Source organism: Mesorhizobium sp. M0088 (assembly GCF_040322895.1).
Lineage (GTDB): Bacteria > Pseudomonadota > Alphaproteobacteria > Rhizobiales > Rhizobiaceae > Mesorhizobium.
Genome location: NZ_JAMYUI010000004.1, coordinates 55,581 through 113,251, shown reverse-complemented (window position 1 = coordinate 113,251; position 57,671 = coordinate 55,581). Strand labels below are relative to the sequence as shown.

The 57,671-nt window shown below is 63.4% G+C and carries 46 protein-coding genes (1 of these 46 only partly in view); 20 read left to right on the top strand and 26 right to left on the bottom strand.

What is annotated here, in order from left to right:
• From NKJ67_RS06340 to NKJ67_RS06320, 5 genes are all read right to left on the bottom strand, one after another.
• Positions 1-728, bottom strand: the 5' portion of a protein-coding gene (locus tag NKJ67_RS06340) for a F0F1 ATP synthase subunit gamma (protein ID WP_027037275.1). 157 nt of this gene lie to the left of the window's left edge; only the first 728 of its 885 coding nucleotides appear in the window; the start codon lies at positions 726-728; its stop codon lies off the left edge, out of view.
• A gap of 46 nt (positions 729-774) precedes the next feature.
• Positions 775-2,304 (bottom strand): F0F1 ATP synthase subunit alpha, encoded by a 1,530-nt coding sequence (gene atpA, locus NKJ67_RS06335; RefSeq protein ID WP_023811756.1) that lies wholly within the window; start codon positions 2,302-2,304, stop codon positions 775-777.
• Positions 2,304-2,864: a F0F1 ATP synthase subunit delta gene (locus NKJ67_RS06330; protein ID WP_023762496.1), complete on the bottom strand. Its 561-nt coding sequence runs from the start codon at positions 2,862-2,864 to the stop codon at positions 2,304-2,306. The genes atpA and NKJ67_RS06330 overlap by 1 nt, the downstream gene beginning before the upstream one ends.
• Before the next feature lie 246 nt (positions 2,865-3,110).
• Positions 3,111-3,506 (bottom strand): AGROH133_08824 family phage infection protein, encoded by a 396-nt coding sequence (locus NKJ67_RS06325; RefSeq protein WP_127261416.1) that lies wholly within the window; start codon positions 3,504-3,506, stop codon positions 3,111-3,113.
• 95 nt (positions 3,507-3,601) lie between these two features.
• A complete protein-coding gene (locus NKJ67_RS06320; RefSeq protein ID WP_352580840.1) occupies positions 3,602-4,297 on the bottom strand; it encodes an aspartate/glutamate racemase family protein in 696 nt (231 codons plus the stop codon).
• Between the two features lie 69 nt (positions 4,298-4,366).
• Here NKJ67_RS06320 and NKJ67_RS06315 point away from each other — a divergent pair, with 69 nt between their 5' ends.
• Entirely contained in the window at positions 4,367-4,612 is a 246-nt protein-coding gene (locus NKJ67_RS06315) for a type II toxin-antitoxin system Phd/YefM family antitoxin (RefSeq protein WP_128307192.1), read from the top strand.
• Positions 4,613-4,658: 46 nt separating this feature from the next.
• Here NKJ67_RS06315 and NKJ67_RS06310 read toward each other — a convergent pair whose 3' ends face one another.
• Positions 4,659-6,842 carry a primosomal protein N' gene (locus NKJ67_RS06310; protein WP_352580838.1) on the bottom strand — a complete coding sequence of 728 codons (2,184 nt, stop codon included), beginning with the start codon at positions 6,840-6,842 and terminating at the stop codon, positions 4,659-4,661.
• A 90-nt stretch (positions 6,843-6,932) separates the two neighbouring features.
• On the opposite strand from NKJ67_RS06310, the gene fsa reads away from it, so the two are divergent.
• Entirely contained in the window at positions 6,933-7,589 is a 657-nt protein-coding gene (gene fsa / locus NKJ67_RS06305) for a fructose-6-phosphate aldolase (protein ID WP_127320636.1), read from the top strand.
• Positions 7,590-7,676: 87 nt separating this feature from the next.
• On the opposite strand, the gene NKJ67_RS06300 is transcribed toward fsa, so the two are convergent.
• From NKJ67_RS06300 to leuS, 3 genes are all read right to left on the bottom strand, one after another.
• Positions 7,677-10,361, bottom strand: a complete 2,685-nt coding sequence (locus NKJ67_RS06300; protein ID WP_352580837.1) for a DNA translocase FtsK — start codon at positions 10,359-10,361, stop codon at positions 7,677-7,679.
• Positions 10,362-10,671: 310 nt separating this feature from the next.
• Complete coding sequence (locus NKJ67_RS06295; RefSeq protein ID WP_352580836.1) at positions 10,672-11,250, bottom strand: LPS assembly lipoprotein LptE; 579 nt, start codon at positions 11,248-11,250, stop codon at positions 10,672-10,674.
• Positions 11,237-13,861 carry a leucine--tRNA ligase gene (leuS, locus tag NKJ67_RS06290; RefSeq protein WP_352580835.1) on the bottom strand — a complete coding sequence of 875 codons (2,625 nt, stop codon included), beginning with the start codon at positions 13,859-13,861 and terminating at the stop codon, positions 11,237-11,239. The genes NKJ67_RS06295 and leuS overlap by 14 nt, the downstream gene beginning before the upstream one ends.
• Before the next feature lie 155 nt (positions 13,862-14,016).
• Between leuS and NKJ67_RS06285 the strand changes: the two genes are divergently transcribed.
• From NKJ67_RS06285 to NKJ67_RS06275, 3 genes are all read left to right on the top strand, one after another.
• Positions 14,017-14,679: a YggS family pyridoxal phosphate-dependent enzyme gene (locus tag NKJ67_RS06285; RefSeq protein WP_352580834.1), complete on the top strand. Its 663-nt coding sequence runs from the start codon at positions 14,017-14,019 to the stop codon at positions 14,677-14,679.
• 438 nt (positions 14,680-15,117) lie between these two features.
• Positions 15,118-15,372, top strand: a complete 255-nt coding sequence (locus NKJ67_RS06280) for a type II toxin-antitoxin system Phd/YefM family antitoxin (protein ID WP_352580833.1) — start codon at positions 15,118-15,120, stop codon at positions 15,370-15,372.
• 176 nt (positions 15,373-15,548) lie between these two features.
• A complete protein-coding gene (locus NKJ67_RS06275) occupies positions 15,549-16,598 on the top strand; it encodes an aldo/keto reductase (RefSeq protein WP_127320631.1) in 1,050 nt (349 codons plus the stop codon).
• Positions 16,599-16,642: 44 nt separating this feature from the next.
• On the opposite strand, the gene NKJ67_RS06270 is transcribed toward NKJ67_RS06275, so the two are convergent.
• Complete coding sequence (locus NKJ67_RS06270) at positions 16,643-17,551, bottom strand: LysR family transcriptional regulator (RefSeq protein ID WP_352580832.1); 909 nt, start codon at positions 17,549-17,551, stop codon at positions 16,643-16,645.
• Between the two features lie 118 nt (positions 17,552-17,669).
• Between NKJ67_RS06270 and NKJ67_RS06265 the strand changes: the two genes are divergently transcribed.
• A complete protein-coding gene (locus NKJ67_RS06265; protein WP_352580831.1) occupies positions 17,670-18,851 on the top strand; it encodes an MFS transporter in 1,182 nt (393 codons plus the stop codon).
• A 44-nt stretch (positions 18,852-18,895) separates the two neighbouring features.
• On the top strand, positions 18,896-19,930 hold the full coding sequence (locus NKJ67_RS06260) for an aldo/keto reductase (RefSeq protein WP_128287921.1): 1,035 nt from the start codon (positions 18,896-18,898) through the stop codon (positions 19,928-19,930).
• Between the two features lie 226 nt (positions 19,931-20,156).
• Here the strand turns inward: NKJ67_RS06260 and NKJ67_RS06255 are convergent, their stop codons facing one another.
• On the bottom strand, positions 20,157-20,429 hold the full coding sequence (locus tag NKJ67_RS06255; protein WP_013529022.1) for an usg protein: 273 nt from the start codon (positions 20,427-20,429) through the stop codon (positions 20,157-20,159).
• 302 nt (positions 20,430-20,731) lie between these two features.
• Between NKJ67_RS06255 and acs the strand changes: the two genes are divergently transcribed.
• Both acs and NKJ67_RS06245 read left to right on the top strand, forming a co-directional pair.
• Positions 20,732-22,687 carry an acetate--CoA ligase gene (gene acs, locus NKJ67_RS06250; RefSeq protein WP_352580830.1) on the top strand — a complete coding sequence of 652 codons (1,956 nt, stop codon included), beginning with the start codon at positions 20,732-20,734 and terminating at the stop codon, positions 22,685-22,687.
• A complete protein-coding gene (locus NKJ67_RS06245) occupies positions 22,687-23,430 on the top strand; it encodes an MOSC domain-containing protein (protein ID WP_128307915.1) in 744 nt (247 codons plus the stop codon). Before acs ends, NKJ67_RS06245 begins: the two co-directional genes overlap by 1 nt.
• A 1-nt stretch (position 23,431) precedes the next feature.
• Here NKJ67_RS06245 and NKJ67_RS06240 read toward each other — a convergent pair whose 3' ends face one another.
• The 3 genes from NKJ67_RS06240 to NKJ67_RS06230 form a co-directional block, all read right to left on the bottom strand.
• On the bottom strand, positions 23,432-24,700 hold the full coding sequence (locus NKJ67_RS06240) for a class I SAM-dependent methyltransferase (RefSeq protein ID WP_128307916.1): 1,269 nt from the start codon (positions 24,698-24,700) through the stop codon (positions 23,432-23,434).
• Between the two features lie 357 nt (positions 24,701-25,057).
• Entirely contained in the window at positions 25,058-26,533 is a 1,476-nt protein-coding gene (locus NKJ67_RS06235) for a TadE/TadG family type IV pilus assembly protein (RefSeq protein WP_352580829.1), read from the bottom strand.
• Positions 26,534-26,873: 340 nt separating this feature from the next.
• The gene (locus NKJ67_RS06230; protein ID WP_127269220.1) at positions 26,874-27,743 is read right to left on the bottom strand and encodes a transglutaminase-like domain-containing protein; all 870 of its coding nucleotides are present in this window, start codon (positions 27,741-27,743) and stop codon (positions 26,874-26,876) included.
• Between the two features lie 171 nt (positions 27,744-27,914).
• Between NKJ67_RS06230 and NKJ67_RS06225 the strand changes: the two genes are divergently transcribed.
• Positions 27,915-28,580: an HAD-IA family hydrolase gene (locus tag NKJ67_RS06225; RefSeq protein ID WP_292337242.1), complete on the top strand. Its 666-nt coding sequence runs from the start codon at positions 27,915-27,917 to the stop codon at positions 28,578-28,580.
• A 7-nt stretch (positions 28,581-28,587) separates the two neighbouring features.
• Here NKJ67_RS06225 and NKJ67_RS06220 read toward each other — a convergent pair whose 3' ends face one another.
• Complete coding sequence (locus NKJ67_RS06220) at positions 28,588-28,809, bottom strand: DUF1674 domain-containing protein (RefSeq protein WP_352580828.1); 222 nt, start codon at positions 28,807-28,809, stop codon at positions 28,588-28,590.
• 119 nt (positions 28,810-28,928) lie between these two features.
• Here NKJ67_RS06220 and htpX point away from each other — a divergent pair, with 119 nt between their 5' ends.
• The 4 genes from htpX (at position 28,929) to purH (ending at position 35,114) form a co-directional block, all read left to right on the top strand.
• A complete protein-coding gene (htpX, locus tag NKJ67_RS06215; protein ID WP_127271031.1) occupies positions 28,929-29,945 on the top strand; it encodes a zinc metalloprotease HtpX in 1,017 nt (338 codons plus the stop codon).
• The gene (locus tag NKJ67_RS06210) at positions 29,903-31,330 is read left to right on the top strand and encodes an RsmB/NOP family class I SAM-dependent RNA methyltransferase (protein ID WP_502905177.1); all 1,428 of its coding nucleotides are present in this window, start codon (positions 29,903-29,905) and stop codon (positions 31,328-31,330) included. The genes htpX and NKJ67_RS06210 overlap by 43 nt, the downstream gene beginning before the upstream one ends.
• Before the next feature lie 148 nt (positions 31,331-31,478).
• Positions 31,479-33,203: a heparinase II/III family protein gene (locus NKJ67_RS06205; RefSeq protein ID WP_352580826.1), complete on the top strand. Its 1,725-nt coding sequence runs from the start codon at positions 31,479-31,481 to the stop codon at positions 33,201-33,203.
• 294 nt (positions 33,204-33,497) lie between these two features.
• Positions 33,498-35,114, top strand: coding sequence for a bifunctional phosphoribosylaminoimidazolecarboxamide formyltransferase/IMP cyclohydrolase (gene purH / locus NKJ67_RS06200; protein ID WP_352580825.1), 1,617 nt, complete (start codon positions 33,498-33,500; stop codon positions 35,112-35,114).
• A gap of 169 nt (positions 35,115-35,283) precedes the next feature.
• Here purH and NKJ67_RS06195 read toward each other — a convergent pair whose 3' ends face one another.
• The gene (locus NKJ67_RS06195) at positions 35,284-36,660 is read right to left on the bottom strand and encodes an MFS transporter (protein ID WP_352580824.1); all 1,377 of its coding nucleotides are present in this window, start codon (positions 36,658-36,660) and stop codon (positions 35,284-35,286) included.
• Positions 36,661-37,014: 354 nt separating this feature from the next.
• On the opposite strand from NKJ67_RS06195, the gene NKJ67_RS06190 reads away from it, so the two are divergent.
• On the top strand, positions 37,015-39,159 hold the full coding sequence (locus NKJ67_RS06190) for a TonB-dependent siderophore receptor (protein WP_352580823.1): 2,145 nt from the start codon (positions 37,015-37,017) through the stop codon (positions 39,157-39,159).
• An 84-nt stretch (positions 39,160-39,243) separates the two neighbouring features.
• On the opposite strand, the gene NKJ67_RS06185 is transcribed toward NKJ67_RS06190, so the two are convergent.
• On the bottom strand, positions 39,244-44,034 hold the full coding sequence (locus NKJ67_RS06185; protein WP_352580821.1) for an NAD-glutamate dehydrogenase: 4,791 nt from the start codon (positions 44,032-44,034) through the stop codon (positions 39,244-39,246).
• Between the two features lie 136 nt (positions 44,035-44,170).
• On the opposite strand from NKJ67_RS06185, the gene NKJ67_RS06180 reads away from it, so the two are divergent.
• Positions 44,171-44,734 carry a peroxidase-related enzyme gene (locus NKJ67_RS06180; RefSeq protein WP_352580820.1) on the top strand — a complete coding sequence of 188 codons (564 nt, stop codon included), beginning with the start codon at positions 44,171-44,173 and terminating at the stop codon, positions 44,732-44,734.
• Positions 44,735-44,884: 150 nt separating this feature from the next.
• Here NKJ67_RS06180 and NKJ67_RS06175 read toward each other — a convergent pair whose 3' ends face one another.
• A complete protein-coding gene (locus NKJ67_RS06175; RefSeq protein ID WP_127272477.1) occupies positions 44,885-45,496 on the bottom strand; it encodes a LysE family translocator in 612 nt (203 codons plus the stop codon).
• Positions 45,497-45,890: 394 nt separating this feature from the next.
• Here NKJ67_RS06175 and NKJ67_RS06170 point away from each other — a divergent pair, with 394 nt between their 5' ends.
• Positions 45,891-46,517, top strand: coding sequence for a DUF1062 domain-containing protein (locus NKJ67_RS06170; protein WP_127267941.1), 627 nt, complete (start codon positions 45,891-45,893; stop codon positions 46,515-46,517).
• A 60-nt stretch (positions 46,518-46,577) separates the two neighbouring features.
• Here NKJ67_RS06170 and typA read toward each other — a convergent pair whose 3' ends face one another.
• The gene (gene typA / locus NKJ67_RS06165) at positions 46,578-48,407 is read right to left on the bottom strand and encodes a translational GTPase TypA (RefSeq protein ID WP_023811726.1); all 1,830 of its coding nucleotides are present in this window, start codon (positions 48,405-48,407) and stop codon (positions 46,578-46,580) included.
• Between the two features lie 197 nt (positions 48,408-48,604).
• Here typA and NKJ67_RS06160 point away from each other — a divergent pair, with 197 nt between their 5' ends.
• Complete coding sequence (locus NKJ67_RS06160) at positions 48,605-48,886, top strand: hypothetical protein (protein ID WP_245481835.1); 282 nt, start codon at positions 48,605-48,607, stop codon at positions 48,884-48,886.
• Positions 48,887-48,977: 91 nt separating this feature from the next.
• Here NKJ67_RS06160 and NKJ67_RS06155 read toward each other — a convergent pair whose 3' ends face one another.
• Positions 48,978-50,537 carry an alkaline phosphatase D family protein gene (locus NKJ67_RS06155; RefSeq protein ID WP_502905183.1) on the bottom strand — a complete coding sequence of 520 codons (1,560 nt, stop codon included), beginning with the start codon at positions 50,535-50,537 and terminating at the stop codon, positions 48,978-48,980.
• Positions 50,538-50,811: 274 nt separating this feature from the next.
• On the bottom strand, positions 50,812-52,095 hold the full coding sequence (locus tag NKJ67_RS06150) for an MFS transporter (RefSeq protein ID WP_127267938.1): 1,284 nt from the start codon (positions 52,093-52,095) through the stop codon (positions 50,812-50,814).
• 72 nt (positions 52,096-52,167) lie between these two features.
• On the opposite strand from NKJ67_RS06150, the gene NKJ67_RS06145 reads away from it, so the two are divergent.
• Entirely contained in the window at positions 52,168-52,785 is a 618-nt protein-coding gene (locus tag NKJ67_RS06145; protein WP_127267937.1) for a TetR/AcrR family transcriptional regulator, read from the top strand.
• 45 nt (positions 52,786-52,830) lie between these two features.
• Positions 52,831-53,424 (top strand): hypothetical protein, encoded by a 594-nt coding sequence (locus tag NKJ67_RS06140; RefSeq protein ID WP_352580818.1) that lies wholly within the window; start codon positions 52,831-52,833, stop codon positions 53,422-53,424.
• A 225-nt stretch (positions 53,425-53,649) separates the two neighbouring features.
• On the opposite strand, the gene ppa is transcribed toward NKJ67_RS06140, so the two are convergent.
• The 5 genes from ppa to NKJ67_RS06115 all read right to left on the bottom strand — a co-directional run bounded on the left by ppa (position 53,650) and on the right by NKJ67_RS06115 (position 57,494).
• A complete protein-coding gene (gene ppa, locus NKJ67_RS06135; protein WP_013528997.1) occupies positions 53,650-54,183 on the bottom strand; it encodes an inorganic diphosphatase in 534 nt (177 codons plus the stop codon).
• 112 nt (positions 54,184-54,295) lie between these two features.
• Positions 54,296-54,802: a GNAT family N-acetyltransferase gene (locus NKJ67_RS06130; protein ID WP_013528996.1), complete on the bottom strand. Its 507-nt coding sequence runs from the start codon at positions 54,800-54,802 to the stop codon at positions 54,296-54,298.
• A 307-nt stretch (positions 54,803-55,109) separates the two neighbouring features.
• On the bottom strand, positions 55,110-55,748 hold the full coding sequence (locus tag NKJ67_RS06125) for a TPM domain-containing protein (RefSeq protein ID WP_127271483.1): 639 nt from the start codon (positions 55,746-55,748) through the stop codon (positions 55,110-55,112).
• Between the two features lie 8 nt (positions 55,749-55,756).
• Positions 55,757-56,638 (bottom strand): TPM domain-containing protein, encoded by an 882-nt coding sequence (locus NKJ67_RS06120; RefSeq protein ID WP_352580817.1) that lies wholly within the window; start codon positions 56,636-56,638, stop codon positions 55,757-55,759.
• A gap of 4 nt (positions 56,639-56,642) precedes the next feature.
• Positions 56,643-57,494, bottom strand: coding sequence for a TPM domain-containing protein (locus NKJ67_RS06115; RefSeq protein WP_292565991.1), 852 nt, complete (start codon positions 57,492-57,494; stop codon positions 56,643-56,645).
• Positions 57,495-57,671 lie beyond the last annotated feature (177 nt).

Below are 57,671 nucleotides of genomic sequence, written 5' to 3'. Positions count from 1 at the left end.
ACATTTTCGAGCAGCGCCCGGAAAACCTGCACGGAGATGTTGCGCGGAATGAGGTCGGAGAGGATTTCGCCCGGCTCCGGCTCATATTCGTAGACGGCGTTGCCGCCATCGATCGCCTCGGCCGGAGCCGAAGCAACGCCGGCCGGAATGATCTGCTGCGCGGTCGGGATCTGGCTGATCACCGACTTGAACTGCGAATAGAACAGCGTGCAGATGTCGAAGCCGCCTTCGTTGAAGAGGTGGATGACCTTCTTGGCGATGGCATCGGCATTGACGAAGCCGAGTGTCTTGACCTCGCGCAGGTCGACTCGGTCGATGATCATCGATGCATAGTCGCGGCGCAGGATGTCGAAACCCTTCTTGCCGACGCAGATGATCTTGACCTGCTTGCCCTCCGCCAAAAGCTTGCGGATATGGTCGCGGGCAAGGCGGGCGATCTGCGAATTGAAGCCGCCGCACAGGCCGCGCTCGGCGGTGCAGACGACGAGCAGATGCACGTCATCCTTGCCGGTGCCGGTCATCAGCGCCGGGGCATCGCCGCCGCCGCCGATTGCCTGGGTGATGTTGGCCAGCACGGAACCCATGCGCTCCGAATAGGGGCGCGCCGCTTCCGCAGCCTCTTGCGCACGGCGCAGCTTCGCCGCGGCGACCATCTGCATCGCCTTGGTGATCTTCTGCGTCGCCTTGACCGAGGCGATACGGTTACGAAGGTCTTTTAATGAAGGCATGCTTCAAACCTGATCCCGTCTTGTCTCATCCCGACTGGCAATTCGCTCAGGCGAAGGTCTTGGCGAAAGCGTCGATCTCGGCCTTCAGCTTGGCGCGCAGATCGTCCGACAGCGCCTTTTCCTTGCGGATGGCATCAAGTACGTCCTTGCCGGCCGAACGCATGTGGCTGAGCAGGCCATGCTCGAACTTGCCGACCTGGTTGACCGGCAGCTTGTCGAGATAGCCGTTGACGCCGGCGAAGATCACCGCGACCTGCTCTTCCGTCTTCAGCGGCGAGAACTGCGGCTGCTTCAGGAGTTCGGTCAGGCGCGATCCGCGGTTGAGCAGGCGCTGCGTGGCGGCATCGAGATCCGAGCCGAACTGCGCGAAGGCCGCCATTTCGCGGTACTGCGCAAGCTCGCCCTTGATCGAACCGGCAACCTGCTTCATCGCCTTGATCTGCGCGGCCGAACCGACGCGGCTGACCGACAGACCGACGTTCACCGCAGGACGAATGCCCTGGAAGAACAGGTTGGTCTCGAGGAAGATCTGGCCGTCGGTGATCGAGATCACGTTGGTCGGGATATAGGCCGACACGTCGTTGGCCTGCGTTTCGATGATCGGCAGCGCGGTCAGCGAACCACCGCCCAGATCGTCGTTGAGCTTGGCGGCGCGCTCGAGCAGGCGCGAGTGCAGGTAGAAGACGTCGCCCGGATAGGCTTCGCGGCCCGGCGGGCGACGCAGCAGCAGCGACATCTGGCGATAGGCGACGGCCTGCTTCGACAGATCGTCGTAGCTGATCAGCGCGTGCATGCCATTGTCGCGGAAATATTCGCCCATGGTGGCGCCGGCGAACGGCGCCAGGAACTGCATCGGTGCCGGATCGGAAGCGGTGGCGGCGACGATGATCGAATATTCGAGCGCGCCGCGCTCTTCCAGCACCTTGACGAACTGCGCGACGGTCGAGCGCTTCTGGCCGACGGCGACGTAGACGCAGTAGAGCTTTTCCTTCTCGGGGCCGTTGTCGTGCACCGACTTCTGGTTGAGCATCGTGTCGAGGATGATGGCGGTCTTGCCGGTCTGGCGATCGCCGATGACCAGCTCGCGCTGGCCGCGGCCGACCGGGATCAGCGCATCGATGGCCTTGAGGCCGGTCGACATCGGCTCGTTCACCGACTTGCGCGGAATGATGCCGGGCGCCTTGACGTCGACGCGCTTGCGCTCGACCGCCTTGATCGGACCCTTGCCGTCGATCGGATTACCGAGCGCGTCGACGACGCGGCCGAGCAGGCCTGGGCCGACGGGGACGTCGACGATGGCGCCAGTGCGCTTGACGATGTCGCCTTCCTTGATGTCGCGGTCGGCGCCGAAGATGACGACGCCGACATTGTCGGCTTCGAGGTTGAGCGCCATGCCGCGGATGCCGCCGGGGAATTCGACCATTTCGCCGGCCTGGACATTGTCGAGGCCGTAGACGCGGGCGATACCGTCACCGACGGACAACACCTGTCCGACTTCGGAGACCTCGGCCTCCTTGCCGAAATTCTTGATCTGGTCTTTCAGAATTGCGGAAATTTCCGCGGCGCGGATGTCCATCAGCCGACCTCTTTCAGTGCAAGCTTGAGCGAATTGAGTTTGGTTTTGAGCGACGTATCGATCTGGCGCGAGCCCATCTTGACCACCAGCCCGCCGAGCAGCGACGGATCGACGGTGACGGAGATAGCCACGTCCTTGCCGGCAACGCTCTTCAGCGCCGCCTTGAGTTCGGTCTGCTGGGCAGCCGTCAGTTCGTGAGCCGACGTCACTTCAGCAGCGGTCTCGCCACGATGTTCGGCTGATATCTGGCGGAACGCCCTGATCATGCCGGGAATGGCGAACAGCCGGCGGTTACGGGCGACGACGCGCAGGAAATTGCCGGTGAGGCCGGCAATCCCGGCCTTGTCGGCGATTGCCGCGATGGCCTTCGCCTGGTCCTCGCTGGAGAACACCGGGCTGTTGATCAGCCGGGTGAGATCAGCGCTGCCCGCGAGCATGGCTTCGAAGCTGTTGAGGTCAGCTTCGACCTTGGCCACGGAATTTGCCTGCAGGGCGAGTTCGAACAGCGAACCCGCATAGCGTTCTGCGACACCTGAGATTGGCGATGACGATTGAGCCACGGACCGTCTTTTCTCTTGTCTGACAGGCCGTAGATTGTTGGCGCGAGCAAAAACTCTGGCTAAATCTTTGACCTTACTGCATTTTTTCAAGCACGGAGACGCGGCTTCCGCTATCCCCGGCCGAAAGTCGATTGCCGTCTAGCACAGGCATTTTAAGACCGCAATGCGTCGTTCCGCATGGTTTTCAGGCACTATTGTCGCATCCGGCAAAAGTCACCCGTCTTCCATCGCGGAATACCCAACGATTCAAGGCAGAAAGCCGAAGGCAAAGGCGAGCGGCAACGCCGCCAGCACCAATTCCACCACAATGGAAACCCAATTGAAAGGCGTGTTGGCGCCATCCGACATCATCGACAGCAGCCGGCCGAAGGCGGTGAACAGCCAGGAGAAGCCAAGCGCCATGTAGATCAGCGGCTGCGCCAGCAGGATACAGCACAGGCCGACGCCGAGATAGAAGCCCGACATCCTGCCGCGCCCCTCGGCGATCGCCGCAGCCTTCTCTGGTTTGACCTGCAAGCGCAGGGCACGGAAGGCGAGGCCAGGGGCCAGAAAAAACAAAAGACCGAGCAGCACGGTGACGACGGCGCTCGACCAGGCCAGCCATTCGCCCTGGCTCGTCGGCCATGGAAGCGCAAAATCCATCTTGTCCCCTCGAAATGCCTGTTTTGAAATTCCGGGCATTCTAGCGGAGGAAAAGAGGCGCGCCAGATGGATCCACGCACTTTAGGCGGCGCGCATCAACCGAGCGCGAATGCCACAGCCGCTTCGGCATGGATGCGCGTCGTGTCGAAGACCGGGATGTCGAAATCCAGCTGGCCTATGAGCATGGTGATCTCGGTGCAGCCCATGATGACGCTGTCGGCCGCCTCGTCGCGGCGCAGGCGCTCGGTCTCGGCGATATAGGCCGCCTTTGAAGTCTCCTTGACGATGCCCTGGCACAACTCGTCGTAGATGACGCGATGGACCATGTCGCGCCCGGCGCCATCGGGCACGACAGGGTTCAAGCCAAATCTGTCGGCGAGCCGACCCTTGTAGAAATCCTGCTCCATGGTGAAGCGCGTCGCCAGCAGCGCCGGACGCTGCATGCCGGCGCGCTTGACCGCCACCGCGGTGGCATCGGCGATGTGGATCAGCGGGATCGACACCGACGCCTGCACTTGGTCGGCCAGTTTGTGCATGGTGTTGGTGCACAAAAGCAGACCTTCCGCGCCGCCGGCCTCGAGTTTGCGCGCCGCTTCGACGAGAAGCACGCCGGCGCCGTCCCAGTCGCCGTGATGCTGCCGCTCGGCGATTTCGGCGAAGTCGAATGACCAGAGCAGAAGCCTGGCCGAATGCAAGCCGCCCAGCCGCTCGCGCACGATCTCGTTGAGCAGCCGATAGTAGATGGCCGTCGATTCCCAGCTCATGCCGCCCAGAAGGCCAAGGGTTTTCATTGCGCGAGCTGTTCCTTTTCCTAGGCGATCCTCGATACTATAAACACATGAGACCACAAGGAGGTCGCAGTGAAAACCGTTCAGCTTCAGCAGGCCAAGGCGACACTCTCGGCAATTGTGGAGGCCGCGGGAAATGGCGAGCCAACCATCATCACAGAAAACGGCAGGCCGGCTGCCATGATCGTCCCGGTCGATGAAGGGCGAAAGCTCTATCCGCAAGACAGTCGGAGAAATTTGGCTGATTGGTTACTTCGGTATCCCGGCGGCATCGAATTTGAGCGAAACGAATCGCCGTCACGAGATGTCGAGTTTTGAGCCGCCCGACGTACCTATTTAAATCCACCTACCAAGCGCCCGGCAGCTACAAAAAACTCTGCGGATCGATATCCACCTGCACCCTGACCGAACCGCGCTGCTTCGGTCCGTTGGCCAGCATGGCCCTGATAAAACCTTGCATGTCGGCGCGCCGTTCGCCCTGGATCAGCAGGCGGAAGCGGTGGCGGCCGCCGAGCAGGGACAGCGGCGCCTCCGCCGGCCCCAGCACGAACAGATCGGTCGCCTCGGGCGCGGCGCGGCGCAGGCCGCGTGCATGGCCCTCGGCTTCCGCCCGCGTCACCGCACTGACGATGACGCCGGCGAGCCGACCGAAGGGCGGCAGTGCGGCCCGTTCGCGCTCGGCGATCTCACGTTCGTAAAACGCCTCGGCGTCGCCGGAGACGATCGCCCGCATCACCGGATGCTCGGGCTGAAAAGTCTGCAGCAGGCCAAGGCTCTTCTTGCCGGTGCGGCCGGCGCGGCCGGTGACCTGGCTGAGCAGCTGGAATGTGCGCTCGGCGGCGCGCGGATCGCCATTGGCAAGGCCGAGATCGGCATCGACGACGCCGACCAGGGTCATGTTGGGAAAGTTGTGGCCCTTGGCGACGAGCTGCGTGCCGATGACGATGTCGGCCTCGCCATCGGCGATCGCCTCCAGCTCCAGCCGCAGCCGCCGCACGCCGCCCATCAGGTCCGACGACAAGACGATGGTACGCGCGTCGGGAAAATGCGTCACGACCTCTTCGGCGATGCGCTCGACACCCGGTCCGCAGGCGACCAGATGGTCGAACGTGCCGCATTCCGGGCAGGCTTCGGGGCGGCGCTCATTGTGCCCGCAATGATGGCAGACGAGCTGGCCGCGAAAGCGATGCTCGACCAGCCAGGCCGAGCAGACCGGGCAGCCGAAGCGGTGGCCGCAGACCCGGCACAGCGTCAGCGGCGCATAGCCGCGCCGGTTGAGGAACAGCAGCGACTGCTCCTGCCTCTCCAGCGTCTGGCGCATCTGGTCGAGCAGCACCGGCGACAGGAAGCCACCGCGCGCCGGCGGTGCGCGCCGCATGTCGACCGCCTTCAGATGCGGAAGTGCCGCCTCGGCGAAGCGAGCTGAGAGCACGGCCCTGTTGTAGCGGCCCTGGCTGGCGTTGACCCGGCTTTCGACCGACGGCGTCGCCGACGCCAGCACCACCGGAAAGCTGCCGATATGGCCGCGCACCACGGCCATGTCGCGCGCATTGTAGAAGACGCGGTCCTCCTGCTTGTAGGCAGGGTCGTGCTCCTCGTCGACGACGATCAGTCCGAGCTCCTTGAACGGCAGGAACAGCGCCGAGCGCGCGCCGGCGACGACCCGCACACCGCCCTCCGCCACTTGCCGCCAAACCCGCTCGCGCATCCGCGGCGGCAGGTCGGAATGCCATTCGCCCGGCTTGGCGCCGAAGCGCTGCTGGAAGCGCTCGAGAAAGGCATGCGTCAGCGCGATTTCCGGCAGCAGGATCAGCACCTGCCTGCCCTGGTCGAGCGCAGCCGCCACCGCCTCGAAATAGACCTCGGTCTTACCGGATCCGGTGACGCCGTCGAGCAGCGCGACGTTGAACACGCCGGCTGCGACATTGGCGCGCAGCATCTGCGCCGCGGCGCTCTGGTCCGGCATCAGTTCCGGTATGGCATAGCCGGGATCGGGCGCGGCCACCACCGGGCGCGGCGGGATCATCACCGTCTCGAACACGCCTTGCGCCCTCAGGCCGTCGATCACCGTCGACGACACGCCGGCCGCGTGCGCGAGGCCGGATCGCGTCCAGGCAAGGCCGCCTTCGGCCGTCTCCAGCACGCGCTGCCTGGCGCCCGTCATCCGGTCGGGTGCGAGAAGCGTGCGCTGCAGCCCTTCGAGCCACGGTTCGGGATCGAAAGCCTCCGGCGCCCTGAGCAGCATGCGCGCCACCATGCCCGGAGGCGACAGCGTGTACTGCGCCACCCAGTCGACGAAACGGCGCATCGCGCGGTCGATCGGCGGGCAGTCGAAGACCTGTTCGATGGGGCGCAGTTTTTTCGCGTCGACCTTCTCGACCGCGCCATCCCAGACGATGCCGGCGACCTGCCGCGGCCCGAGCGGCACGCGCACGATCGAGCCCGGCACCACGCGCATGCCGGCCGGCACGGCATAGGTATAGGGGCGTTCGGCGGGCATCGGCACCAGCACCGGTGCGGCTGCGACAAAGGGCGAATCTTCGATCATGAGGCGTGACCTTGCCCTGACTTTGGTCTAGATCAAAGGCCGACCCCGAATGTGCATGACATGCACATGAAAATCTTCAGGAGACCCGCCATGAAATTTTTTGTCGACACCGCCGACGTCAAGGATATCCGTGAGCTGAACGATCTGGGGCTGCTCGACGGCGTCACCACCAATCCGTCGCTGATCCTCAAATCCGGCGGCAAGATCGCCGACGTCACCAAAGAGATTTGCGACATCGTCAAGGGTCCGGTCTCGGCTGAAGTCACCGCCACTGAATATTCCGAGATGATGCAGCAGGCCAAGGTTCTGGCCAAGATCGCCGACAATGTCTGCATCAAGGTGCCGCTGACGCTGGACGGTCTCAAGGCCTGCAAGACGATCCGCACCGAGATGAACCGCCTGGTCAACGTCACGCTGTGCTTTTCGGCCAACCAGGCGCTGCTGGCGGCCAAGGCCGGTGCCTCGTTCATCTCGCCCTTCGTCGGCCGCGTCGACGACATCGGCATCGACGGCATGGAGCTGATCCAGGAGATCAGGCAGATCTACGACAATTACGATTTCCAGACCGAGATCCTCGTCGCTTCGGTGCGCACCGTGAACCACGTCAAGCAGGCGGCCCTCATCGGCGCCGATGTCGTGACCGCCCCGCCGGCGACCCTGAAGGCGCTGGTCAAGCACCCCCTGACCGACAAGGGCCTGGAACAGTTCCTCGCCGACTGGGCAAAGACCGGCCAATCGATCGGCTGAGAATGGCGATCGGCTGAGACCAATCGCTTGTAATCAAAAAGGCCGGGCAACCGGCCTTTTTGATGTGCGCTTCAAGCGGGCTGCCGATCAGTCCGTGCCATCGTCCTCGGGCGCGCTTGCCGGCTGGCGCCGGCCCATGATGATTTCGCGTTTGCCGACATGGTTGGGTGCGCCGACCAGGCCTTCCTTTTCCATACGCTCGACCAGGGACGCGGCGCGGTTGTAGCCGATGCCGAGGCGGCGCTGGATGTAGGACGTCGAGCACTTCTTGTCGCGCACCACCACCTTCACCGCCTCGTCGTAGATCGCATCACTGTCTTCGGCTGCGACGGATCCCTTGTCGAAGACCGCGCCCTGGTCTTCTTCGATTTCTTCCTCGTCCTCGTCGGCCGTCACGGTTTCCAGATATTCAGGGCGCCCTTGCGCCTTGAGATGCGCGACCACATGCTCGACCTCGGCGTCGGAAACAAACGGCCCGTGCACGCGCGAAATGCGCCCGCCGCCCATCATGTGCAGCATGTCGCCCTGGCCAAGCAACTGCTCGGCGCCTTGCTCGCCCAGGATGGTGCGGCTGTCGATCTTCGATGTCACCTGGAAGGAAATCCGGGTCGGGAAGTTGGCCTTGATCGTGCCGGTGATGACGTCGACCGAGGGGCGCTGCGTTGCCATGATCAGGTGAATGCCGGCAGCGCGCGCCATCTGCGCCAGTCGCTGGATCGCGCCTTCGATCTCCTTGCCGGCGACCATCATCAGGTCGGCCATCTCGTCGACGATGACGACGATGTAGGGCATCGGCGCGAGGTCGATTTCCTGCTGTTCGAAAAGCGGTTCGCCGGTGCCCTTTTCGAAGCCGGTCTGCACGGTCATGACGACGGTTTCGCCCTTGTCGCGGGCTTGAGCGGCACGCTCGTTGTAGCCGTCGATGTTGCGCACACCGAGCCGCGCCATCTTGCGATACCGGTCCTCCATTTCGCGCACGGCCCATTTGAGCGCCGTGACGGCTTTCTTGGGATCCGTGACGACGGGCGTCAGAAGATGCGGGATGCCGTCATAGACGGAAAGTTCGAGCATCTTGGGATCGACCATGATCAGCCGGCATTCTTCCGGCTTCAGCCGGTAGAGCAACGACAGGATCATGGTGTTGATGGCGACCGACTTGCCGGAGCCGGTGGTTCCGGCCACGAGCAAATGCGGCATCTTCGCCAGCTCGGCGATAACAGGCTCGCCGCCGATCGTCTTGCCCAAGCAAAGCGCCAGCTTGCAGCTGGTCTTGCGGAAGCCTTCCGATTCGATCAGCTCCCGGAAATAGACGGTTTCGCGCGTCTCGTTCGGGAGCTCGATGCCGATGACGTTGCGGCCAGGCACGACTGCGACGCGCGCCGAAATCGCCGACATGGAGCGGGCGATATCGTCGGCAAGCCCGATGACGCGAGAAGATTTGACGCCCGGCGCCGGCTCGAACTCATAAAGCGTGACCACCGGGCCTGGGCGAACATGAATGATCTCGCCACGCACGCCGAAGTCCTCGAGCACGCTTTCCAGCAGATCGGCGTTCTGCTCGAGCCGCTCCTGCGACATGTAGAAGCCTTGTCCCTCCGGTGGCTGCTGCAACAGCTCTTCCGAGGGAAGCTCATAGGGATCGCCCGCGGTTGACAGCACGACCTTTCCAGCCCCAGGCAAGCGCGCGGAGCGGGCGGCAACGGCCCTGGCAGGGACGTTCACACTTGGCGCGGCCGACGCGGAAACGGCGTCGCTTTTGGCGGCTGGGATTGCGACAGGCTGGACCGGCGACGGCGCATCGCTCGCCGGCACGCCGGGTTGGGCGACGGCCTGGTTCGAATTGGCCGGCCAAGCATCCGGCAACGGCTTCAAGGCCTGGCCCGGAAGGCAGTCGATGACACGAAACAATGCGGTGGCATCGGTCCCTGGGCGAATATCGATCGGCGTAGCGGTGACTGGCGCCACGGCGAGCGATGCAGGCGACGCTGGACCGGTCTGCCGGGCCGGCGACGAAACGTCGACCAGATAGGGGGCCATGGCCTCGAAGAAGGCATGATCCGAAAGATACGGCCAGCGCAGCCTTTCGGAAGTGGTCGTTTTGATCGGGCCGCCCGGAGCAACGGACGCACGCGCGGATGCCTGCCCCGTCGCGGCCGTCCTCGGCGGCATCGGCGCAACGGCTGGCACCTTCTCCCTGGCGCGTCCCGCGGCAACAAAAGCAGCAGCCGGCGGCAGTGGCCCTTGCGTGGCGTGGCCGGCCAGCGGCTGGGAAGCAGGGCTTTTCACCGAAGCCGGCAATGCCAGGAGCGAAGGCGCGGAGGACGCCCCTTTGATCATGGATTGCGCAACGGCTTGCTCTGCTGGGCGCGTCGCGGCGTGTTCGACAACACGCTCGTGCTGCGGACGATGCTTCCTGGCCTCATAGTCCGGCGTGCGTGTAAAACGCACGTTGGGTGCAAGGAAGAAATATTCCTGCCAGGCAGGGCTCTCGATATCGCCGATTTTCGAAAGCGTGTCGTCCGAGCCACCCCGCGGCTCCATATAGGGCCGCTTGTTGCCACCGAGATCGACCACCGGCGCTGAATAGCCGGCCTGGCGTGTGGCGGGCTGCCGGCCGCCCGGCTCCTTGCGAGCCGGACGATCAAGGTCGCCTGCCGCAGAAGAACCTCGCTGACCACCCCTGTCGCCGATGCTCTCGGAGCGCTTCCCCTCGGGATCATCAGGCGATGCGGCCGTCGATAAATTGACCCGGGAAAAACGCTTGGCTTCCATTCTCAAGACTCACTCTGAAATGTCTGCCGAGCAATAGGGAGCGAGTGGTTAACAGTTGCTTCCCGGATGGATCGCCGACCATCCTGGGCACCAAAATCTTCGTGGTAATCGGCGAGCGACACGGCACGATCGTCGTCTCGCCGCATCCACGCCGGTGGCGCGATCTACTCGCCGTGCCGCAGCAGCTCGATGGGTATCTTCGGACAATCCCTGTTCGGAATCTGGCTCTGTTCGAGAATCTGGTCATGATCCCGCGATCACCCCATCATGCCTGGGGCGCCGGACCGTTTCCGTGAAGCGATGAGGTGCGCTAGCCGGTCTTGCCGTGCCGGACAAGGTCCTGGGCAATGGACAGCTGCAGCGCTTCCGCCAACTCTCGCGCAGCGCGATTCTCGGCGTCGATCTGCGCCCGGTATGCGGCGAATTCCTGACGCGGCCTGTCGAAGGACGAGGTGATCGAACGCTTGCCGGATGCGATCACCACGCCGGTCTTCGCATCGGCCAGCGTATAGCTGCCGGTCAGCGTCACGGAACCGGCGGTCGGTTCGTCTTCATCCGTTCCGACCTGCACGAGTGCCGCGGACTCGACCGCTTCGGTCACGCCGAGATTGAGCGAATAGACCGGCGAGGCCGGCTCGCCGGCGCCTCGTCCAAACCCGAAAATCAGATTGTTGCGCACATGTTGGCCGTAACGCGTATTGACCGGCTTGATGCCGATCAACGCCAGTTCGGCACTGGCACTGGCCTGCGAACCCGACAGTGGCGCGCTCGAATAGAGCGGCCGCACCGTGCAGGCCGAGACAAGCGCGAGCGAACCTATCAGGCCGGCAAGCGCAATGCGGCGCAGCAAATGGTTCAACTCTGTCTTTTCCCGATCAGGCAACGACATTGACGATCCTCTGCGGCACGATGATCACCTTGCGCGGAGCCTTACCTTCAAGTGCTTTCTGCACGAAGTCGAGAGCCAATACCGCTTTTTCGACCGCACCTTGGTCCGCGTCGCGGGCAATTGTCAAATCCCCCCGCTTCTTGCCGTTGACCTGTACCGGATAGGTGACTTCGTTGTCGACGACCAGCGCCGGATCGAAGACCGGCCAGGGCCGTTCGGCAACGAGATCGGTGCCGCCAAGCGTTGCCCAGCACTCCTCGGCCAGATGCGGCATGATCGGCGCGATCAGATGCACGAGAATCTCCACCGCCTGCCGACAGGCGCCTTTCAGCGCTGCGTCGGCCTTGCCTTCGGCCACTTCGTTGAGCGGCGTGGTCAGCGCGTTGGCCAGTTCGTAGATGCGGGCGATGGCGCGGTTGAAAGCGAGCTTCTCGATATCCTCTCCGACCGCCTTGAGGATCTTGTGCGCGGCCTTTGAAACCACCGCGGCCTCACCGCTGCTGGCCGCCACGGGCTTGATGCCGGCCAGTGTTTCGGCGGCCGTCGACACCAGGCGCCAGATGCGCTGGATGAAGCGATGCGCACCGGCAGCGCCATCGTCGGTCCACTCGACATCGCGCTCGGGAGGAGAATCGGACAGCATGAACCAGCGCGCCGTATCGGCGCCGTAGCCATCGGTGATGTCTTCCGGGCTCACCGTGTTCTTTTTCGATTTCGACATCTTTTCCAGCGGGCCGATGGTGACGGCCTCGCCGGTGGCGATGTCGATGGCGCTGCGCTTGCCGTCGACGTCCTCCAGCCGAACTTCGGTGGGCGCCAGCCAGCGGCCATTCGATGCCGAGCCGGCGCGATAGGTTTCGTGCACCACCATGCCTTGCGTGAACAGGCCCTTGAACGGCTCGGCCAGATCGACATGGCCGGCCTCGCGCATCGCGCGGGTGAAGAAGCGCGAATAGAGCAGATGCAGGATCGCGTGCTCGATCCCGCCAATATACTGGTCGACCGGCAGCCATTCGTTGGCCGCCTTGGGATCGGTCGGTTCATGCGCCCACGGCGCGGTGAAGCGGGCAAAGTACCACGACGAATCGACGAACGTGTCCATCGTGTCGGTTTCGCGCCGCGCATCCCTGCCGCATTGCGGACATTTCACATGGCGCCATGTCGGATGCCGGTCGAGCGGATTGCCCGGGCGATCGAAATCGACATCGTCGGGCAGCTTCACCGGCAGGTCCACCTTCGGCACCGGCACCACGCCGCAAGCCTCGCAATGGATCATCGGGATCGGGCAGCCCCAGTAGCGCTGGCGCGAAATGCCCCAGTCGCGCAGGCGGAAATTCACCTTGCGCTCGGCCATCGGCCGGTTGCCGATGGTCTTCTGCTCCAGCAGTTTGGCGACTTCGTCGAAAGCCTGATCCGGCTTCATGCCGTCGAGAAAGCGCGAATTGATCATCACGCCGTCATCGACATAGGCTTCGTCGATGATCTGGAACGTCGCCGGATTCTCGCCTTCCGGCATCACCACCGGAATCACCGGCAGGCCGTATTTGTTGGCGAAGTCGAGGTCGCGCTGGTCGCCGGACGGACAGCCGAAAATGGCGCCGGTGCCGTATTCCATCAGCACGAAATTGGCGACATAGACCGGCAGCGTCCAGTTGTCGTCAAACGGATGGACGACGCGGAGGCCGGTGTCGAAACCCTTCTTCTCAGCTGTCTCCAGCGCCGCCACCGAGGTGCCCATATGGCCGATATCCTCGATGAACTTCGCCAGCGCCGGATTGTGCGCAGCGGCCTTCTTGGCCAACGGATGATCGGCGGCGACAGCCATGAAGGAAGCGCCGAAGATGGTGTCGGGCCTTGTCGTATAGACTTCCAGCTCATGCTCGCCACCAGAGGCGTCGGCCAGAGGCCAACGGATCAGCAGGCCTTCCGAGCGGCCGATCCAGTTCTGCTGCATCAGCTTCACTTTTTCCGGCCATTCGTCGAGGCCGTCGAGCGAATCCAGCAGATCCTGCGCGAAATCGGTGATCTTGAAGAACCACTGCGTCAGTTCGCGCTGTTCGACCAGCGCGCCCGAGCGCCAGCCGCGCCCGTCGATGACCTGCTCGTTGGCGAGCACCGTCATGTCCTCCGGATCCCAGTTGACCTTGGAGGATTTGCGCGTCACCAGCCCCTTCTCGACAAAATCGAGGAACAGCATCTGCTGGCGGTGGTAATAGTCGACGTCACAGGTGGCGAATTCGCGCGCCCAGTCCAGCGACAGCCCCATGACCTTGAGCTGCTCGCGCATGGTGGCGATGTTCTGGTAGGTCCACTCCTTGGGATGGACCTTGTTCTGCATCGCCGCGTTTTCGGCCGGCATGCCGAAGGCGTCCCAGCCCATCGGGTGCAGCACGTTGAAACCCTTGGCCCGCTTGTAGCGCGCCACCACGTCGCCCATCGTGTAATTGCGGGTATGACCGATATGGATGCGCCCCGACGGATAGGGGAACATCTCCAGCACATAGTATTTCGGGCGCGGATCGTCATTGTGCGCTTCGAACAGCTTCTTGGCGTCCCAGGCCTTCTGCCATTTGGGCTCTGACGCGCGCGGATTGTATCGTTCGGTTGCCATGGGGCGTTTTTCACTTAAAAGCATGCGCGAACTGCGGGCGACGGCTCGGCAGTTCAGGAAATGTGGTCCGGGTGTTCACCATGGTTTGGCAAACCCGTCAACCATATGGGTATCGCGTCTGACAAAAACGCCGGCCAAAACAGCAGGATTTGCATATGGGTGACGCCGTTCAGCAATTTTTCGCGGTCAGGGCGAAGATCGCCGCCGCCGAGCGCGAGGCCGGCCGCGAAGCCGGCGCCGTGACGCTGGTCGCGGTCTCAAAGACCTTCGACGCTGCCGACATCGGCCCGGTCATCGAGGCCGGCCAGCGCGTCTTCGGCGAGAACCGTGTGCAGGAGGCGCAAGGCAAATGGCCTGATCTGAAGGAAGCTTTTCCTGGAATCGAACTGCATCTGATCGGCCCGCTGCAATCCAACAAGGCTCGGGAAGCGGTGGCGCTGTTCGACGTCATCGAGACGGTCGATCGCGAGAAGATCGCCGCCGAACTCGCCAAGGAGATCGCCAAACAGGGCCGCGCGCCAAAACTCTATGTCCAGGTCAACACCGGCTCCGAGCCGCAGAAGGCCGGCATCGAGCCGCGCGAGGCCGTGGCTTTCGTCACCCGCTGCCGCGACGTGCATGGCCTCGCCATCGAGGGCCTGATGTGCATCCCGCCGGCCGACGAGAATCCCGGCCCGCACTTCGCGCTGTTGGAAAAGCTCGGCAAGGAAGCCAACGTCGCCAAACTCTCGATGGGCATGTCCGGCGATTATGAGACCGCGATCGCCTTCGGCGCCACCAGCGTCCGCGTCGGTTCGGCGATCTTCGGCAGCCGATAGTCCGATGCACAGACCGGTCTCTAGTCGCTAAATTCCAACATATTCGATTGGCTGCAGGCCACCACACCTTCGTCATCCTAGGGCGGAGCGACGCGAAGCGGAGCGCAGACCCTAGGATCCGTGCCGTGACGAAAAGGAAAATGCAGCGGTGCAGAATTCTGTTCCGCTGCATTCTTCGGCAGATGTCGCGGCATGGATCCTCGGGTCTGCGCTGCGTCGCTGCGCTCCTTGCTCCGCCCGTGGATGACGACGAGAGAGATGTTTAGGCCAATCCCCGAGGTTTGCGATCTGCCGCCGAAAGAGGCTATAGATTCTCGCTGCCAATAGCTTCCAACCCATGTCGAGGAACTAGCGAACACATCTGTTCGAGCGGAAACCCTGCCATGCTTCAACGGCATCTGGTATATGACTAGCGAAGCCATCTAGCGAGTAGTGCCCTTGAACTGGCATCTTAAGGACGCGAAGAACAATCTGTCGAAACTCGTACGGCAGGTGCGGGAACAAGGGCCACAAACCATCACGGTGCGCGGAAAGCCAACTGCTGTCGTACTCTCCCCCGAGGACTACGACCGACTGGTCGGCGCAACACCTTCGCTTGCGGAATATCTTCTCTCAGGTCCCGTGTGGGATGACGACTTCGTCGAGGAGGTCAATCGCCGCCCGAAGACGAAGATCCGATTTATAGACTTATAATCCGCATACTCATGCGAACCTCGTTCGGTGAATGCAGCGGGCGCTTTTCTGATGGCGGCATTAGATGCGGTGAGGGGTTATAGGCCAACTCAGCGGGCTCGTTGCTCCAGGACTGGAAACGAAACGTACCGTTCCTATTTGCTTTGCGTCATCACAAACTCTCTGGAGCCGCCATCATGCGCTACAACCAGCTTGGAAATACGGGGATGTTCGTCTCCGAACTGTGCCTCGGCACCATGACCTTCGGCGCCGCCGGCCAGAATGCCCAATGGGGCCTGATCGCCAGCCTCGACCAGAAGGGGGTCAACGAGATCGTTGCCCATTCGCTCGCCGCCGGCGTCAATTTCTTCGATACGGCCGACGTCTACTCCTTTGGCGAATCCGAACGGCTGCTCGGCCAGTCGCTCAGGGATCTCGGTGTGAACAGGCAGAACGTGGTCATCGCCACCAAGGCGCATGGCGCCATGGGCGAAGGCCCCAACCAGCGCGGCTCGTCACGCGGCCACATCATGGACTCGGTCGATGCCAGCTTGGAGCGGCTGCAGCTCGACCATATCGATCTCTATCAGCTGCACGGCACCGACACCGTGACGCCGATCGACGAAACGCTGCGGGCGCTCGACGATCTCGTTGCCAGCGGCAAGGTTCGCTATGTCGGCGTCTCCAACTGGGCGGCATGGCGCATCGCCAAGGCGCTCGGTATCGCCGAGCGCAAGGGCTTTGCCCGTTTCGAGACCGTCCAGTCCTACTATTCGATCGCCGGCCGCGATCTCGAGCGCGAGATCGTGCCGCTGCTCAACGAAGAGAAGCTCGGCCTGATGGTGTGGTCGCCGATGGCCGGTGGCCTGCTCTCCGGCAAATACGGCCCCGGCGCGCCCGGCAATGGCGAAGGCCGCCGCGCGTCCTTCAACTTCCCGCCGGTCAATGAGGACCGTGCCTGGGCGGCCGTTGCCGTCATGCGCGAAATCGCCAAAAAGCATGATGTCAGCGTCGCCACGGTGGCGCTCGGCTATGTCCTGGCCAAGCCCTTCGTGATGAGCGTCATCATCGGCGCCAGCCGCATGGAGCAGCTGGAGCAGAACCTTGCCGCCACTGATGTGAAGCTCGACACAGACGATCTGCTTCGTCTCGACGAGGTCAGCGCCCTGCCGTCCGAATATCCCGGCTGGATGCTGGAGCGCCAGGCAGTGGGCCGCCGCCCGGCGCCGTTCACGCCGAAAGCATAAATACGGCCCACGCTGACATCCCGGGAGCCGTGGCTCCGGAGATGTCAGCTCAGCCGGACGCTCTCTCCCAGAAAATCGAGAAAGGCACGCACCCGCGCCGGCAGATGCCGGCCCTGGCCGACATAGACGGCGTGGGTGGGCTCCTCGTCGCCGGGATTGAATGCCTCCAGCAGCGGCACCAGCCGGCCGGCCGCGATGTCTTCCGCCACATGCCAGCGGGCCAGCCGGGCGATGCCCGCGCCCGCCAGCGCCATCAGCCGCATCGCCTCGCCGTCGCTGACCAGCGTGTTGCCGGTGATGGGAACCATGATGGCGCGGCCGTCCGCGTCGAGGAACGGCCAGCCATCGACATGCCTGACGAACCCGAAGCCCATGCGGTTATGCCTGTCGAGATCGGCTGGCGTCAGCGGCGTGCCCTGCGTTTCGAGGTAGGAAGGTGCTGCAACGACCACCACAGGGCTTTGCCCCAGCTTGCGCGCCACCAGCCGTGACTCACTCAGCGGCCCGGCACGGATAGCGACATCGGCGCGTTCCGCCATCAGGTCGATGACGCTGTCGGTCAGCACCAGATCGACTGAAATCTCGGGGTAGCGTTCGAGGAAGCGTGGCAGAAGCGGGATCAGCCGGTGTACCCCGAAGGGCACGTAGCTGTTGACGCGCAGCCGTCCGCGCGGTGAAGCACCCGCCGCCGCCTCCTGCTCGGCCGCCGCCATGTCGGCGAGGATGCGCAGGCCGCTCTCGTAGAACGCGGTGCCTTCCGGCGTCAGTTGCAGCTTTCGCGTCGAGCGGCTGACCAGCCGCGCGCCAAGCCGGGCCTCCAGCCGCGCGATCAGCTTGCTCACCGCCGAAGGCGTCATGCGCAACGCGCGTGCGGCGGAGGAGAAACTGCCGTCCTCGACGACGCGCACGAACACTTCGATCTCGCCGGAGCGATTGATATCGGGCCTGGCCATTTGTGAATCTATTTCACAGAAAATGTGCCCAAGGCAAGTCTGGTTCACAATCCAGGGAAGCACGATCTCAGGGTCGGGGCGCGGGACGGCGCTCTTCGCCATCGAAGTGGAAACCGCCATGCCTCTTGCTCTTTACGCCCTTGCCGCCGGTGCCTTCGGCATCGGCGTCACCGAATTCGTCATCATGGGTCTGCTGCTCGATGTCAGCAAGGATCTCGGCGTTTCGATCACGGCCGCCGGCCAGCTCATTTCGGGCTATGCGCTCGGCGTCGTCATCGGCGCGCCCCTGCTGACCATCGCCACCGGCAACTGGCCACGCAAGACCGTGCTTCTGGCACTGATGGCGATCTTCACGCTTGGCAATCTCGCCTGTGCGCTGGCCCCCGATTACTGGACGCTGATGGGCGCCCGCATTATCACCGCCTTCGCCCACGGCACATTCTTTGGCGTCGGCTCTGTCGTCGCCACCGGGCTGGTCGCACCCAACAGACAAGCCTCGGCGATCGCGCTGATGTTCACCGGTCTGACCATCGCCAACATCCTCGGCGTGCCCTTCGGCACCTGGCTCGGCCAGGCCTTCGGCTGGCGGGCGACCTTCTGGGCGGTGACATTGGTCGGCGTGGCGGCCTTCGCCGTCATCCTGGCTCTGGTGCCACGCAGCCGGACGGCGCCCGAAAAGAGCGATCTGCGCGCCGATCTCGCCGTTTTGCGCCGCACCCCCGTCCTGCTCGGCCTCGCCACCACCGTGCTCGGCTATGCCGGTGTCTTCGCCGTCTTCACCTATATCGCTCCGTTGCTGACCGAGATCAGCGGCTTCAAGGAAGCGGCCGTATCGCCGATCCTGCTCGTCTTCGGCGGCGGTCTCATCGCCGGCAATTTGCTTGGCGGCAAGGTCGCCGACCGCTGGCTGGTGCCGGCCGTGCTGGGCAGTCTCGTGGTGCTGGCCCTGGTGCTTGCAACCATGAGCTTTGCCATCCACAGCCAGGTCATGGCCGTCATCCATGTCGGCCTGCTCGGGGCCGCCGCCTTTGCCACCGTGGCGCCGCTGCAGATGTGGGTGCTGGACAAGGCGCAAGGTGCCGGCCAGAGCCTCGCCTCGTCCTTCAACATCGCCGCCTTCAATCTCGGCAATGCGGCAGGTGCCTGGCTTGGCGGTGCGGTGATTGCCCATGGCCTTGGCCTGGGCTCACTCACCTGGGTCGCCGCCCTGCTGCCGCTCGCGGCACTCGGCGTGGCGGGGCTGGCGCTGCGTCTCGATCGCACCGCCACGCTCGGCGAGCCTGCCCCCATCCGGTCGTGACCGTCCTCTGCAAACCCGCTTTCCACACCCCCAGGAGTAAAAAGATGGATTATCGACGTCTCGGTGCATCGGGCCTGAAAGTGCCCGCACTCTCATTCGGCGCGGGAACCTTTGGCGGTTCCGGCCCGCTGTTCGGCGCCTGGGGCAACAGCGACGCCAGGGAAGCGCGGCGGCTGATCGACATCTGCCTGGAGGCCGGCGTCAATTTGTTCGACACCGCCGACGTCTATTCGAACGGCGCCTCGGAAGAGGTGCTTGGCGAAGCGATAAAAGGCCGCCGCGATGCCGTCCTGATATCGACCAAGACCGCGCTGCCGATGGGCGACGGACCGGCTGACTATGGCTCTTCCCGGTCGCGGTTGATCAAGTCGGTGGACGCCGCGCTGAAGCGCCTCGGCACTGACTATATCGACCTGTTGCAACTGCATGCCTTCGACGCCGGCACGCCGATCGAGGAGGTTCTGTCGACGCTGGACGAACTCGTGCGCGCCGGCAAGCTGCGCTATGTCGGCGTCTCCAATTTCTCCGGCTGGCAAGTGATGAAGTCGTTGGCGCAAGCCGACAGCCAAGGCTATCCGCGCTATGTCGCCCATCAGGTCTACTACTCGCTGGTCGGCCGCGACTATGAATGGGAGCTGATGCCGCTTGGTCTCGACCAGGGCGTCGGCGCGCTGGTGTGGAGCCCGCTTGGCTGGGGCCGCCTGACCGGCAAGATCCGCCGTGGCCAGCCCTTGCCGGAACAGAGCCGGCTGCACGACACAGCTGATTTCGGCCCGCCGGTCGAGGACGAGCATCTCTACCGGGTGATGGATGCGCTCGATGCGGTGGCGCAGGAGACCGGCAAAACCGTGCCGCAGATCGCCATCAACTGGCTGCTGCAGCGCCCGACCGTGTCGTCGGTCATCATTGGCGCCCGCAACGAGGAACAGCTTCGCCAGAACCTCGGCGCCGTCGGCTGGACCTTGACGCCGGAGCAGATCGGGAAACTCGACGCCGCAAGCGAAGTCACCGCGCCCTACCCGTACTTCCCGTATCGGCGGCAGGAAGGCTTTGCCCGGTTGAACCCGCCGGCTGTTTGAGCTCCTGCAATTAGCGAGAGATTCGCGGGACAGCGCCCCCCTCTGCCCTGCCGGGCATCTCCCCCTCAAGGGGGGAGATTGGCAGTTTCACCCACCGCGCCATCTCTTTACGCTCGATATTGGCGAAAGCCGTCACAACATCCGATCTCCCCCCTTGAGGGGGAGATGTCCGGCAGGACAGAGGGGGGCGCCGTAGAGCGCCAACCTCAACGGCCGTGGACCGTCCCTAATGCAGCACGAACTCACCATCCACCTTGCGCCATTCATTCGGCGCGATCAGCTTCTGGTGGGTGTAGCTGATCGAATGCAGCGGCCCGTCCAGCTTGGCCTTCCAGAATTCGATGAACTTGATCAGCACCGGAAACTTCGGCGCCAGATCGTAGTCCTGCCAGATGAAGCTCTGCAGCAGATGCGGGTGATCGGGAAAGTGATAAAGAATCTTGGCCGTGGTCAAGCCATAGCCTTTGAGCATCAGGTCCATTTCGGCATGGTCGCGCATGACGGTCCCCAGGTTGATTCGCCTGTCCTCCCACGGCTGATTGTGCGCGCCGCTGATTAACCGTCTATTGATTTTTTCTTCATCTGAACCGGCTTTAGCATGCGAAAACGTGCAGTTAGCAGCGCACCTCTTCGAGTGCTGACAGCCTTGGAGAAGCCCCCTGCGGCATCCCGCCGCGCGAATCCAACGTCTAATGTTGCCGTAACGGCGGAACTGGTAATAATGCCGCCGAATTCGCGGCCGTGCCGCCGCGATCCCGCCGGCATTTCAAGCCGGCGATTGGTTCGGGAGGAAAGTCAGGAATGTCCGAGGTTCATGTCCATCGCGTCCAGCCGGCGTGGAAGAAAAACGCGCTGATCGACAATGACACCTACCTGAAATGGTATGCCGACAGCATCAAGAATCCGGACAAGTTCTGGGGCAAGCACGGCAAGCGCATCGACTGGTTCAAGCCCTTCAGCAAGGTCAAGAACACCTCCTTCGACGGCAAGGTCTCGATCAAATGGTTCGAGGACGGACTGACCAACGTTTCCTACAACTGCATCGACCGGCACCTGAAGAAGCGCGGCAACCAGACCGCCATCATCTGGGAAGGTGACAATCCCTACGACGACAAGAAGGTCACCTATAACGAGCTCTACGAGCATGTCTGCCGGCTCGCCAATGTGATGAAGAAACACGGCGTCAAGAAAGGCGACCGCGTCACCATCTACATGCCGATGATCCCGGAAGCCGCCTATGCGATGCTGGCCTGCACGCGTATCGGCGCCGTCCATTCGATCGTCTTCGGCGGTTTCTCGCCGGATGCGCTGGCCGGCCGCATCGACGACTGCAAGTCGACCTTCGTCATCACGGCTGATGAAGGCCTGCGCGGCGGCAAGCCCATCCCTTTGAAGGAAAACACCGACAAGGCGATCGAGATCGCCGCGAAAGCCGGAACGAAAGTCGAAAAGGTAGTGGTCGTGCGCCGCACCGGCGGCAAGACCGGCTGGGTTCCTGGCCGCGACGTCTGGTACCACGACGAGGTCGCGACGGTGAAAGCCGAATGCAAGCCCGAGAAGATGAAGGCCGAGGACCCGCTGTTCATCCTCTACACGTCGGGTTCGACCGGCAAGCCGAAGGGCGTGCTGCACACCACCGCCGGCTATCTCGTCTACGTCTCGATGACCCACCAATATGTCTTCGATTACCATGACGGCGACATCTACTGGTGCACCGCCGATGTCGGCTGGGTCACCGGCCACAGCTACATCGTCTACGGCCCGCTCGCCAACGGCGCCACCACGCTGATGTTCGAAGGCGTGCCGAATTATCCGTCGCAGTCGCGCTTCTGGGAAGTCATCGACAAGCACAAGGTCAACATCTTCTACACCGCGCCGACGGCGCTGCGCGCGCTGATGGGCGCCGGCGACGCGCATGTCGCCAAGACATCGCGCAAGTCGCTGCGCGTACTGGGTTCGGTCGGCGAGCCGATCAATCCGGAAGCCTGGGAGTGGTATTTCAACATCGTCGGCAACGGCAAGGTGCCGATCGTCGACACCTGGTGGCAGACCGAGACCGGCGGCATCCTGATCACACCGCTGCCCGGCGCCACCGACCTCAAGGCAGGATCGGCAACGCGACCCTTCTTCGGCGTCAAGCCGCAGCTGGTCGATGGCGAGGGCAAGGTGCTGGAAGGGGCGGCCGACGGCAATCTGTGCATCACCGATTCCTGGCCGGGCCAGATGCGCACCGTCTATGGCGACCACGACCGCTTCGTGCAGACCTATTTTTCGACCTATAAGGGCAAGTATTTCACCGGTGACGGCTGCCGCCGTGACGCCGACGGCTATTACTGGATCACCGGCCGCGTCGACGACGTCATCAACGTCTCCGGCCATCGCATGGGCACGGCCGAGGTCGAATCCGCACTGGTCAGCCACGACAAGGTTTCGGAAGCCGCCGTCGTCGGCTATCCGCACGACATCAAGGGACAGGGCATCTACTGCTACGTCACGCTGATGGCCGGCGAGCAGCCGAGCGAGGAGCTGCGCAAGGAGCTGGTCGCCCATGTCCGCAAGGAGATCGGCGCCATCGCTTCGCCCGACAAGCTCCAGTTCGCGCCCGGCCTGCCGAAGACGCGTTCCGGCAAGATCATGCGCCGCATCCTGCGTAAGATTGCCGAGGACGATTTTTCAGCGCTCGGCGATACCTCGACGCTCGCCGATCCGGCCGTCGTCGATGATTTGGTCGCCAACCGGCAAAACAAGAAGAGCTGATGCAGGCAGCGCTTGGCACTGTCAGTGAGCTTTGGCGCTATCCGGCGAGTTCGCTTGCCGGCGAGCGCCGGGAGACAATCTCGGTCGACATCGAGAGCATTAAGGGCGACCGCATGTTCGGCCTTGTCGACGCGTCCGACAATGAGATCGCGCGACCGGACCGCGACCCGAAATGGCACAAGGTGCCGCGCATCCGCACCCGGCTGTCGCCTGCCCTGGAACTCGAGATTGCCGTTCCCGATAGCGACTGGCTGGCTGCGCCAAGTATCGAGAGCGACCGCGCGGTATCGGCCTATCTCGGCTTCGAGGCCTCGATCCGGCCGTTTCGTCGCGAGAATGCCGCGCCTGGTTATTCCGGCCCGCTGACGGCGGAGCGTTATCGCAAGGCGCCGATCCATCTGTTGACCACCGCCTCGCTGGCACGCCTGAAGGCGTTGCATCCAGAGGGCGCCACCGACCCACGCCGCTTCCGCCCCAACATCGTCGTCGACATGGCGGCCATCGAAGGCTCGTTTCCCGAAACGGAATGGATCGGCCGCAAGCTTGCCATCGGCGACCTGTTGCTGACCATCTCGGAACCCTGCCGCCGCTGCGGTTTCACCATCATCGCCCAGGATGGCTTCGACCACGATCCGGCGATCCTGCGCAACCTGGTCCGCCATAACGCCCACAATCTCGGGGTCTATTGCACGGTCGACCGGCCGGCGCGCATCGAAACCGGCGACGCGATGCGCTTCCTGTAAGCTATCGATACAGATCCGCCCGCGTCGGCGGCAGGCCGCTTGGACCACGCGCGCGCTTGGTCACGACGGTCTGGAAAATCTGCGCCGAGGCGCGTTCGAAGGTGATCGAACAGCCCGTCAGGTAAAGCAGCCATAGCCGTGCCTTGGCTTCGCCCACCTCGGCGATTGCCTCGTCGAACCTTTCGTGCAGCCGCTCCGCCCACAGTCTGCAGGTGCGGGCATAGTGCTCGCGCAGGTTCTCGACATCGTAGACGAGAAAACCATGCGCCTCGAGATTGCCTGTTGTCATGCCGATCGTGTCGAGTTCGCCGCCGGGGAAAATGTATTTGAGCAGCGCCTTGTACTCCGGCCCCTTGCGCAGGGTCTTCTTCATGTCGCCCTTGCTGCGCCGGGTGATGGCGTGGTGCAGATAGATGCCGCCCGGCTTCAGCAGGCGATGAATGGTCTTGAAATAGGTGGCGTGGTTGGCGAGCCCGAGATGTTCGAACATGCCGATCGACGAGATCTTGTCGAACGAGCCGGTGAGTTCGGCATAGGATTTGATCTCGATGGTGATGCGGTCCTCCAGCCCTTCGGCGCGGATGCGTTCGCGGGCAAGATCGGTCTGCGCCTGCGACAGCGAGACACCGTGGCCGATAACACCATAGTTCTTCGCGGCATGGATGAGCATCGCTCCCCAGCCACAGCCGATGTCGAGGAGTCGTTCGCCAGGCTTCAGCCGGAGCTTGCGACAGATATGGTCGAGCTTGTCGATCTGCGCCTGGTCGATGCCATTGGCGAAATCCTTGAAGTATCCGCAGCTGTAGACCATGCGCTCGTCGAGGAAGAGCCGGTAGAAGGCGTTCGAAATGTCGTAGTGATGCAGGATCGCCTCCTGGCTCGAACCGCTGACATAGGGATTGCGCCCCGACAGATCGGTCCGCGCCGTCATCTGCTTGCGCGCCAAAAGCACGGAAGGCAGGTCGCGCAGGATCGCCATTTTCGGCAGCGATTTGAGCTTGGTTCTGAGCTTGCCTTGCGATGGCAGGGCGTAGAAGTCGAAAATCGTCCCGTCTTCGATATTGATCGTCTTGGAAATCCACATCTCGATCAGCGTCGACAAGGACGGTCGCTTCACCACCTGCCAGACGATGTCCTGGTCGTTGATGGTGAGCACCGGACCCGTGGCGGGGCCGATCCGCTCTCCGGTCCATAGCCTGACGGCAAACCCCGGTTTCAATGTTTCGATCACCGTTCGAACGATGCGAGCGGCCTTTTCGGCTGCCTCCATGCGATTCCTCCGAATGCTGGCCCCAGGCAGAAGTTTGCCCGGCCGGCCTGGCAACCGCAAGCCGGCTCGCACCAGGCCCGCCCGTAGGCTAATTTCAGACCCGCACCTTGTCTTTTGCTGCAATGCACCCCATCATGAGTATGTGTTCAACAAATCGAAAGGAGGTGATCCGATGTCGAGTGATTTCGTTTTCCAGAACGTGGCCTCAGCGGATTGCACTTTCGGGAAGCAGTCTTCCCGTTAAGGCGCGAAATGCGCGGCGGGTGACCCGATAGGTCGCCGCCAAGGCCGCGCCACGGACGGAAACACGGAAGGCCGCCGGCTTCGAAAGAAGCGGCGGCCTTTTCCGTTTGCGGACTACTGGGTCAATGCGACCTTTTCGGTGTTGCGAATGATCTCCTGAAAGGCGTCGTCCAATTCGGCTCCGGTGGACACGTCGAAGAAATGCCTCTTGGCGGCGGAGGTATCCTTCGACGAACAGTCCTTCAGCACCGCCTTTGCCTGATCCCGCTCGGTTGCCGACATGTCCTTGTCGTCCAGATCGAAGCCGATGGTGAAAATCTCGATGCCATCATTTTTCATGTTGTCGCACAACGTTTCGGCGTTGCCGCGCGCAAGGTTGCCCTGGCTGTTGTACCTGTCCCCAGCCCCGGCGAAGGCGGTATTGAACTGGCCATCGGTCATCAGGATCGCGACCTTGGCGATCTTCTTCGGATCGGCATCCGAGGCGCCTTTGCCGAGACCGGCGTTCCTGATTGCAGTGCGCCATTGCGGCGACAGCATATAATAGGTCCACTGAATGGCGATCGCGCCGGCCGTGTAGCCATCGGCCTGGAAGTCCTCGATCGATTCAAGCAATGCATCGGAGTCGGCGGTCAGCGGGATCACCTCCGCATCAGGGCACCTGTTCATACCTCCGCCGAGATGATCGTCCCGGTTGACCAGGGCATAGTATTTCTTGCCGTTCCTGTCGGTGCGAACAGTGTCTGGGCCGTCGGCACTCATATCCGCGTTGCCGTTCTTGCCCTTGCGCTCGGTGGCGCAATTGTCGGGGCGTGGCATCGCCGCGCCGACAATGGAGATGTAGTCGCTGAAGGACGGCAGCAGATTTTTGCCTGTCTTGGCGACGAGAAGCGGACTGCCGGCGACGGGTGGGAGCTCAGAGCTGCCTTGCTTCTCGGCATAGATGTTTTCCGCCAGCTTGCCGGCGTTGACGCCAGATGCATAAGGCACAATCGCTACGCGGATGCGGGGGTTCTGCGGATCCTGCTTCTGCAGCATCGTCAGAACAGCATTTTTTGCAGCAGCTTTCAGATCGCCGATCTTGTCGACCTTGCCGCGCTTGGCCATCGATCCCGTTATGTCGAGCATCATCGCCACTTCCACGGTCTTGTCCGAATAGAGCGCCGTTGTGGAAGCGGTGACGCGTTTCATGTCGCCCGTGCCGAAAATCGGAAAGTACAGCGCGACATCGATATGGGCGTCGGCCTGAACCGTCTTGGCAGTCCTGTTGACGATCAGCCTGTCGAGCACGATCTGGTCGGCCTGCAGAATGCCTGCCTGGCTGTTGGCGTCGAGAAAGGCCTGCACCGATGTGTCGGCATCGGCTTCGTTGGTGGCGCCGGTCGTCAGGTCGCGTGCCGTCGACGTGACCGCGGCGTCGACCACGCTCTGGAGGCTCGATCTGGCATTGTAGAGCTGCGATACGTTGACCGAGAAGCCCGCTGCCAGCGCCAAGACCGAGGCGCTAAGGCCGAACAGGACCGCGAAATTTCCACCGCGATCCCTGGCGAAGCCGCCGACCGCGTGAACAAGACCCCCGTAATTCCGCATCCTACAGCCTCCACTCGCCTCGGCCTCGTCGCCGCGGAAAGGGCAATGCAGGATTCCCGCCGGATGACGCCTTGGCCTGGCGGAGAGCTCGCCTTCCAACAGCAAGTCGTTGTTTTTGTTAAGTTTTGGAACCCACAAAGGTGAACGGTTGGTAAACGGGAATGCGCCGTGGCGCTCGCGTTTACCGGCCGCTTACCATGATCTGGCCCAAGGCATCGCGACGCCATCGACGGCGTCCTGTTGCGGCACAAGCTCACTGTGCCGAAGCGGACCATGTGTCCCGAAAGTTGCGCCTAGAAAGAACCTCGCTGCCACCCTGTCGCATCGGTAGGCGTCGCGATTACGCCAGCATCTGTGCGCTGACGGTCCTGTCGATGCCGTGGTAGGGCGGGTTGAACAGATTGCCTTCCTGTTCATAGGTCCACACCTTGAACAGGCTGAGCCGGTGGGGGCCGAAACTGTGCAGCAGCGGCACGTCGGTGGCGTCGCGGCCGCGGGCGATGACGATACGGCCGATTCTGGGCGTGTTGTGGCGAGGATCGAACGTGTACCATTTGCCATCGAGGAACACTTCCAGCCACGCCGAGAAGTCCATCGGCGCCGGATCGGCTGGCACGCCGATATCGCCGAGATAGCCGTTCACATAGCGTGCCGGAATATTCATGCAGCGGCAAAGCGTGATCGCCAGATGGGCGAAGTCGCGGCAAACCCCGACGCGCTCCTCATGCGCCTGAGCCGCGGTGCGGGTCGAGCGCGCATAGCCATAGCCGAACGACAGCCGGTTGTGGACATAGTCGACGATCGCCTGCACGCGCGCCCAGCCAGACGGGATGTCACCGAAGAGCTGCCAGGCCAGGCTGCTCAGATGATCCGTCTCGCAATAGCGGCTGCCGAGGAGATAACCGAGAACTTCGTCGGGCAGGTCCGCCACCGGCACTTCCCTGGCCAGTGTGTTTACCTCGTCCGTCTCGCCGCTGTCCTCTACGACCGCGTCGTACAGGATGCGAAAACCACCGGCGGGTGCTGTGAAACGCCGGCAGGCATTGCCATGCAGATCGTGGTACAGCCTTGTCGGCACCGCGGGCGAGGTCAGCACCCGCGTCTGCCGCTTGATGTCGCCCTGCCTGTCCCGATGGATCTCGAGCACTGAAATCACCGGCGTGGCGGCTACGCATTCGATGGCGATTTCGTAGCCGAGCCGGATCAGCACCGTTGGTCCCCCTTCGATCGTTGTTGTGAGAAGCAGTCCTTCCCAAACGCCCGGAGGATACCGTGGTTCCCTGGGCCGATCGAAAAGCACGCCCCCGTGTCTTCCCCTGCCGCAGTCGAGACGTTAGGTTCGGCCACCCGACCAAGCGCCTCCCCGGACTCAAGGAAAATCATGTATTCAGGCAGAAAATTCGCGGCCTTCCTCTTCGACATGGACGGCACGCTCATCAATTCCATCGCCTCGGCGGAACGGGTGTGGAGCAATTGGGCTCTCCGCCAGGGGCTCGACGTCGCCGCCTTCCTGCCGACGATCCATGGCGTGCGCGCGATCGAGACCATCACCGGCCTGGCACTGCCGGGCGTCGACCCGGCATACGAGGCTGATCTGCTGCTGAAGGCCGAGGCGGCCGATCTCGATGGCATTATCCAGATATCAGGCGCCGTGGCATTTCTCGATTCGCTGCCGCCCGAACGCTGGGCGATCGTCACCTCCGCCCCACGTGAGCTGGCGCTGTTGCGCATGAAGGCCGCCGGCATCCCCGTCCCGGCCGTCATCGTCGCGGCGGAAGATGTCTCCCGCGGCAAGCCGGCGCCCGATTGCTTCCGGCTTGGCGCGGAACGGCTCGGCTTCGACGCGCGCGATTGCCTCGTCTTCGAGGATGCTCCAGCTGGCATCGCGGCAGCCGAAGCGGCGGGCGCGGCGGTCATGGTCATCAGCGCCACGCACAAGCACCCCTTGCCAACGCAACATGCCGCGATCGCAGGCTACGACATGGTCGGCATCACCGTCGACGAGCGTGGCTGGATCGCGCTCGAGCCGCAGCGCAACGCCGCCTAGGCGGCATCTAGAAATCGCTGGTGAGGCCCTTTACCTCCCAGTCGCCGTAGCGCCCTGGCTCCTTGCCGCCGCGGCCGCCGATCTCCTTCGGCAGCACGGCCTCCTTTTCGCGGTAGTCTTCCCGCCGCGCTGCGGCCTCGGCCAACGCACGGCGTGCGGCCGGCGTTAGCTCTCTCTGCGATGCCGCTTCGGCAGAAGCGGCGCCTGTTTTACTGATTTCGTCGGTCATGCGATAATCTCGGCAGATTGAGCCCGGTCAATTGAAACAGGAACTGGCGTTTCCCATCATATAGCCATGAACGCACGACGATCGACCCCTTTTCGGTGCCATTTCGACAGGAGCAGACGATGAACACCATCCGCACCGCCATGCTTCTTGCCGCGATGACGGCGCTGTTCATGGGCGTCGGCTTTTTGATCGGCGGAACCGGCGGCATGATGATCGCCTTCCTGTTCGCGGCCGGCACCAATCTGTTCAGCTACTGGAATGCCGACAAGATGGTGCTGTCGATGAACCGTGCCGTCGAGGTCGACGAAAGGAACGCGCCCGAATATTACGCCATCGTCCAGGCAATGGCCAAACAGGCCGGCCTGCCGATGCCGAAGACCTATCTGATCGACAACCCGCAGCCGAACGCCTTTGCCACCGGCCGCAACCCGCAGAACGCGGCGGTTGCTGCCTCCACCGGCCTGTTGCAGGCGCTGACGCCTGAAGAGGTCGCAGCCGTCATGGCGCACGAGCTCGCCCATGTGCAGCACCGCGACACGCTCACCATGACGATCGTCGCCACCTTTGCCGGTGCCATCTCGATGCTCGGCAATTTCGCCTTCTTTTTCAGTGGCAATCGCGACAACAATCCATTCGGCTTTGTCGGCGTGCTGGCGGCGATGATCGTAGCGCCCTTTGCAGCGATGGTCGTGCAGATGGCGGTCAGCCGCACCCGCGAATACGAGGCCGACCGGCGTGGCGCTGAAATCTGTGGACACCCACTCTGGCTGGCATCGGCGCTTGACAAGATCGCCCGCGGCGCCGAACGCATCCGCAACCCCGATGCCGAGCGCAATCCCGCGACCGCGCATCTCTTCATCATCAATCCCCTTCACGGCGAGCGCATGGACAGCCTGTTCTCTACCCACCCCGCCACTGAGAACCGCATCGCAGCCTTGCAGGCGATGGCGCAGCAGATGCAAGGCGAAACCCAGGCCGCCCCGCGCCAGGCGTCGACGCCACGGCAGGCAGATCAACCGCGGCCATCCGGCCCGTGGGGCGAGGCAGCGCAGCCCGAGCAGCCGGCGGAGCCCGCCAAGCCCAAATCCAACCCATGGGGTCGCAATCCGACCGGGCCCAAGGGTCGGTGGTCGTGAGCGTGGCGGACAGAGGACCACGACGCACGGTTTCAGGTGATCAGGAACACAGGGACGGCGGCGACTTCGTTGCCGGGCTCGCCGCACGCAAGGCGGCGGCGCGCCTGCTTGCCGCCGTCATCGATGCCAGGACCCCGCTTGATGGGCTGACCGATCACGAAAACGGCCACCCGCAATACAAGGCGCTCGACTTGCGCGATCGCGGCCTTGTCCGCGCCATCCTGGTGACCGCGCTGCGCTATCGCATGACCATATCAGGGCTGCTGGCGCGGCGCCTGGAAAAGCCGCTGCCGCCTAATGCCACCGCTTTGTCGCACATATTGCATGTGGCGGCGGCACAGATCCTGTTCCTCGATATTCCCGACAGCGCCGCCGTCGACATTGCGGTGACCCATGCCAAGTCCGATCCGCGCACGGTGCGCTTCTCCGGCCTCGTCAATGGCGTGCTGCGCACACTGGCACGTGCCAAGGAAACGGAATTGCCTGCCGCCCTTGCCGCCACCGACGAAGCGCCAAAGTGGTTTTCCGATCGGCTGAAGACCACGTACGGCAACGAGAAGGCCGGACAGATCCTCGACGCGCATCGCGTTGAGGCGCCGGTCGACTTCTCGGTCAAGGCCGATCCCGGTCTCTGGGCCGAAAAACTTGGCGGTATCGTCCTGCCGACAGGCACGGTGCGAGTCGAGAATCTTGTCGGTCCTGTCACTGAATTGCCTGGCTTTGCCGAGGGCGCCTGGTGGGTCCAGGACGCCGCGGCCAGCCTGCCCGCCCGGCTGTTCGGCGATGTCACGGGATTGCGGGTTGCCGATCTCTGCGCCGCGCCCGGCGGCAAGACCGCGCAGCTGATCGTTGCCGGCGCGAAGGTCACCGCCGTCGACACCTCGAAAAACCGGCTCGTGCGGCTGACGCAGAATCTCGACCGTCTTGGCCTGTCCGCCGAAATCGTCCAGGCCGACCTGCTCAAATACGAGCCGAAGGACTTGTTCGACGCCGTGCTCCTCGACGCGCCCTGCTCATCGACCGGCACGGTGCGGCGGCATCCAGACGTGCCATGGACCAAGACTTCGGCCGATGTCGAAAAACTGGCCGACCTGCAACGCAGGCTGCTCGCCCGCGCCGTCACGCTGGTGAAGCCCGGCGGCAGGATCGTCTTTTCCAACTGTTCGCTCGATCCGCTCGAAGGCGAGGATCTCTATCGCGCCTTTCTGGCCGGCACGCCTGAAGTCACCAACGATCCGTTGCGGCAAGGCGAGATCGCCGGCATCGATCCGTTCCTGACGCCGCAAGGCACGCTGCGCACCACGCCCGCCGACCTGGAGCTCGGCGCGCCGGAACGCTCGGGCCTCGATGGTTTCTTCGCCGCTCGCATGCGGCGAGCCGGCTAGCGATTGAATTGCCCGGATTTACTGACTTTTAGGGGTAGGATCGGGGGCAAAGCCAGGTGAACCGGCGTGGGGTCGTGGAATTCGCCTTCGCACGAATCGTGCAATCATGTAGACTCGGCGCCGGGGTAGAGGACGATCAGGAGGGGTTTTGGCACTTGCTGCCAGCAGCACGACGCGTCTGTGGACGCTTGTCGCGAAGGAGTTCTGGCGCAAAACGCGCCGGCGCCTGCGCGCCGGGCCTATCTATCGCTGGCGCTATTCCGGCCGCACGCCGGAACGTGTGCTGATCGCGCCGCCGGACCTGCGCCTCGCCGACCCGCAGATCGCACTCGAGATCTATTACGGCCGCTATCCCCTGTCGGGGCATCTCGTCGAGACCGGCGGCAAGTCGCCTTTCCAGATCAGCGTGCCCAATCACGGCTGGCAGAAGACGCTGCACGGCTTTCGCTGGCTGCGCCATATGCGCGCCGCCGGCACCGAGCTTGCCGCCGCCAATGCCCGCGCCCTGGTCTCCGATTGGATCACCATGCATGGCAGCCATATTTCCGGCATCGCCTGGGAGCCCGGCACGACGGCCAAGCGCATCATCGCCTGGTTGCAGCACTCCTCGGTCGTATTGCAGGGCGCCGAGTTCCCTTTCTACCGCGCCTTCCTGAAATCGGTAGCCATCCAGATCCGCTACCTCAGGTCGATGGCGCGCGAAATGCCCGACGGCAAGGACAGGCTGCGGGCCCGCATCGCGCTCGCCTTCGCTGCCTTGTCCCTGCCGGCGCCGGCATCGGCGCTGCGTGGCGCGACCCGCAATCTTGCCGAGGAACTCGACCGCCAGATCCTCGCCGATGGCGGGCATATTTCGCGCAATCCGATGGTCGTCCTGGAAATTCTCGCCGACCTTCTGCCGCTGCGCCAGACCTATGCCAACCAGGCGGAAACGCCGCCGCAGGCGCTGATCGGCGCCATCGACCGCATGCTGCCGGCGCTGCGCTTCTTTCGCCATCAGGATGGCAGCCTCGCTCGCTTCAACGGCATGGGCGCCACCATCCACGACCGCATCGCCACCATTCTGCGCCACGACGACACCGCTGGCGCGCCGCTGCTGCATGCGCCGCATTCCGGCTATGAGCGCCTGTCGATGGGCGGCACCACGGTCATCGCCGACACCGGCCCGCCGCCGCCGGTCGATGTGTCCAACGCCGCACACGCCAGCTGCCTTGCCTTCGAACTGTCGTCCGGCCGCCAGCACTACATCGTCAATGCCGGCATCGACACCTATGGCGCGGCTGAATTCCGGCCGCTGGCGCGCGCCACCGCCGCGCACTCGACCGCCACCATCAACGACACCTCGTCGGCGCGCTTCAGCCATTCGCTGCGTGTCAACGACCTGCTCGGTTCGCCGCTGATCGGCGGCCCGCAGCATGTGCAGTGCAAGCGCACCGACCAGAAGGGCATCCAGGGCTTCATCGCCCGCCATGACGGCTATGTCCCTCGCTTCGGCTTCCTGCATGAGCGCGAGCTGAAGCTGTCGTCGAACGGCAATGTGCTGGCCGGCCGCGACCGCTTCCAGCGGCCCGGCAATGCAGCGATCCGCAACAATGGCCGCGACTTCGTCACCGTCCGCTTCCATGTCCACCCCGACATCAACCTTTTGCAGGACGAGCATGACCGCCTGGTGCTGGCCGCCGATCAGGCCGATACCTGGGTGTTCACAGCAGCCGAAGTGGTGCCGGAAGTCGAGGAATCGATCTATTTCGCCGGTCTTGGCGGCCCGCGCCGCAGCCGCCAGATCGTGCTTGCCTTCAAGGCCTCGGAAATCGCCGAAGTCCACTGGCAGCTGACGCGCACCAGCATCGCCGGTCATCCGGAAAACAACTGATCCTCCTGGCAGGGCTTCCAACGCAGGTTAACAGAAGGCCTGACGACAACCAGTTCGGCGGCATCGGCAGCTTGCGTCGGCAGCGATAGGAATTTTTTCTTGACTCGGTGACCTCAGCTATGGTATAAATTCGCCCATGGTGCTGATTTGCGCCAGTGACCCGCCACACAGGCGGGTTTTTCGTTTTAATACGGATTCGTTGCCTTGCCCCACCTGACCGCCGGTTTGATTTCCGGACGGCATGTGCTACGGGCGCGGGCATCCATCACACCAGTCGTGAAAGGCTGCCAGCCCATGGCCGTCGCCGCCAAGAACATTCCCGCACCAGACCTTGTTCCCGTGCGTCGCGCCCTGCTCTCCGTTTTCGACAAGACCGGCCTCATCGATTTCGCCAAAGCGCTGGCAGCCGCAGGCGTAGAGCTGGTCTCGACCGGCGGCACGGCAAAGGCGATCGCTGACGCGGGCCTTCCGGTGCGCGACGTCTCCGAGCTCACCGGTTTCCCCGAGATCATGGACGGCCGCGTCAAGACCTTGCATCCTGGGGTGCATGGCGCGCTGCTTGGCGTGCGCGACGATCCGGAGCATTCCGCGGCAATGCGCAAATACGGCATCGAGCCGATCGATCTCGTCGTCTCCAATCTCTATCCGTTCGAGGAGGTCCGCCGCTCCGGCGCCGACTACGCGTCGATCGTCGAAAACATCGACATTGGCGGGCCGGCGATGATCCGCGCCTCGGCCAAGAACCACGCCTATGTCGCCATCGTCACCGACCCCGGCGATTACGCCTCGGTGCTGAATGCGCTGGAGATGAACATCGGCTCGCTTTCGCTGGATTTCCGCAAGAAGCTGGCGGCCAAGGCCTTTGCCCGCACCGCCAGCTATGACGCGGCGATCTCCGGCTGGTTCGCCGAGGCGCTCGAGATCGAACATCCGACATGGCGCGCCTTTGGCGGCAGGTTGGTCGAGGTGATGCGCTATGGCGAGAACCCGCATCAGAGCGCCGGCTTCTACGTCAACGACGACAAGCGCCCGGGCGTCGCCACGGCGCGCCAGCTGCAGGGCAAGCAGCTATCCTACAACAACATCAACGACACCGACGCCGCCTTCGAACTGGTCGGCGAGTTCGACCCCGACCTTTCCGCCGCCGTCGCCATCATCAAGCACGCCAATCCGTGCGGCGTTGCCGAAGGCGACTCGCTGAAAGCCGCCTACGCCAAGGCGCTGGCCTGCGACCCGGTCTCGGCCTTCGGCGGCATCATCGCCGTCAACCGCACCCTCGACGCCGAGGCGGCGGAAGAGATCGTAAAAACCTTCACCGAGGTGATCATCGCGCCCGGCGCCACCGATGAGGCAGCGGCCATCGTGGCGGCGAAGAAGAACTTGCGCCTGCTGGTCACCGGTGGGCTGCCGGACCCGCGCACGCCGGGCACGACGGTCAAATCCGTAGCCGGCGGCCTGCTCGTCCAGGGCCGGGACAACGCCGTCGTCGACGACCTCGAATTGAAAGTGGTGACCACGCGGGCGCCGACGCCAGCCGAAATGGCCGACCTGAAATTCGCCTTCCGCATCGCCAAGCACGTCAAATCCAACGCCATCGTCTATGTCAGGGACGGCGCCACCGTCGGCATCGGCGCCGGCCAGATGAGCCGGGTCGATTCCTCACGCATCGCCGCCCGCAAGGCACTCGACGCCGCCGAGGCCGCCGGCCTCGCCGAACCGCTGACCAAGGGCTCGGTCGTCGCCTCCGACGCCTTCTTCCCCTTCGCCGATGGCTTGCTGTCGGCGATCGCCGCCGGCGCCACCGCCGTCATCCAGCCGGGCGGTTCGATGAACGACAAGGACGTCATCGCCGCTGCCGACGAGCACGGCATCGCCATGGTGTTTACGGGGATCAGGCATTTCCGGCATTGACGCACTTCTTCCTTCTCCCCTTGCGGGAGAAGGTGGATCGGCGCGTAGCGCCGAGACGGTTGAGGGGTGTCCAGCGAAGTGAGACGTTGGTGTTCCCTGGAACACCCCTCATCCGACCTCGCTTCGCGAGGCCACCTTCTCCCACAGGGAGAGAAGGAAAGAGGCGCTCCTATCCCACCGGCCGGTCCGCCGGATAGGGCGTCTTGACCAGGATCGCCATGCCGATGCCCAGGAACAGCACGATCACCGCCATACCGAGCCGCGCCGAGCCGCTGGCCAGGGTGACCGACGCGACCATGAACGGCGCCAGGAAACTGGTCGCCCGCCCGGCCAGCGCATAAATGCCGAAATAGCGGCCGGATTCTGCCGCCGTGACGCTGCGCGCCATATAGGATCGCGACGACGCCTGCACCGGCCCGAAGGCCACGCCGATCAACAGGCCGAAGAAGATGTAGGCTTTTTCCGCTGCCGTGCCGAACAGGCCGCCGCTGTCCGGTCCAGGCATCGTCCAGAGGCCGAACAACGTATAGCCCGGCCCGGTCGAGACGATGCCGATCGTGGCGATGCTGAGCAGGACCAGCGAGATCATGACGATGGTTTTTGAGCCAAGCGCCGTATCGAGACGGGCTGCAACCAGGCAGCCGAAGATGGCGACGACGTTGAGAATGATGCCGAAAATACCGATCTCGGTGATCGACCAGTGGAACATCGCAGCGGCGAAGGTGCCACCCAACGCCAGCAGCGCGTTGACGCCGTCCTGATAGATCATGCGGGCGACCAGGAAGCGGAAGATGCCGCTGCGCTTGCGCACCTCGCCCAGTGTCACTTTCAGCTCCGCCAACCCCTCTCGGACAGCCGGACCGATCGGCAGGCCCTTGATGGCGTCGGGGGTGAAAAAGAACATCGGCAGGATGAACAGGAAGTACCAGCCGGCTGACAAAGGCCCGGTTGCGCGCGCGTCCTCGCCGAGCTTCGGGTCGAGCCCGAAGAGCGGGTCGATGCCGATGATCGTCTTGCCGGTCTCAGGCGAACCGGCCAGGCAGGCGACGACGAAGACCAGCACGATCATGCCGCCGAGATAGCCAAGGCCCCAGGCCATGTTGGAAACCCGGCCGATCTCGCTCTTCGGCACCAGGCGCGGCATCATCGAATCGTTGAACACGGTCGAAAACTCCGCCGCCACCGACGCCAGCGAAAAGAACAGCACGACCAGGAAAAGGTTCGAACCGGGGGCCGCGAACCAAAGCATGCAAAGGCAGGTGATCTTGACCGCGGCAAAGAATGCGATCCACGGCTTGCGCGGTCCGGTCTGGTCGGCGATCGAGCCGAGGATCGGTGACAGCACTGCAATGACAAGGCCGGCTGCGGCAATGCCGTAGCCCCAGGCCGCCTGCCCGGTTTCCGGATCGCTCGCCATCCGCGACACGAAGTAAGGCCCGAAGATGAAGGTGGTGACGACGGTGAAGAACGGCTGCGCCGCCCAGTCGAACAACATCCATCCCCAGATGCCGCGCCCGGACGCACGCTGCACTGTTTCTACCGTCATGATGATCCCCCGGGCACCGTTCCGTATCGGGCGCCATGTCTGCATGTTTCATGCGCTCATGCAATGAACCAAGCTTGGTGCCGTCCCTTGCCCCTGCCGGGGCGTTCGTTGTTCGAAAACCCAGCAATTGGCTTTCGTCCGCGACGCGCGACCAAGCCCTATTTTTTCTCGTGGGGAAGTCGGACCGAAGGTCCGGCGCCGTCCTCCACCCCCTGCTTCGCAGCGATTGCCGCCGGCGCGAATTTCTTGATTATTTAAGTTGACTCTTTTTATCCAGTTTGACTAATTGCGCTCGCGCAGGGCCGGAAAGTCGCCGGTCGAACGGCTCGATATTGGTCTGACAGGGAATAAGAGATGACGATTGGTCGACAGGCATTGTCGCGCACTCAGGCAAGGCGATTGATTGCGAGCAGTGCCTTGATAGCGGCATCTTTTGGAGTGGTGGGGGCCGGCCGGGCCCAAGTGGTTTCGCCGGACGATGCAACTCAACTGGAAACCATCGTCGTCACCGGCAAGTCGGACCGCCTTGTCGGGCCCGATCAAACGATCGTCGCCGAGGATACGGCGACCGGCACCAAGACCGACACGCCCATCGTCGACGTTCCCGCCTCGGTTTCAGTTGTTACCCAGAAGGAACTGGAGGCACGCCATGTCGAAAGCCTCCAGCAGGCCGTGGCCTATACATCCAGCGTCCTCACCGACGAGTTCGGCAACGATGACCGATACGACTATATTCGTATCCGCGGTTTCGACCAGACATCGCTCGGCACTTATCGCGATGGTCTCACGGCGCGCATCCCCGCTTGGTTCACGGCCAGCCGTCTCGAGCCTTACGGACTTCAGCGCGTGGAGGTCCTGAAGGGATCGACATCGACGCTTTTTGGTCTCAACGGCCCTGGCAGGCTGGTCAATGCCATCACCAAGCGGCCGCTGGACCAGAAGCAGGGGGAGATTTACACGTCCTATGGCGACGGTACCAAGGAGGTTGGCGTTGATTTTGGCGGGCCGATCGACCCCGATGGGGTGTGGACCTATCGGCTCACCGGGCTGGCCAAGGATGGCGATCAAGGATGGGATTATTCCAACGACGATCGGCTTTACATCGCGCCCGCGTTGACCATCAAGCCCGAGGAAGGAACGTCGCTCACCATCCTGACTGACTATTACAAGCGAGATGGCACAGGCGCACGCGGCACCCCGGCTGGCGGCAATATCGACATCGGCACATTCCTGGGCGAGCCGGATTTCAACCGCTTCAACACGGAGCAGGTCGATCTCGGCTACCAGTTCGAGCACGAGTTCAACGAGAACCTCACCTTCCGCTCCAATGCCCGCTACACGCATTTGAGCCTCGACTACGCCGAGGTCTACGGCGCGTCGCTTGACCCCACGGCGGACCGCACAGCATTTTCCGTCGATGGCCTGTCCAACCGCTATGCCTTCGACAATCAGTTGCAATACGATACGGGCTGGGGCGGGATCGACAGCAAGACGCTTGTCGGCGTCGACTACGCCAACGACAATACCCGTGAAAACATTCTCTTCGGCACCGCCGGTCCCATCGACATCGACAATCCGACCTATTGCGGTCTGTCCTGCATCAATCTCGGCCCCTACGTGAACTGGCGGGTCAAGCAACAGGCGGTCGGTGTCTATGCCCAGGAGCAATTGACGTTTGACGACCGCTGGATCGTCACTCTCGGCGGGCGCTGGGACCGCGTGCATACGACGGCGGACTATCTCGACTCGGGAACGCAGGACGACGACACGGCATCCGCCTTCACCAAGCGCGCCGGCCTGACCTACAAATTCACCCCGAATCTCGCGGTCTACGCCAACTATTCGGAAAGCTTCCAGCCGCTCGTGGCGCCAAGCGCCAACGGATATGCGGTCTCGGGTTCGCTGAAGCCTCAAGAGGGCAGGCAGTATGAGGCAGGCATCAAGTACAAGCCCGACGGCTTCGACGGCCTGTTCACGGCCGCGGTCTTCGACCTTACCCAAACCAATGTTCCCACCTATGTCACGCCTGTTGTCCAGCAGCAGATCGGCAAGGTTGGCGTCCGCGGCATCGAACTCGAGGGCAAGGCCGCCATTGCGGAAAACCTGAACCTGACGCTTGCCTATTCCTACTGGGATGCCGAGATCCTGGAAGACGGTATTGGAGGAAATGCCGGCAATCGGCCGCAGCGTGTCCCTCGCCACCTGGCTTCGGCCTGGGTTGATTATACGCTACCCGAGGAGGGACGGCGTGGCGACCTGACCATCGGCGGAGGCGTGCGCTATATCGGACAAACCTACGGGGATGACGCGAACACGACTTCGATTGGCGGCTACGCACTGGTGGATGCGGCGATCAGCTACAAGATGACCAAGGACGTGACGTTGGCCCTGAACGCAACGAACCTGTTCGACCGGAAGTATTTGACAACCAGCTATTACGGAACCGAATTTTACGGCGACCGGCTGAAGATCGTCGGCACGCTCAAACATTCCTGGTGAGCTTTTTGAACGCCGGTTTCGAAGCGGATGGCATTCGAAAAGAGCCACACGCATCCGGTAATGCGTGTGGTGATCGTCGGCGGTTCACATCCCCGTCAGATCGCTCATCAGCCCCGACGCCACCGACAGCCGCGACACGGTGATGTCGCCGCCCTCGGTCAGCGCCTGCAGCCGCTCGCGGATGCGCGCCACCCGCTCGCCGCCGGCGTCCAGCCAGGCAACCACCGGATCGGCCGTCTTGGCGTGGCCGGTGAGTGCCGCCACCGCGATGCCGCGCCGTGCCGCGCCGATCGTGTCGGTGGCGCGCGACAGTGCAAGCTGATCATAGTAGTCCGAAGGCGTGATCGAGCGTGCGGCGTCCTCGACACGCGGGATGCGGAAGGCATCGCTGACGGCGAAGAACGCCTTGGCCGCGGCGACGATATCGGCGCCGGCGGTGCGCGCCGTCAGCGCGATGTCGGGGATAAGTTCCGCCACCTCGCTCAGCGCCAGTTGCCCGGCCAGCCCTTCTGGCGCGCCGCTCTTGAACAGCCCGTGCCGCTTCTCCTCGATGCGCTCGCGCGAGAAAGCCGGCAGCAGCGCAACGAGCTTCGGTTCCAGCGCCTTGCGTGCTTCCTGCAGCTCGGCGATGCGCTGGCCGAGGGGTGCCGTGCCGGCATCGTTCTTGAGGTACCAGCCGCTGGTCACGTAGATCAGGCGGCTGACCATCTGATAGAGATCGAGTTGCACCTGGCCGTCGATCTGGTTGTCGAGCGCGTCGATCTCGCGATAGAGCGCCGGCAAGGCAAAACCGTCGCGCACCAAGGCGAAGGTCCGCACCACGTCGGCGGCGGTGCGCCCCGTGGCTTCCTGCAGCCGGTTGACGAAGGACGGGCCGCCGCGATTGACCAGGTCGTTGGCGACGACCCGCGTGATGATCTCGCGGCGCAGCCGGTGGCCATGGATCTCAGTGGCGTATTTCTTCGCCATCCGGTCGGGAAAATAGCCCATCAGGTCGCGGTTGAAATGCGCGTCATCAGGCACGTCGCTGGCGACGATGTCGGAAAACAGCACGATCTTGGCATAGGCGAGCAGCACGCCGAGTTCGGCTCTCGTCAGCGGTTCGCCACGCGCTTCGCGCTCGGCGAGCGCTGCCGGCGACGGCAGCGTCTCCACAGTGCGGTCGAGCAGGCCGCGCGCCTCCAGCGCCGTCATGAAACGGCTCTGATGCGCGATGTCGGCGAGGCCGCGCTTGCGGGCGATCGAAAGCGCCAGCGTCTGCTGGTAGTTGTTGGACAGCACCAGCGAGCCGACCTCGTCGGTCATCTCGGCCAGCAGCTTGTTGCGTGCCGGGCGCGTCAACGATCCCTTGCGCATGGCGGATGCCAACGCGATCTTGATGTTGACCTCGAGGTCGGAACAGTTGACGCCGCCCGAATTGTCGATGGCGTCGGAATTGCAGCGGCCGCCATTCAGGCCAAACTCGATGCGCGCCCGCTGCGTGACGCCGAGATTGGCGCCCTCGCCGATCACTTTCGCCCGGACATCGAGCGCGGTGATGCGAATGGCATCGTTGGCGCGATCGCCGACTTCGGCGTTGGTTTCGGTCGATGCCCGCAGATAGGTGCCGATGCCGCCGAACCACAGGAGATCGACAGGGGCCTTGAGGATGGCGGTCATGATCTCGACCGGCGTGGCGGTGGTCTTGGCCAGGCCGATCGCCGCCGCCGCCGCCGCCGGCAAGGTGATCGATTTCTGGTTGCGCGAGACGATGATGCCGCCTTCCGACAGTTTCGTCTTGTCATAGTCCTGCCAGCTCGAACGCGGCAGCGCGAACATGCGCTCGCGCTCGGCCATCGAGGCTGCCATGTCGGGATCGGGGTCGATGAAGATGTCGCGATGGTCGAAGGCGGCGATCAGCCGGGTTTTCGGCGACAAAAGCATGCCGTTGCCGAACACGTCGCCCGACATGTCGCCAACCCCGACGACCGTGAAGGACGAGGTCTGGATATCGCGGTTGATCTCGCGGAAGTGCCGCTTGACCGCTTCCCAGGCGCCCTTGGCGGTGATGCCCATCTTTTTGTGGTCATAGCCGGCAGAGCCGCCGCTGGCGAAGGCGTCGTCGAGCCAGAAGCCGTGCTTCTCCGAGATCGCGTTGGCGGTGTCGGAGAAGGTCGCCGTGCCCTTGTCGGCGGCAACGACGAAATACGGATCGTCCGGGTCGCGTCTGATGACGCCGGCCGGCGGGATGACACCGTCGAGACCGATATTGTCGGTGATCGACAGCAGGCTGGAGACGAAATTCTTGTAGGCTGAGGTGCCGGCCTCGAAGATCGCGTCGCGACCGGCGCTCATCGGCAGCTTCTTCGGATAGAAGCCGCCCTTGGCCCCCACCGGCACGATGACGGCATTCTTGACCTGCTGTGCCTTGACCAGGCCGAGCACCTCGGTGCGGTAGTCCTGGGCGCGGTCGGACCAGCGCAGGCCGCCGCGCGCCACCGGACCGAAGCGCAGATGCAGGCCTTCGACCTCGGAACCGTAGACGAAGATCTCTCGCCACGGCCGCGGCGCCGGCAAACCCTCGACCGCGTGCGAATCGAGTTTGATCGCCAGCGACTGGCCTTTCTCTTTCGTATCGGCAACGAAATGATTGGTGCGCAGCGAGGCTTCGATCAGATTGAGATAGCGCCGGATGATGGTGTCGTCATCAATGTTCGGCACATCCTCCAGCGCGTCCTTGATCTTGGCCTTGAGGTGCTTTGCGGCCACCATGCCTTCGGTCTCGGCTGTCGGGCCAAGCCGGGCGATGAACAGCGCATGCAGGCCCCGCGCTATGTCGGGATAGCGATTGAGCGCGGCGGCGATGAAATCCTGGCTTTGCGGGATGCCCACCTGCTGCAGATAGCGGCCATAGGCGCGCAGGATGGTGATCTCGCCCGACCACAAGCCGGCGGTCTGGGCAAGGCCGTTATAGCCGTCATTGTCGACATCGCCTCGCCAGACAGAGAGGAAAGCGTCCTCGAACAGCGCGCCGCCATCGGTCAGGTCGATCGGCTTGCCGTAGCTGTTCTCAAGCTCCATGTCGTGAATGAAGACCAAACTTGACTGGTCGTCGCCGACCTCGAAGGTGCGCTCGCTGATGACGCGGAAGCCGATGTTTTCTAGCACCGGCACCCGCCGCGACAGCGCCACCGGGCTGCCATGGTGATAGATTTTCAGCGCCGCCTGATGCGGTTTCTGCTCGGCATGACGATAATAATCGATGGCGATCGGATTGCCGGCGCTGATCTTGGCAATGCGCCTGGCATCGGCCAGCGCCACCGCCGCGCTGAACGAATCGCGGTAGCTTTCCGGCAGCCGCGCGGCAATCGCCTTCAAAGCCTGGTCGCCGCCACTGGCCTCGGCCGCATCGGAAAGGGCGTCCTCCCAGGTACGCACGATGTCGCGGATCGCCGCCTCTATCGTCGCTTGCTCGACCTTCGGCGTCTTGCCGCCGGAGCGGCCGATGATGAAGTGCACGCGCGCCAGTCCGCCCTCGGGAAAGGCCGGGTAGTAGGCCGACAGCCGGCCTTCGAATACGGTCTTCAGATACGAGCCGATCTTCTCGCGCACGACGCTGTCGTAACGGTCGCGTGGCACGAAGACGAGGATCGAGACGAAACGGTCGAACTGGTCGGCGCGCACCAGCGCCCGCACGCGTGGCCGCTCGACTAGGCCCAGAATGGCAGCGGCGTGCTTCCTCAGGACCGGCACCGGCACCTGGAACAATTCGTCGCGCGGATAGCTTTCCAGCACGTTGATCAGCGCCTTGCCGGAGTGATCGTGCCGGTCGAAGCCGGACTTGGCGATGATGGTTTCGGCCTTGGACCTGAGATACGGGATCTTCATCACCGAGCGCGTGTAGGCGGTCGAGGTGAACAGACCGACGATGCGCAATTCGCCCGCGAGCGTGCCCTTGGCGGTGTAGGTCTTGACGCCGATATAGTCGAGATAGATGCGGCGGTGCACGGAAGACTTGGCATTGGCCTTGGTGACGATCAGCGGCTCCGGCCCATGCAGGAAGGCGCGGATCTCCGGCGTCGTCGTCACCGCTTCGGTGCCGCGCCTGAGCACCAGCACGTCGGGGTCGGACAGGATGCCGAGGCCGGGCTTTTCAGCGCGCTCCAGCGTACCGCTTTCTTCGCCGCCGGTGTATTTGAACTCGCGCATGCCAAGGAAGGTGAAATTGTCGTCGCGCAGCCACTCCAGGAAGGCGAGGGCCTCGGCAACGCTCTTCTTGTCGAGCGGCACGGCCGTATAGCGGAATTCCGAGATCGCCTGATCGAGGCGGGCCAGCATCGGCCTCCAGTCGTGAACGGCGGCATGAACCTGGCCAAGGATCTTGCGCAGCCGCTCGCTCAATCCGCTCGCCTGCTCTGATGTCAGCCGCGGGATGTGGACATGGATGACGCTAAGCCGGTCGTGGCTGCCATCGTCCTTGGCGAAATTGCCGTCGCCGAGGATTTCTTCCACGCCGCCCTTGCCGTGGCGCACCACGATAACCGGATGGGTGACCAGGGTCGGTTCGCCCGATGTCTCGGTGATCTCGCCGAGGATGGAATCGAACAGGAACGGCATGTTGTCGTTGACGACCGTGACAACCGTCATCGGGCGGCCGTCTCGCACAACGCCCGAATCGGCATCGACGGCGACGACGCACTCGCCTTTCCTGTGAGTGGCGACTGCCTGGCCGGCGAGATCGGCAGCCCGCTCCAGGTCGGCCACATCGTAGGGAGCAATGTCTTCAGCTGGCGCGCGGGCGAGCAGATAGTCTGCAAGCCTGGCCGGCCTTTCCTCCGCTTTAATCGCTGCCGTGGCTTTTTTCTTCGGCTTGCTCGCGGATTTCACGCTGGCCATGACGCACGTCCCTCCCGTCGAATGCTTTTACGATTATGGTAGCAGATGACCGCTGTTTGGCGACAAAGGTTTGACGGCTTGCCAAGAATTATCGGAATTTGGCGACAAGATGCCGCGCAACGAGGAGAAATGACCCATGACCGGCAAAATCAGCCCGCTTGATCTTGGCCAGGGAGAGCTGAGCGAGGCGACAAAAACCTATTTCGCCAAATGTGAGGAGAAGCTTGGCCTCGTCCCCAACGTGCTCAGGGCCTATGCCTTCGACGACAGAAAGCTGCGCGCCTTCACCGACATGTACAACGATTTGATGCTGGGTGAGTCCGGGCTGACCAAGCTGGAACGCGAGATGATCGCGGTCGCCGTCTCCTCGATCAATCATTGCTACTATTGCCTGACCGCGCATGGCGCGGCGGTGCGCCAGCTCTCCGGCGACCCGCCGCTCGGCGAAATGATGGTGATGAATTTCCGCGCCGCCGATCTTTCGCCCAGGCAGGTGGCAATGCTCGAATTCACCGTCAAGCTGACGCAAGAGCCGGCCAAGATCGTCGAGGCAGACCGGGCCGCGCTGCGTCAGGCCGGCTTCACCGATCGCGACATCTGGGACATCGCCTCGACCGCTGCCTTCTTCAACATGTCGAACCGCGTGGCCGCGGCAATCGACATGCGCCCGAACGACGAATACCACGCCATGGCACGGTGAATTTGCTTTCTTCTCCCCTTTTTACGGGGAGAAGATGCCGGCAGGCAGGCGAGGGGCGGCACCAACATCCGTGAATGGAGGGCCAACTTTGCGCTGCCCCTCACCCGACCCTTCGGGACACCCTCTCCCCGTAAGCGGGGCGAGGGAACGTCACCGAGCAGCGATCGCCGCCGCGGCGCCGGCCATCGTCGTCGCGCTGACGCGGTTGGCGATCTTCATGGCGCGTTTGCTCTTCAAAAGCTTGCGCGCCTGTGATGCGGCGAGCACCCAGGCGAGATCGATGGCGACCAGCACCACGGCCATGGTCGCCGTCAGCTCGACCCAGCCGACGATGCTGACCGAAGCGAGGTCGATGATGGTCGGCAGCAGCGCCAGGTAGAACATCATGATCTTGGGATTGCCAAGCGTCACCGCCATGCCGGCGAAGAACAGCTTTGCCGGAGAATCCTCGCGCGGCATCTCGCCCCCTTCTGCATCGACAGGCGCGGTCCACATTTTCCAGGCGAGGTAAGCGAGATAGGCGACGCCGACCCATTTCACCACGACGAAGGCGAAATGGAAGGTCTGCGCCACGACAGCCAGGCCGAACACCGCCAGCGACAGCCAGATGCCCTCGCCGATCCACATGGCGAGCAGGAACGGGAACACGTCGCGAAACCCTTTCGAGATAACGCGCGCAACGAGCGCCGCGATCGAGGGGCCGGGCGAACCGGCGGCAACGAACAAAGCGGCGGCGAAGATCAGGAGCGAGGTGGGGTGCATAACCGGGGTCTCTGGTTGAAAACCTTCGATTTCGGATATTAGCGCAAGTGGCTCGGCTGCGGTAGCACCGACAAAAGACCCTTGTCGGTCCAGCATCTCGCGGCTAGAAAGGCCGCCGCGAAACAATTTTGAGCGTCACTTTGCCTACGTAGCCGCCGGTCTCGTCAACTCCCCCGACACACTGCATGACACCGCATTCGCGGTGTCTGTTTTCATTTCATGTGTTCTTCTGGGCGGCGGTTCGAGACCGGTTTGGCACTGCTGAACCGTTGTTGCGCGCTGCCGCCCGTGACATCCGATTTCCGATCATAGCAAGCGACCGCCACGCCGCGCCCGCATGGGCATCTCGACATCGCCGGCCTGATGAACTTCCCGACGGGAAGGGCTTATCGGCATGTCTGGACTCCAGCGTATCCACTGGGCAATCGCGCCCAAGACCGCACCTCGGCCGCTCATCAGCTGCAGTCGTTGCGGCACTGTGAAGGCCTATTGCAGCAGCGGGAAATTCCGCGTCAACGCCAACGGCAAACGCATCGACGTGTGGCTGATCTATCGCTGCATCGACTGCGACAACTCCTGGAATTTCGGCATTTTCGAGCGCTGCAACCGCCGCGACATCGACCCGACGCTGCTGGCGGCGCTCGAACGCAACGATCCTGCACTCGCTCACCGTCATGCCTTCGATGTAATCGCGTTGCGCAACCGGATCGGGCGCGTCGAGGAGTTCTCCGATGTCAGCATTCACAAGCGCAGGCTCGGCGACACCGGGGAAGCCGCGACCGTGTTGGAGATCCAGCTTGGACTGGAAATGCCGACATCGCTGCGACTCGACCGGCTGCTCGCTGGCGAACTCGGCATCTCGCGATCACGGCTTCAGGCGCTGGAGGAGAGGCGGCTGCTCATCGTTGACCCGGATGGCGCAAAGGCCCTGCGCAAGCCTACCCGCGCGGGAATCGCGATCCGCATCGATCTGGCCGGCGAGGCCGATCGGCAGGCCATCATCTCGGCTGCCGGTGGATGAACGAAAAAGGGGCGGAACACTGGTTGCTCCGCCCCTATCGACTGTCGGAAAATAGAGAGCTTACGCCGCGCCGACCACCTTGGACGACTTCTCGAACCGCTTGCGCTCGTTCGGATCGAGATAGAGCTTGCGCAGCCGAATGGTCTTCGGCGTCACTTCGACCAGTTCATCGTCCTGGATCCAGGCCAGGGCGCGTTCCAGCGTCATGCGGATCGGCGGCGTCAGCTTGACCGCCTCGTCCTTGCCGGCGGCACGGATGTTGGTCAGCTTCTTGCCCTTGAGCACGTTCACTTCAAGATCATTGTCGCGGCTATGGATGCCGATGATCATGCCCTGATACACCTTGACGCCCGGATCGATGACCATCGGGCCGCGATCTTCCAGGTTCCACATGGCGTAGGCGACCGATTCGCCCTGTTCGTTGGAAATCAGCACGCCATTGGTGCGGCCCGGCAGCTCACCCTTGTAGGGCTCATAGGCGTGGAAGAGCCGGTTCATCACGGCGGTGCCGCGCGTGTCGGTCAAAAGCTCCGACTGGTAGCCGATCAGGCCACGGGTCGGCGCGTGGAAGACGATGCGCTGGCGATTGCCGCCGGACGGGCGCAGTTCGACCATCTCGGCCTTGCGCTCGGACATCTTCTGCACGACGACGCCGGCATGCTCCTCATCGACGTCGATGACGACTTCTTCGACCGGCTCCAGCAATTCGCCGTTCTCGCCCTTCTGCATGACGACGCGCGGACGCGACACGGCGATTTCAAAGCCTTCGCGGCGCATCGTCTCGATCAGCACGGCCAGCTGCAATTCGCCGCGGCCGGAGACGAAGAACGAATCCTTGTCGGGCGATTCCTCGATCTTCAGCGCGACATTGCCTTCGGCTTCGCGCAGCAGGCGGTCGCGGATGACGCGGCTGGTCACCTTGTCGCCTTCGGTGCCGGCCAGCGGACTGTCGTTGACCAGGAACGACATCGTCACGGTGGGCGGATCGATCGGCTGCGCATGCAGCGGTTCGCTCACGCTCGGGTCGCAGAACGTGTCGGCGACGGTGCCCTTCGACAGGCCGGCAATGGCGACGATGTCGCCCGCCTGCGCTTCTTCGATCGGCTGGCGCTCAAGGCCGCGGAAGGCCAGGATCTTCGAAATACGGCCGGTTTCGATCTGGGTACCGTCATGATGCAGCACCTTGACCGGCTGGTTGGCCTTCAGCGTGCCGCTCTCGATACGGCCGGTGATGATGCGGCCGAGGAACGGATTGGCTTCCAGGATGGTGCCGATCATGCGGAACGGGCCGGGATGAACGGTCGGCTCCGGCACATGCTTGATGACGAGGTCGAACAGCGGCCCCAGTTGCTGGTCCTTGGGTCCTTCCGGATTTTCCGAAACCCAGCCATCGCGGCCTGAACCGTACAGAATCGGGAAGTCGAGCTGCTCGTCGGTGGCGTCGAGCGCCGCGAAAAGGTCGAACACCTCGTTGACCACCTCGACGTGACGGGCGTCCGGACGGTCGATCTTGTTGATGACGACGATCGGCTTCAGGCCGACCTTGAGCGCCTTGCCGACGACGAACTTGGTTTGCGGCATCGGCCCTTCGGCTGCGTCGACCAGCACGATGGCTGAGTCCACCATCGACAGGATGCGTTCGACCTCGCCGCCAAAATCGGCGTGGCCGGGGGTGTCGACGATGTTGATGCGGGTATCCTTCCAGTCGACCGAAGTCGCCTTGGCCAGGATGGTGATGCCGCGTTCCTTTTCGAGGTCGTTGGAATCCATGGCGCGCTCGGCGACGCGCTGATTGTCTCGGAAGGAGCCGGACTGCTTCAAAAGCTGGTCGACCAGGGTGGTCTTTCCATGGTCGACGTGCGCGATGATCGCGATATTACGGATTTTCATGTTCTGGTCTCGGAAGCGTTGCAGGCAGCAGGCCAAAAGGCGCTGCCTCTTTCGGTTGCGCGGCTCATACAGGGTTTTTCGCAGTTGCGAAAGAGGAGGAGCGTCACCAAATACTCATCAAATCTTAAGCATCTGCGTGTGAGATGATTTTGTTAACCAAGGCGGGAACCCTTTGGGGCCCGGGCAGTTCAAACGTCATGACCGATAAACTCAACCGATTCTGGCCGCTCATCGCGTCTGTTGCCTTCGCCGTCCTGCTGGCGGCCAACGCCGCACAGTCAGCCGCGACGATGAAGGAATCACGGCCTGCCTTGCCGTCAGAGGCACAGTCGGCCGAGCAGATTTTCGCCGACGCACCGGACGGCGTCGACCCGATGGTGACCGGCCCGGTCAGCGCCTCCTTCAAGCAGCGGCAGGACGCCGCCAACTGCGACAGCGCCGTCTGGCCGAATATTCCCATGGTCTGCTACCCGGACTAGTCAGCGCTTCACCCCCCGCCCCGTCTCGCCAGCTTCGCTTTGCGAAGCCGCCGCCGACCTTCCCCACAAGGGGGAGGGTTGAGAAGCGCGCTTACGCCGACCGCACCGGGTCGAGCGTCACCTTGTAGAGTTCGTTGTCGTCGCGATCCATCAGCCGCACCGTTATCTGCTCGCTGGCGCCTGAAATATCGACGAGCCCGAAGAATTGCAGCCCGGCCGAGGGCGACAGGTTCTGTCCCTGTTCGGCGGTCGGCGCCTTGATGAACTTCAGCTCCGGACCGAACGTCATGTCGAAATCGTTGGGACCGAACGTGCCGGCATGGATCGGACCCGAGACGAATTCCCAGAACGGATTGAACTCCTGGAACTGCGCCTTGTCCGGGTTGTAATAATGCGCGGCCGTGTAATGCACATCTGCGGTGAGCCAGACGGTGTTGCTGATGCCGGCATTCTTTATGAAGCGCAGCAGGTCGGCGATCTCGAGCTCGCGCCCTTTTGGCAAGCCATTGTCGCCATTGCTGACCGCTTCGGCGCCAACCTTCTTGGTGCCGTCGTCCCAGACGACGAGGCCGAGCGGCATGTCGGCGGCGATGATTTTCCAGGTCGCCTTCGAATTCGCCAGTTCGCGCTTCAGCCATTTCGTCTGCTGCTCGCCGAGCATGCGCGACTGCGGCGTCATCTCATCCTGCATGTCGGGACCATTGGGGCCGCGATAGGAGCGCATGTCGAGGAAGAACACGTCGAGCAGCGGCCCATAAGCGATCTTGCGATAGACGCGGCCGGGCTCGGACGGTTCGTAGCGGATCGTTGTCATCTCGTGGAAAGCCCGCGCCGCGCGGGCCGCCAGCACGTGGATGGATTTTTCCGTGTAGCGGTTGTCGGCGCTGAGGTCCTTCGAATCCGACCAATTGTTCAGCACTTCGTGGTCGTCCCACTGGTAGAAGGTCGGGCAGATGGCGCTCAGGCCGAGCACGTTCCTGTCCATCATGTTGTATTTCCACTGGTCCCGGTACTCGTCCAGCGTTTCGGCGACCTTGCGCTTGCCGTCGATCAGCACGACGTTCTTCCACTTGCCGCCGCCGGGCAGGTCGACCTCGTCCTTCATGGCGCCGTCGGCATAGATGGTGTCGCCCGAATGCAGGAAGAAGTCGGGCGTGTGCTTGCCGATCGTGGCGTAAGTCTTCATGCCGGTCTCATCGATGCCCCAGCCCTGGCCGGCGGTGTCGCCAGACCAGGCAAAGCGGATGTCGCGCTTCGAGGCTGGCGCCGTCCTGAAACGGCCGGTGATCGGCTCCGAAACGGCGTTGATGTCGGCGAGATCGGCCGATGTCATGCGGTAGAAGATATCCTGGTCCGAAGCGAGGTCGGTGAGCAGCCGCTTGACCGTGTAATCGCCGGCCGGCGACGTGTCGAGCGGCGCCAGGCGTGTCGCATTGGCGAAATTTTCCGTCGACGACACCTCGAACATGACGCGCGACGGTCGGTCGGTGCGCGTCCACACCACGCCGCTGGTGGCGTCGACATCGCCGGACTGGACGCCATGGGTGAAGGAAGGCCGCTGATTGGCGCGCGAATAATAGGGCAGCGCCAGGCCGGAAACGCCGGCCAGGCCAACGGCGCCGGCGGAAGTGACGAAAGCGCGGCGGGTCATCGAAAGCTTGTTCACGGCTGTCTCCTGGATGGCTTGAACGGTGCCACCAAAATCCAGCGTCAATGTTTCAGGCGCATCTCGGGATGATGAAGGTTTGATAACAATGAACAGGGTAATCCCCCCTCGAGGGGGAGATGTCGCCAGAGGCGACAGAGGGGGTCGCCGCGCGTGGAGCGCTAACCTCCTTCTATCGCAAGAGGCCGAGCCCAGTCGGACCGACCCCCTCTGGCCGCTTCGCGGCTATCTCCCCCTCGAGGGGGAGATAGCGTCGCGCCTAAGCCGCTTGCGGCTCCGGATCGAACGCCGGCTTGCTGGTGTTGATCAGCAGCGAGATACAGGCGGCAGCGATTGCCGTCATGCCGGCGATCAGGAAGGCCAGTTCGTAATTGCCCTGCAACTCGCGCATGGTGCCGCCAAAGGCGGCGGCAGCGGCCGCACCGATCTGGTGCCCGGCGACGATCCAGCCGAACACGATCGGCCCGCTGCGGTCGCCGAACGCCTCGTTGGCGAGCCGCAGCGTCGGCGGCACGGTGGCGATCCAGTCGAGGCCGTAGAGCACGGCGAAGATGATCAAGCTGGTGGCCGAGAAGCCGGAATAGGGCAGATAGATCAGCGACAGGCCACGAATGCCGTAATAGACGCCGAGCAGCTTGCGCGGATCGTAGCGGTCGGTGAGCCAGCCCGACAACGTCGTGCCGATCAGGTCGAAGATGCCCATCATCGACAGCAGGCCGGCGGCCTGCACTTCGCCGATGCCCATGTCGCCGCAGAACGCGATCAGATGCGTGCCGACCAGCCCGTTGGTGGTGAAGCCGCAGACGAAGAAGGTGGCGAACAGATACCAGAACACCCGCGTGCCGGCGGCACGGCGCAGCGTCGAGAACGTATGCGCCAGAAAATTGCCCTGTGACGCAGGCGGAGTGGGCGGCACGTCGTCAGCCTCGGCGCCGTAGCGCACCATGCCGATCGATGCCGGCCGCTCCGGCACCAGCAGCCAGACCAGCGGTATCAGGGCAGCGGTCGCGATCGCGACCGCAATGACAACCGGCTGCCAGCCGCCCGACTGCGCCAGCGCGGCGATCAGCGGCAGGAACACCAGCATGCCCGAGGCGCTGGAGGCCGACATCAATCCCATGACAAGCCCGCGATTGGTCTTGAACCACCGGTTGACGATGGTCGCGCCGAGCACGCTGGCGACAGCACCGGAACCAATGCCCGAGAACACGCCCCAGGTGATGAACAGATGCCACGGCTTGGTCATCAGCAGGCTGAGCGCGGTCGAGCCCGACATCACCACCAGCGAGGCCAGCAGCGTGCGGCGAAGCCCGATGCGCTCCATCAGGGCTGCGGCAAATGGCCCTGTCAGGCCGTAAAGCAGGATGCCGACACCGGCGGCCAGCGAGATGATGTCGCGCCGCCAGCCGAAACTGTTCTCCAGCGGCAGCATCATGACAGAGGGTGCGGAGCGCAGGCCAGCCGCGACCAGCAGGCTAAGGAAGATCACGCCGACCACGACGAAAGCGTAGCGCTGGCCAAAGGGGCGGGATTGAGCTATCATGTTACTGACCGGTACGTTGCAGGTGGAGTATGTATACGTACCGATCGGTAACATTGTCAATCGAGCCACACGATGCCAACCGACAAAAATATTGATCTGACCATCAGCGACGATCATGCGTCGGCGCCGCCGAAAGCAGCCAAGAAGATCCTCGATGTGGCTTATGACCTGTTCTACCGGCGCGGTATCAGGGCGATCGGCGTCGACGAGATCGTCAAGCGTGCCGGCGTCACCAAGCCCAGCCTCTATCGCAGCTTTCCGTCCAAGGATGAACTGGCCGCCTCCTATCTCAGGCAGTACGATCTTGAATATTGGGAGCGTTTCGACGAGGCGGTTGCCGCTCATCCCGGCGACCCGCGCGCACAGATCAAGGCTTTCCTGACCCGCATCGGCAAGCGCACGCAAGTGGCGGACTATCGCGGCTGCGGCATGACCAACGCGGCGGTCGAATATCCCGACCACAGCCATCCGGCCCGTGTGGTCAGCGAGGCCAACAAACAGGAATTGCGCCGACGCCTGCGCGCCATGGCGGTTGCGATGGGCGCGCAAGACCCTGACACGCTCGGCGACGGCCTGCTGCTGCTGATCGAAGGCGCCTATATCAGTGGCCAGCTGTTCGGGCTCGGCGGCCCGGCGCAAGCGGTCGCCCGCAACGCCGACCTGCTGATTGAAGCGAGCTTGAAGAAATAACGTTTGGCGCTACGCTGCGGCAGCTTGCAACGGAGATTGACCGCCATGCGTGCCATTCTGATCCCGCTTGTTCTGGTCGGTCTGGGTCAGGCTGCGCAAGCCGACGGCATTTCCAGCGCCTACACCGATCTGGATTCGAAAAAGGATTGCGTGACCTACGCGCAGGCCGAGGAAGGCGACGGCGACTGGGCCGAACTCGCCTGTTCGGGCTATCGCGGCTATCCCGTACTGATAGCCTATGACGATGCCCGTGAATCGCTGTTCTACGGCTTTCCCCCCGGCGGCGACATGACAACGGTCTGGGAGAGCTTTTCGGGTTTCAATTCGTCCGGAGCCAAGATCGAATGGCGCATCGAAACCACCGGCGACAAGGCTGTGCCCTATGCAGCCATCCATCGCCGCTCGATCAGCAATCCCGAGGACGAGAAAAAGCCGACCGAGGTGCTGCTCGTCGCCAAGGTCGGCCAGATGGACGCCCGCGACGGCTGCACCGTCGGCCTGGTGCTGGCCACCGGCAATCCAACCGCCAACGATCAGGCGCGCAAGCTTGCCGACGACAAGGCACGCATCTTCGCCTGCGGCAAGGACAGGCGCACCGTCATCGGCAATGTGCCGGCTTTCGGCCGAGTGGATAACTGAGCACGGCGGAGATTGGGCATCGCACCCGTAGCTTCGTCATCCACGGGCGGAGCAAGGAGCGTAGCGACGCAGCGCAGACCCGAGGATCCATGCCGCGACATCAACACCGCCGCGGCGGTGCAGAATTCCGTTCCGCCGCACACGTCGCCTGGCGTCACGGCATGGATACCAGGGTCTCCGCGACGCCGCTTTGCGGCTGCTCCGCCCCGGTATGACGAAGTTGGGCTACTTGCTCGCCTTGGCCCGCTCGATCGCGTCGACGATCATCTTCTTGGCATACTTGGAATCGTGCCAGCCTTCGATCTTGACCCATTTGCCGGGCTCGAGATCCTTGTAGTGCTCGAAGAAGTGCTGCACCTGCTGGCGCGTGATGTCGGGCAGCTGGGTGTATTCGGTAACGTTCTCGTAGCGCAGCGTCAGTTTCGGCGACGGCACGGCAATGATCTTCTCATCCTGGCCGGCATTGTCTTCCATGATCAGCACGCCGATCGGCCTGACGTTGATGACGCAGCCCGGCACCAGGGCGCGCGTGTTGCAGACCAGCACGTCGATCGGATCGCCGTCGCCCGACAGCGTGTGCGGCACGAAGCCGTAATTGCCGGGGTAGCGCATCGAGGTGTGCAGGAAGCGGTCGACGAACAGCGTGCCGGCTTCCTTGTCCATCTCATACTTGATCGGCTCGCCGCCGATCGGCACCTCGATGATGACGTTGACGTCCTCAGGCGGGTTCTTTCCGCTGGCTATGGCTTCAATGCGCATGGCTTAAATCCCTCTCTCGATGGGAGATCGATAGCGGGCGACGCGTCATGGTGCAATGCGGCGAATGGTGCTGGCTGAGATCGGGAGAGGCAATGGCCGAAAGGCCGGGCTGTCATTCCCAGACGAAAGCAACCTTCTTGAGCGCCTTCTGCTCGAAGATCTCGACGCCCTCGGCTACATCGCGGCCGCCGGCGCCGGCATAGAAGGCGAGTGCGTTCTGGTTGTCTTCCAGCGCCCACACGACCATGCCTTTCAGCCCGTGATCGGCCAACCGCGCCTTGGCTGCCGAAAACAGGCGGCTGCCGAGCCCGATGCCCTGATATTCCGGCCGCAGGTACAATTCGTAGATTTCGCCTTGCTGCCTGAGTTCACGGGCGCGGTTCTTGCCGATCGTCGCATAGCCGGCAATCTTTCCGCCGATCTCGACCACCAGAACAGTGGCGGCGCGGCGAATCGCATTTGCCCACCAGTCGGCACCTCGACGGTTGATCATCGATGTCAGGGTGCGGTGCGGAATGATGCCGGAATAGGCGCCGCGCCAGGCCTCCAGATGCACCTCGGCGATGGCACTGGCATCGCGCGGGTCGGCTTTCCGGATGTCGATCGTCAGCGTATTCATGATTTGTTAACCATAAACCCGCATCGCCCGATTGCAAGAGTCCCGGCGGCCCGCCGGCTGCTTTCTCACAGGCGATCATGACACTGATGACATCAGGCAAAGCCTGCTTGAAAACGCGCTCAGCCGAGGCGGATGGCGTGGGCTTTCGAGAACCGGAGCGGAGCGTAGCTTTACACGTGAGCACCGGCCTACGCCGGCCGAAGCCTGCCTGCCAAGCCGCTCATGAGTGAGTGCTTCGGCCGGCGAAGGCCGGAAGCGCAGAAAACCGCGTCAGGCGTCCAACTGAGTAGCGTTTGCAGGCGGGCTTTCAGATTTCGACCAGATGGTCGTCAAGTTCGTTGCTGTCGCCCACTGTGACCGGGAAATGCTCGGCCAGCACCGCACCCACCTGCTCGATCGCCTTGACGAAGCCATCGGCAAGCCGGTCGTCGCCGGCATGCGCGGTAAGGTCGCGCACGACACCGTCCCAGACATGCTGGCCGACCTTGGCGTCGATGCCCGAATCGGCAACCACTTCGGCATAGCGCTCAGCGATCGAGACGAAGACCAGTACGCCGGTGCGCGCCGTGGTGCGGTGGACGTTGCGGGCAAGGAACTGCTTGCTCGCGTTGGCGTGCGCCGCCTGGTAGCGCAGCCGCCTCGGCACCAGATGGATGCGCAGGCCGGGCAGCGCCCACAACAAGGCCAGCACGCAGGCAAGCGCCAGGAGCTGGGCGAGGACGAAATGCGGCAGCCGGATCGACAGCCACCAGGCCTCCAGACCGTAGCCGACCGCCAGGCTGACGATCAGCATGCACACGGTCGCCATGAAGGCGGCCGGGAAGAAATAGCCGTCGCTGGCATGCGCCACGACGCAGTAGATCTCGCCGTCGGTTTTCTCCTCGGCGGCGCGGATCGTGGTTGCGATGCGCTCATGATCCTGCGGGCTGATTGGTCGTGTTGCCATGATATGTCTCACCAGCTTCCTGAAGAACCGCCACCACCCGATGAGCCGCCGCCACCGGAAAACCCGCCACCGCCGCTTGATCCCGAAGACCAGCCACCACCGGAGCTCCCCGACGACCAGCCGCCCGAAGACGAACCCGTTGTCCAGCCACTGCTGCCCGAGTACCCGCTTGGCCCACGGCCGTAACGAAACGTCATGCCCAGCCATCTGTACACGCCCGGCGACAGCTTCGTGCCGAACATCGGCGGCAGGAACGCCATCGCCAACCCGCCGAAAAACATCGTCGCCCACAGGATCAGGAACACGGCAACGATCGGATCGATGGACGTGCCGTCATCGGCGGGATTGCGCTTGCCTCGCGCTTCCAGTTCTTCGGGATTGCCCTCCAGCACCATGACCATGTCATCGACGGCTTTGCTGATGCCGCCGGAGAAGTCGCCGGCGCGGAAGGCCGGCACCATGTCATTTTCGATGATCAGCTTGGTGTGCAGGTCGGTCAACGTACCTTCCAGCCCATAACCGACCTCGATGCGCATCTTGCGGTCGTTCGGGGCAACCAGCAGGAGCACGCCATTGTTCTCGCCCGCCTGGCCAAGTTTCCAGAAGCGGAACAGGCGGTTGGCGTAGGGCTCGATCTCCTCGCCATCGAGGCTGGGGATCGTCGCGACGACGATCTGGTCGGAACCTTTTGTCTCGAAACCGGCAAGCTTCCGCGTCAGCTCCGCCTTCGTCCCGGCATCGATGATGCCGGCATTGTCGACGACACGGCCGGTCAGCGCCGGCAGGTCGGCCGCGTAGGCCATGACGCAGGAGAACAGCACGACCGCGGCAATCAGGACAGCCGAGGCGAGGCGGTCGCGTTCCGACAGGCTGATGCTGGGTATCGTCATGCCATCACCAGCTTCCCGACGAGCCGCCGCCGCCGGACGAACCGCCGCCGCCGGAAAAGCCTCCACCGCTGCTTGACCCCGAAGACCAGCCGCCGCTGGAACTTCCCGACGACCAGCCACTACGGGAGGATCGCCGGCTTGGCTCGAAGGTCATGCCGAGCCAGCGGTAACGGCCGGGACCAAGCTTCTGGCCGAAGATCGGCGGCAAGATGGAGACAGCAAGACTGCCGACCATAATGGTTATCCATATGCCGATGAACACGGTGAAGAACAGGTCGTCGGACTCGAAGGGCGCCTGCTGGTTGCGCTCGCCGCGCGCCTCCAGCTCCTCCGGATTGCCTTCCAGCACCATGACCATGTCGTCGACGGCTTTGCTGATGCCGCCGGAGAAGTCGCCGGCGCGGAACGCCGGCACCATGTCGTTTTCAATGATCAGCTTGGTGTGCAGGTCGGTCAGCGTACCTTCCAGCCCATAACCGACCTCGATGCGCATCTTGCGGTCGTTCGGCGCAACCAGCAGCAGCACGCCGTTGTTTTCCTTCGCCTGCCCAAGTTTCCAGAAGCGGAACAGGCGGTTGGCGTAAGGCTCGATCTCCTCGCCCTCGAGGCTCGGGATCGTCGCCACGACGATCTGGTCGGAGCCTTTTGTCTCGAAATCGGCAAGCTTCCGCGTCAGCGCCGCCTTGGTCGCGGCATCGATGATGCCGGCATTGTCGACGACACGGCCGGTCAGCGCCGGAAGATCGGCGGCGAGGGCGGTGAAGGGAAGGAAGAAGAGGCTTAGAAGAGCGAAAAGGAACCCTAGGCTTGCGTTCCGGGGCGCCCCCCTCTGCCCTGCCGGGCATCTCCCCCTCAAATGGGGAGATTGGCCGTCATCTCCGCTTTCGCCAATTTGCAACGTCGCAAGATCGGCGTCAGCGCCGAAGCTGCCAATCTCCCCCCTTGAGGGGGGTGAGGACTGATCCGCGCAGCGGACGGGAAGCCAATTGCTTGGCTTTCCGAACGACGAACGCCCGAAGCGGAAGCGAAGGGC

What these genes read in the sequence shown, in the direction of transcription:
- NKJ67_RS06270 (WP_352580832.1), bottom strand. Translation starts at nt 17,551, where the DNA reads ATGGCCAGGCCCGATATCAATCGCTCCGGCGAGATCGAAGTGTTCGTG.
- NKJ67_RS06225 (WP_292337242.1), top strand. Translation starts at nt 27,915, where the DNA reads ATGTATTCAGGCAGAAAATTCGCGGCCTTCCTCTTCGACATGGACGGC.
- NKJ67_RS06140 (WP_352580818.1), top strand. Translation starts at nt 52,831, where the DNA reads ATGCGTGCCATTCTGATCCCGCTTGTTCTGGTCGGTCTGGGTCAGGCT.
- NKJ67_RS06145 (WP_127267937.1), top strand. Translation starts at nt 52,168, where the DNA reads ATGCCAACCGACAAAAATATTGATCTGACCATCAGCGACGATCATGCG.
- NKJ67_RS06150 (WP_127267938.1), bottom strand. Translation starts at nt 52,095, where the DNA reads ATGATAGCTCAATCCCGCCCCTTTGGCCAGCGCTACGCTTTCGTCGTG.
- acs (WP_352580830.1), top strand. Translation starts at nt 20,732, where the DNA reads ATGTCCGAGGTTCATGTCCATCGCGTCCAGCCGGCGTGGAAGAAAAAC.
- leuS (WP_352580835.1), bottom strand. Translation starts at nt 13,861, where the DNA reads ATGGCAACCGAACGATACAATCCGCGCGCGTCAGAGCCCAAATGGCAG.
- NKJ67_RS06325 (WP_127261416.1), bottom strand. Translation starts at nt 3,506, where the DNA reads ATGGATTTTGCGCTTCCATGGCCGACGAGCCAGGGCGAATGGCTGGCC.
- NKJ67_RS06275 (WP_127320631.1), top strand. Translation starts at nt 15,549, where the DNA reads ATGCGCTACAACCAGCTTGGAAATACGGGGATGTTCGTCTCCGAACTG.
- NKJ67_RS06175 (WP_127272477.1), bottom strand. Translation starts at nt 45,496, where the DNA reads ATGCACCCCACCTCGCTCCTGATCTTCGCCGCCGCTTTGTTCGTTGCC.
- NKJ67_RS06120 (WP_352580817.1), bottom strand. Translation starts at nt 56,638, where the DNA reads ATGACGATACCCAGCATCAGCCTGTCGGAACGCGACCGCCTCGCCTCG.
- NKJ67_RS06210 (WP_502905177.1), top strand. Translation starts at nt 29,903, where the DNA reads ATGGGGTCGCAATCCGACCGGGCCCAAGGGTCGGTGGTCGTGAGCGTG.
- NKJ67_RS06300 (WP_352580837.1), bottom strand. Translation starts at nt 10,361, where the DNA reads ATGGAAGCCAAGCGTTTTTCCCGGGTCAATTTATCGACGGCCGCATCG.
- NKJ67_RS06265 (WP_352580831.1), top strand. Translation starts at nt 17,670, where the DNA reads ATGCCTCTTGCTCTTTACGCCCTTGCCGCCGGTGCCTTCGGCATCGGC.
- htpX (WP_127271031.1), top strand. Translation starts at nt 28,929, where the DNA reads ATGAACACCATCCGCACCGCCATGCTTCTTGCCGCGATGACGGCGCTG.
- NKJ67_RS06185 (WP_352580821.1), bottom strand. Translation starts at nt 44,034, where the DNA reads ATGGCCAGCGTGAAATCCGCGAGCAAGCCGAAGAAAAAAGCCACGGCA.
- NKJ67_RS06245 (WP_128307915.1), top strand. Translation starts at nt 22,687, where the DNA reads ATGCAGGCAGCGCTTGGCACTGTCAGTGAGCTTTGGCGCTATCCGGCG.
- NKJ67_RS06220 (WP_352580828.1), bottom strand. Translation starts at nt 28,809, where the DNA reads ATGACCGACGAAATCAGTAAAACAGGCGCCGCTTCTGCCGAAGCGGCA.
- typA (WP_023811726.1), bottom strand. Translation starts at nt 48,407, where the DNA reads ATGAAAATCCGTAATATCGCGATCATCGCGCACGTCGACCATGGAAAG.
- NKJ67_RS06235 (WP_352580829.1), bottom strand. Translation starts at nt 26,533, where the DNA reads ATGCGGAATTACGGGGGTCTTGTTCACGCGGTCGGCGGCTTCGCCAGG.
- NKJ67_RS06180 (WP_352580820.1), top strand. Translation starts at nt 44,171, where the DNA reads ATGACCGGCAAAATCAGCCCGCTTGATCTTGGCCAGGGAGAGCTGAGC.
- NKJ67_RS06310 (WP_352580838.1), bottom strand. Translation starts at nt 6,842, where the DNA reads ATGATCGAAGATTCGCCCTTTGTCGCAGCCGCACCGGTGCTGGTGCCG.
- atpA (WP_023811756.1), bottom strand. Translation starts at nt 2,304, where the DNA reads ATGGACATCCGCGCCGCGGAAATTTCCGCAATTCTGAAAGACCAGATC.
- NKJ67_RS06260 (WP_128287921.1), top strand. Translation starts at nt 18,896, where the DNA reads ATGGATTATCGACGTCTCGGTGCATCGGGCCTGAAAGTGCCCGCACTC.
- NKJ67_RS06320 (WP_352580840.1), bottom strand. Translation starts at nt 4,297, where the DNA reads ATGAAAACCCTTGGCCTTCTGGGCGGCATGAGCTGGGAATCGACGGCC.
- NKJ67_RS06130 (WP_013528996.1), bottom strand. Translation starts at nt 54,802, where the DNA reads ATGAATACGCTGACGATCGACATCCGGAAAGCCGACCCGCGCGATGCC.
- fsa (WP_127320636.1), top strand. Translation starts at nt 6,933, where the DNA reads ATGAAATTTTTTGTCGACACCGCCGACGTCAAGGATATCCGTGAGCTG.
- NKJ67_RS06240 (WP_128307916.1), bottom strand. Translation starts at nt 24,700, where the DNA reads ATGGAGGCAGCCGAAAAGGCCGCTCGCATCGTTCGAACGGTGATCGAA.
- NKJ67_RS06195 (WP_352580824.1), bottom strand. Translation starts at nt 36,660, where the DNA reads ATGACGGTAGAAACAGTGCAGCGTGCGTCCGGGCGCGGCATCTGGGGA.
- ppa (WP_013528997.1), bottom strand. Translation starts at nt 54,183, where the DNA reads ATGCGCATTGAAGCCATAGCCAGCGGAAAGAACCCGCCTGAGGACGTC.
- NKJ67_RS06190 (WP_352580823.1), top strand. Translation starts at nt 37,015, where the DNA reads ATGACGATTGGTCGACAGGCATTGTCGCGCACTCAGGCAAGGCGATTG.
- NKJ67_RS06125 (WP_127271483.1), bottom strand. Translation starts at nt 55,748, where the DNA reads ATGGCAACACGACCAATCAGCCCGCAGGATCATGAGCGCATCGCAACC.
- NKJ67_RS06295 (WP_352580836.1), bottom strand. Translation starts at nt 11,250, where the DNA reads ATGTCGTTGCCTGATCGGGAAAAGACAGAGTTGAACCATTTGCTGCGC.
- NKJ67_RS06155 (WP_502905183.1), bottom strand. Translation starts at nt 50,537, where the DNA reads ATGACCCGCCGCGCTTTCGTCACTTCCGCCGGCGCCGTTGGCCTGGCC.
- NKJ67_RS06170 (WP_127267941.1), top strand. Translation starts at nt 45,891, where the DNA reads ATGTCTGGACTCCAGCGTATCCACTGGGCAATCGCGCCCAAGACCGCA.
- NKJ67_RS06285 (WP_352580834.1), top strand. Translation starts at nt 14,017, where the DNA reads ATGGGTGACGCCGTTCAGCAATTTTTCGCGGTCAGGGCGAAGATCGCC.
- NKJ67_RS06160 (WP_245481835.1), top strand. Translation starts at nt 48,605, where the DNA reads ATGACCGATAAACTCAACCGATTCTGGCCGCTCATCGCGTCTGTTGCC.
- purH (WP_352580825.1), top strand. Translation starts at nt 33,498, where the DNA reads ATGGCCGTCGCCGCCAAGAACATTCCCGCACCAGACCTTGTTCCCGTG.
- NKJ67_RS06255 (WP_013529022.1), bottom strand. Translation starts at nt 20,429, where the DNA reads ATGCGCGACCATGCCGAAATGGACCTGATGCTCAAAGGCTATGGCTTG.